The organism is Nocardia aurantiaca (assembly GCF_009708175.1).
Lineage (GTDB): Bacteria > Actinomycetota > Actinomycetes > Mycobacteriales > Mycobacteriaceae > Nocardia > Nocardia aurantiaca.
Map to the genome: position 1 here is coordinate 400,814 of NZ_WMBB01000001.1, position 57,671 is coordinate 458,484.

General features: G+C 67.3%; 43 protein-coding genes and 2 pseudogenes (1 of these 45 cut by a window edge). 33 read left to right on the forward strand and 12 right to left on the reverse strand.

Going from position 1 to position 57,671, the window contains the following annotated elements; translation table 11 throughout:
* Window positions 1-154: 154 nt before the first annotated feature.
* On the forward strand, window positions 155-616 hold the full coding sequence (locus tag GLP40_RS01670) for a hypothetical protein (protein ID WP_154786006.1): 462 nt from the start codon (window positions 155-157) through the stop codon (window positions 614-616).
* Window positions 617-978: 362 nt separating this feature from the next.
* On the opposite strand, the gene GLP40_RS01675 is transcribed toward GLP40_RS01670, so the two are convergent.
* On the reverse strand, window positions 979-1,215 hold the full coding sequence (locus tag GLP40_RS01675) for a hypothetical protein (protein WP_154786007.1): 237 nt from the start codon (window positions 1,213-1,215) through the stop codon (window positions 979-981).
* 584 nt (window positions 1,216-1,799) lie between these two features.
* Between GLP40_RS01675 and GLP40_RS01685 the strand changes: the two genes are divergently transcribed.
* Window positions 1,800-2,306, forward strand: a complete 507-nt coding sequence (locus GLP40_RS01685; RefSeq protein WP_230329190.1) for an AAA family ATPase — start codon at window positions 1,800-1,802, stop codon at window positions 2,304-2,306.
* A gap of 121 nt (window positions 2,307-2,427) precedes the next feature.
* On the opposite strand, the gene GLP40_RS01690 is transcribed toward GLP40_RS01685, so the two are convergent.
* Entirely contained in the window at window positions 2,428-2,910 is a 483-nt protein-coding gene (locus tag GLP40_RS01690; RefSeq protein WP_230329142.1) for an LLM class flavin-dependent oxidoreductase, read from the reverse strand.
* Between the two features lie 411 nt (window positions 2,911-3,321).
* On the opposite strand from GLP40_RS01690, the gene GLP40_RS01695 reads away from it, so the two are divergent.
* A complete protein-coding gene (locus GLP40_RS01695) occupies window positions 3,322-4,173 on the forward strand; it encodes an alpha/beta fold hydrolase (protein ID WP_154786010.1) in 852 nt (283 codons plus the stop codon).
* A gap of 247 nt (window positions 4,174-4,420) precedes the next feature.
* Here GLP40_RS01695 and GLP40_RS34680 read toward each other — a convergent pair whose 3' ends face one another.
* Window positions 4,421-5,044, reverse strand: coding sequence for a DapH/DapD/GlmU-related protein (locus GLP40_RS34680; RefSeq protein ID WP_328289564.1), 624 nt, complete (start codon window positions 5,042-5,044; stop codon window positions 4,421-4,423).
* 421 nt (window positions 5,045-5,465) lie between these two features.
* Here GLP40_RS34680 and GLP40_RS34990 point away from each other — a divergent pair, with 421 nt between their 5' ends.
* The 5 genes from GLP40_RS34990 (at window position 5,466) to GLP40_RS01720 (ending at window position 8,780) form a co-directional block, all read left to right on the forward strand.
* Entirely contained in the window at window positions 5,466-5,777 is a 312-nt protein-coding gene (locus GLP40_RS34990) for a DUF6301 family protein (RefSeq protein ID WP_407671522.1), read from the forward strand.
* A 245-nt stretch (window positions 5,778-6,022) separates the two neighbouring features.
* On the forward strand, window positions 6,023-6,514 hold the full coding sequence (locus tag GLP40_RS01705; RefSeq protein ID WP_154786011.1) for a DUF6301 family protein: 492 nt from the start codon (window positions 6,023-6,025) through the stop codon (window positions 6,512-6,514).
* Window positions 6,515-6,531: 17 nt separating this feature from the next.
* The gene (locus tag GLP40_RS01710) at window positions 6,532-6,981 is read left to right on the forward strand and encodes a TY-Chap domain-containing protein (RefSeq protein WP_154786012.1); all 450 of its coding nucleotides are present in this window, start codon (window positions 6,532-6,534) and stop codon (window positions 6,979-6,981) included.
* A 351-nt stretch (window positions 6,982-7,332) separates the two neighbouring features.
* Window positions 7,333-7,680, forward strand: a complete 348-nt coding sequence (locus GLP40_RS01715; protein ID WP_154786013.1) for a hypothetical protein — start codon at window positions 7,333-7,335, stop codon at window positions 7,678-7,680.
* Between the two features lie 674 nt (window positions 7,681-8,354).
* Window positions 8,355-8,780: a hypothetical protein gene (locus tag GLP40_RS01720; protein WP_154786014.1), complete on the forward strand. Its 426-nt coding sequence runs from the start codon at window positions 8,355-8,357 to the stop codon at window positions 8,778-8,780.
* 105 nt (window positions 8,781-8,885) lie between these two features.
* On the opposite strand, the gene GLP40_RS01725 is transcribed toward GLP40_RS01720, so the two are convergent.
* Both GLP40_RS01725 and GLP40_RS01730 read right to left on the reverse strand, forming a co-directional pair.
* Complete coding sequence (locus GLP40_RS01725; protein ID WP_154786015.1) at window positions 8,886-9,263, reverse strand: hypothetical protein; 378 nt, start codon at window positions 9,261-9,263, stop codon at window positions 8,886-8,888.
* A 789-nt stretch (window positions 9,264-10,052) separates the two neighbouring features.
* Window positions 10,053-10,589: a hypothetical protein gene (locus GLP40_RS01730; protein ID WP_154786016.1), complete on the reverse strand. Its 537-nt coding sequence runs from the start codon at window positions 10,587-10,589 to the stop codon at window positions 10,053-10,055.
* Window positions 10,590-11,301: 712 nt separating this feature from the next.
* Between GLP40_RS01730 and GLP40_RS33130 the strand changes: the two genes are divergently transcribed.
* On the forward strand, window positions 11,302-12,069 hold the full coding sequence (locus GLP40_RS33130) for a hypothetical protein (protein ID WP_196054514.1): 768 nt from the start codon (window positions 11,302-11,304) through the stop codon (window positions 12,067-12,069).
* 89 nt (window positions 12,070-12,158) lie between these two features.
* On the opposite strand, the pseudogene GLP40_RS34995 reads toward GLP40_RS33130, so the two are convergent.
* A pseudogene (locus tag GLP40_RS34995) lies at window positions 12,159-12,287 on the reverse strand (helix-turn-helix domain-containing protein); the annotation flags it as partial.
* A gap of 293 nt (window positions 12,288-12,580) precedes the next feature.
* Here GLP40_RS34995 and GLP40_RS01740 point away from each other — a divergent pair.
* On the forward strand, window positions 12,581-13,033 hold the full coding sequence (locus tag GLP40_RS01740; RefSeq protein ID WP_154786017.1) for a lectin: 453 nt from the start codon (window positions 12,581-12,583) through the stop codon (window positions 13,031-13,033).
* A 69-nt stretch (window positions 13,034-13,102) separates the two neighbouring features.
* Here GLP40_RS01740 and GLP40_RS01745 read toward each other — a convergent pair.
* Window positions 13,103-13,367: pseudogene (locus GLP40_RS01745) on the reverse strand (transposase); the annotation flags it as partial.
* 138 nt (window positions 13,368-13,505) lie between these two features.
* Between GLP40_RS01745 and GLP40_RS01750 the strand changes: the two are divergent.
* A complete protein-coding gene (locus tag GLP40_RS01750; RefSeq protein ID WP_154786018.1) occupies window positions 13,506-14,057 on the forward strand; it encodes a sugar O-acetyltransferase in 552 nt (183 codons plus the stop codon).
* A 216-nt stretch (window positions 14,058-14,273) separates the two neighbouring features.
* On the opposite strand, the gene GLP40_RS01755 is transcribed toward GLP40_RS01750, so the two are convergent.
* Window positions 14,274-14,762: a hypothetical protein gene (locus tag GLP40_RS01755; RefSeq protein ID WP_154786019.1), complete on the reverse strand. Its 489-nt coding sequence runs from the start codon at window positions 14,760-14,762 to the stop codon at window positions 14,274-14,276.
* 1,145 nt (window positions 14,763-15,907) lie between these two features.
* On the opposite strand from GLP40_RS01755, the gene GLP40_RS01760 reads away from it, so the two are divergent.
* From GLP40_RS01760 to GLP40_RS01775, 4 genes are all read left to right on the forward strand, one after another.
* On the forward strand, window positions 15,908-16,807 hold the full coding sequence (locus GLP40_RS01760; protein ID WP_154786020.1) for a helix-turn-helix domain-containing protein: 900 nt from the start codon (window positions 15,908-15,910) through the stop codon (window positions 16,805-16,807).
* Window positions 16,804-16,998 (forward strand): DUF397 domain-containing protein, encoded by a 195-nt coding sequence (locus tag GLP40_RS01765; protein ID WP_328289565.1) that lies wholly within the window; start codon window positions 16,804-16,806, stop codon window positions 16,996-16,998. The genes GLP40_RS01760 and GLP40_RS01765 overlap by 4 nt, the downstream gene beginning before the upstream one ends.
* Window positions 16,999-17,079: 81 nt before the next feature.
* Window positions 17,080-17,859, forward strand: coding sequence for an LppU/SCO3897 family protein (locus tag GLP40_RS01770; protein ID WP_154786021.1), 780 nt, complete (start codon window positions 17,080-17,082; stop codon window positions 17,857-17,859).
* A gap of 256 nt (window positions 17,860-18,115) precedes the next feature.
* Complete coding sequence (locus tag GLP40_RS01775; protein ID WP_154786022.1) at window positions 18,116-18,850, forward strand: helix-turn-helix transcriptional regulator; 735 nt, start codon at window positions 18,116-18,118, stop codon at window positions 18,848-18,850.
* Here GLP40_RS01775 and GLP40_RS01780 read toward each other — a convergent pair whose 3' ends face one another.
* Window positions 18,851-19,651 (reverse strand): alpha/beta fold hydrolase, encoded by an 801-nt coding sequence (locus tag GLP40_RS01780; protein ID WP_154786023.1) that lies wholly within the window; start codon window positions 19,649-19,651, stop codon window positions 18,851-18,853.
* 224 nt (window positions 19,652-19,875) lie between these two features.
* Complete coding sequence (locus tag GLP40_RS01785; RefSeq protein ID WP_154786024.1) at window positions 19,876-21,384, reverse strand: plasmid pRiA4b ORF-3 family protein; 1,509 nt, start codon at window positions 21,382-21,384, stop codon at window positions 19,876-19,878.
* Window positions 21,385-21,755: 371 nt separating this feature from the next.
* Here GLP40_RS01785 and rpsH point away from each other — a divergent pair, with 371 nt between their 5' ends.
* From rpsH to map, 9 genes are all read left to right on the forward strand, one after another.
* On the forward strand, window positions 21,756-22,154 hold the full coding sequence (rpsH, locus tag GLP40_RS01790) for a 30S ribosomal protein S8 (RefSeq protein ID WP_154786025.1): 399 nt from the start codon (window positions 21,756-21,758) through the stop codon (window positions 22,152-22,154).
* 14 nt (window positions 22,155-22,168) lie between these two features.
* The gene (gene rplF / locus GLP40_RS01795) at window positions 22,169-22,708 is read left to right on the forward strand and encodes a 50S ribosomal protein L6 (RefSeq protein WP_154786026.1); all 540 of its coding nucleotides are present in this window, start codon (window positions 22,169-22,171) and stop codon (window positions 22,706-22,708) included.
* 3 nt (window positions 22,709-22,711) lie between these two features.
* A complete protein-coding gene (gene rplR / locus GLP40_RS01800; RefSeq protein ID WP_154786027.1) occupies window positions 22,712-23,119 on the forward strand; it encodes a 50S ribosomal protein L18 in 408 nt (135 codons plus the stop codon).
* Window positions 23,120-23,150: 31 nt separating this feature from the next.
* Complete coding sequence (gene rpsE / locus GLP40_RS01805; RefSeq protein WP_154786028.1) at window positions 23,151-23,789, forward strand: 30S ribosomal protein S5; 639 nt, start codon at window positions 23,151-23,153, stop codon at window positions 23,787-23,789.
* A gap of 1 nt (window position 23,790) precedes the next feature.
* On the forward strand, window positions 23,791-23,970 hold the full coding sequence (rpmD, locus tag GLP40_RS01810; RefSeq protein WP_154786029.1) for a 50S ribosomal protein L30: 180 nt from the start codon (window positions 23,791-23,793) through the stop codon (window positions 23,968-23,970).
* A 2-nt stretch (window positions 23,971-23,972) separates the two neighbouring features.
* Window positions 23,973-24,416 carry a 50S ribosomal protein L15 gene (gene rplO, locus GLP40_RS01815; RefSeq protein WP_154786030.1) on the forward strand — a complete coding sequence of 148 codons (444 nt, stop codon included), beginning with the start codon at window positions 23,973-23,975 and terminating at the stop codon, window positions 24,414-24,416.
* Window positions 24,417-24,571: 155 nt separating this feature from the next.
* Complete coding sequence (gene secY / locus GLP40_RS01820; protein WP_328289566.1) at window positions 24,572-25,894, forward strand: preprotein translocase subunit SecY; 1,323 nt, start codon at window positions 24,572-24,574, stop codon at window positions 25,892-25,894.
* Entirely contained in the window at window positions 25,891-26,436 is a 546-nt protein-coding gene (locus tag GLP40_RS01825; RefSeq protein ID WP_328289567.1) for an adenylate kinase, read from the forward strand. The genes secY and GLP40_RS01825 overlap by 4 nt, the downstream gene beginning before the upstream one ends.
* Window positions 26,437-27,237 carry a type I methionyl aminopeptidase gene (gene map, locus GLP40_RS01830; protein WP_154786031.1) on the forward strand — a complete coding sequence of 267 codons (801 nt, stop codon included), beginning with the start codon at window positions 26,437-26,439 and terminating at the stop codon, window positions 27,235-27,237. It abuts the gene before it with no gap.
* An 86-nt stretch (window positions 27,238-27,323) separates the two neighbouring features.
* On the opposite strand, the gene GLP40_RS01835 is transcribed toward map, so the two are convergent.
* Entirely contained in the window at window positions 27,324-27,923 is a 600-nt protein-coding gene (locus GLP40_RS01835; protein WP_154786032.1) for an AAA family ATPase, read from the reverse strand.
* A 36-nt stretch (window positions 27,924-27,959) separates the two neighbouring features.
* Window positions 27,960-28,403, reverse strand: a complete 444-nt coding sequence (gene dtd, locus GLP40_RS01840) for a D-aminoacyl-tRNA deacylase (protein ID WP_154786349.1) — start codon at window positions 28,401-28,403, stop codon at window positions 27,960-27,962.
* Between the two features lie 156 nt (window positions 28,404-28,559).
* Between dtd and GLP40_RS33525 the strand changes: the two genes are divergently transcribed.
* The 9 genes from GLP40_RS33525 to GLP40_RS01880 all read left to right on the forward strand — a co-directional run.
* Window positions 28,560-30,560, forward strand: a complete 2,001-nt coding sequence (locus GLP40_RS33525; RefSeq protein WP_230329143.1) for a hypothetical protein — start codon at window positions 28,560-28,562, stop codon at window positions 30,558-30,560.
* A complete protein-coding gene (locus GLP40_RS01850) occupies window positions 30,557-31,351 on the forward strand; it encodes an ESX secretion-associated protein EspG (protein WP_154786033.1) in 795 nt (264 codons plus the stop codon). The genes GLP40_RS33525 and GLP40_RS01850 overlap by 4 nt, the downstream gene beginning before the upstream one ends.
* A 108-nt stretch (window positions 31,352-31,459) precedes the next feature.
* The gene (locus tag GLP40_RS01855) at window positions 31,460-31,786 is read left to right on the forward strand and encodes a hypothetical protein (RefSeq protein ID WP_154786034.1); all 327 of its coding nucleotides are present in this window, start codon (window positions 31,460-31,462) and stop codon (window positions 31,784-31,786) included.
* Window positions 31,783-32,280 (forward strand): YbaB/EbfC family nucleoid-associated protein, encoded by a 498-nt coding sequence (locus tag GLP40_RS01860; protein WP_154786035.1) that lies wholly within the window; start codon window positions 31,783-31,785, stop codon window positions 32,278-32,280. The genes GLP40_RS01855 and GLP40_RS01860 overlap by 4 nt, the downstream gene beginning before the upstream one ends.
* 29 nt (window positions 32,281-32,309) lie before the next feature.
* Window positions 32,310-53,096, forward strand: a complete 20,787-nt coding sequence (locus GLP40_RS01865; RefSeq protein ID WP_154786036.1) for a WXG100-like domain-containing protein — start codon at window positions 32,310-32,312, stop codon at window positions 53,094-53,096.
* Between the two features lie 99 nt (window positions 53,097-53,195).
* The gene (locus GLP40_RS01870) at window positions 53,196-53,510 is read left to right on the forward strand and encodes a hypothetical protein (protein ID WP_196054489.1); all 315 of its coding nucleotides are present in this window, start codon (window positions 53,196-53,198) and stop codon (window positions 53,508-53,510) included.
* Between the two features lie 61 nt (window positions 53,511-53,571).
* Window positions 53,572-55,224 (forward strand): hypothetical protein, encoded by a 1,653-nt coding sequence (locus GLP40_RS01875; RefSeq protein ID WP_328289568.1) that lies wholly within the window; start codon window positions 53,572-53,574, stop codon window positions 55,222-55,224.
* A 75-nt stretch (window positions 55,225-55,299) separates the two neighbouring features.
* Entirely contained in the window at window positions 55,300-57,153 is a 1,854-nt protein-coding gene (locus tag GLP40_RS33135; protein ID WP_196054490.1) for a hypothetical protein, read from the forward strand.
* Between the two features lie 4 nt (window positions 57,154-57,157).
* Window positions 57,158-57,671: the 5' portion of an ESX secretion-associated protein EspG gene (locus GLP40_RS01880; protein ID WP_196054491.1), read on the forward strand. The gene runs 281 nt beyond the window's last position; 514 of the gene's 795 nt are visible here — the first part of the coding sequence; its start codon is at window positions 57,158-57,160; its stop codon lies beyond the right edge, outside the window.

Genomic DNA, 57,671 nt, shown 5'->3' on the forward strand with positions numbered 1-57,671 from the left:
GAATCTTCCGACCGCAGACGAGATAGGCGCTCTCCCTACCGATTCGACGACCGATACGACGTTGTTGTAGTGGTTGAGAAGACTGGTTAGGGTCACGCGACTCGAGGGTGCGCCCTCGGGTGCAGTGGTTCGAACAATGCATTCAGGAGAAGTAATGGGGTTTAAGGCACGAACCCGCCGGGTGGGGATCGGCATGACCGGGTTCGCGACACTGGCTGCCGCATCGGCGCTCACAGCGCCGTCCGCGTTGGCCGACATCGCTAACGGCAACATCACTCTCATCGGCAGCAACTACACTGCTGGTCAGAGCTATACCGTCACTTCGACGATCCCGGTCCTGGCGGGCGCAACCTTTTATCTGGTCGACCAAGACGTCACCGGCAATAATCTGAACAGTACGACGAAGACTCCAGCATCCAACTGGTCGGGTTCCACTCAGTGGACACCGAAAGCTGCTGGTACTCACCAGATTTGGATCGAGGAAGATCTTAACGGCACCCCGCAATACAATTCGAACCTCATCGCCAATATTTCCGTGGCCGCCGCGCCGGCGTCGACTGGAAGCGCCGCCTCCATACCGGTCATCGGCCCGCTACTGAGTTCTCTCAGCGGATAGGCTGCTCCCCGTGCGTCGTCAAGTGAGCGCGCGGGGAATCGAACTGAGAATACGGCGCCCCCACCTGCAGAACGGCAGGATGGGGGTTTGCTGTGTCGGCCGTTATCTGTTGGTTGAGGATGCATTCGACGCTTGCCGACACAGCCGGCTGGAGGCCTCAGTCCACATTGCGCTGATCGTAGGCTGGCGGCGCTGTTCTCCACTGTGCACGGGCTCTTCTACGGGCAGCGTAAGGCCGGTAAGTGGCCGGAGCTTTTCGAGCACGGGCTGATCTTCGTCTCCCGAGAACGACCGCGAGTGGTTCGGTACGACCCGATTACGGCAGCATTTTGCGCCCGGTTTCGAAAGCAATGCGAGGACCGCTACGGCCAGCACCAGTCCAGGGTGGCTGATCCGGGGGTCGGGATGTGGACGCATATGTTGACGCTGATGTACGGCGCATCCACATTCGTGCGTAAGGGCATGTCGATATTGGACGCCACGGGTTGATCCACATTCGCCGCTGTGGGCTGTTCCGCGGATGCGGACGGTGCCGCGAGGGCGGCGAGCGGGACTACTATCGCGGCGACTACCGCCGAGCGGGTGATTCCTGCGAGCATCTCCTCAACTCCTTCGAATCAAGAGCTCCGGTCACCACGGTGCGTGAACCGGGATCCGCGACGAGCTTCTGTGTCTCGGCGCTGACCGTGAGTCTCCGCGACTGTCAGCTGGATAGCTTCACCCGAAACGGGTGAGATCGACGCCGGTCCGCTCGTCGCCATCATCGGCACCATCAAACCAATCCGCTGGACAGAAATGAGCGTGCTCAATTCAGCATGAGCGCGGACTGTCAGCGCCCGTATGGCGGTCTGCCCATTGATCTTCCGACACCATTGGTCGGCCACTTCTGTCAACGTGCCATGCGGCAATGCAGTGTGTTGCCATGCGCGGCCGGGCAGCAAGATCAACCGGCCTGAACCCGCACTACCACTCGGAAATTGGCGAAAGAACGCGCTTCGGCTGCGGGTAGTGCGAGATCCAGCCAGTTGTCCGGAACTCGGCAGTAGGGTGCGTCCCGGCTGATGCCGAACGTCGCGATCTGCCCGCCGGTCTGGCGCCGGCCGGTTTCGTCGGCGCGATCCGCAGGGTAGTCCGTTGCGGCGGCGCGCATTCGGTCCTGGTTCATGATCGACGCGTGGACGGAATGCTGGTCTTGGTGAACGGACTTCCCGGCGCGGGCAAGACTACCTTGCGCGTTGCGCTTTCTAGGTTCCTTAACACGTGGTTCCTGTCCAAGGATGCCATCAAGGAAGCGTTGGCCGGTTGCCTCGAAAATGCTGTCGAGGTAACGGAATTGGGTGTGGTCGCGACGGATACCGTCTGGACGAAGGAGTCGCCGGTCGATGTTGTCATCGACTCCTGGTGGTTCAAGCCACGGAATCTGGCGTTGGCGCGTGCGGGTATCGAGAGATCCGGTGCTCGCCGGGTCGTGGAAGTGTGGTGTGACATTCCCGCGGACGTCGCCAGATCCCGGTATGCCTCACGTCAGCGTGCAGCCATCCACCGGGACCGGCAACGCCTGGCCGAGAATTGGGACGACTGGGCCGCGCATGCCGGGCCACTCGGTCTGGCTCCCACTCTCATGATCGACACCACCCATGAGGTGGATGTCGCCAACCTTGCCGAGCGGATAAGGGCGACGACCGCCTAGCTAACGTCCGGCGAGCTCGGCCACGACCGGAGCGAATCTGTCGGCGAAGTCGGCGCCGAAGATGAAATAGGAGAAGCCGATCTCTTCCCGTCGCCGCTGGATTTCCTCGGCGGCGGCCGGGTCATCCGGAAGGACGGTCAGTGCGTCCGCCGCACGAAGCGCGGCCGGGTCCGGTGTCGGGGCGTGCCATGTGCGGCGCGACAGTATCGCCGATAGCCGGGACGGCGAGCGCGAGCTCGACGTCCCCGACGGTGCGGAACTCGCGTGTCAGTCGCTCGACTTCGCCGCGAGGCTGATCCCCCAGCACGAAGGTGACCGTGTCCGCGATCTCGGCCGCCAGCGCCCGGGCCTTAGGACCGAGTACGGCCATCGCCACGGGCGTGTGCAGGTCGGGGCCGTCGAGTTCTCGCAGAGTCCTCACGGTCTCACGTACCTGTGCCAGCCGCTCGTTCCGCGGCGGTGCGGCGGGCACTCCCTTGTCGCGGAGTTCGTCCTCGATTCCCGGTCTGCCGGTGCCCATCTCGAAGCGACCCTCGGTCAGTAGCGACAGCGAGTGCGCTTCCCACGCAGTCAGCCAGGCCGGGCGCAGCGGAGAGGCACGCATACCGATACTGCTTAGAGGTGAACCGCCGCAACAACTCCACACCGCGCACCGTACCCGAGTCGATCTCCGATAGCCGGATATCTGATCCTGCTGCCGAAGGCACTGCATTCGGCTACTGAGCGCGCACTGCCGTCGGCGCTCTGCCCGTTGATCTTCCCTCGCCTCGCAGTGGCCGGTTCGGTCAGCGCGACCAGCGGCGGAAGAGGATGTTCTCGTGCTGCTAGGCAGCCTGCAGACGGCCGGTGTTGTGCCTGCTGCGGAGATCATAGGCATCCGAACCAGTCGGGCTTTACGTTGCTACTTCCGCGCAACGCCTACCGTGAAGGCCACCGACCCGTAGGCAACGAAATCCCTTATCTCCCTTACTAATTACACATACTGATCTTAGGAACACGTTCTAGTTTCGAGGTCATGGATACAGCCTTTGAAGCCATGAAACGTGAAGCCGTCACGGACGCCGGCGTTCTGCGCTATCACGAGGCCGGTGACGGGCCGCCGCTGTTGATGCTGCACGGTTCCGGGATCGGGGTGAGCGGGTGGAGAAACTACCGGGGCAGCCTGGCAGCGTTCGCCAAGCATTACCACTGCTACGTGCTCGAGTTCCCCGGTTTCGGGATCAGTGACCCCGTTGCGGGCAATCCGGTGGGGACCGCGATGGATTCGGTGGTCCGCTTCATGGACGCGCTGGGCATCGAATCCGCTGCCGTTATCGGGAATTCGCTGGGCGGAGTGGTCGGGCTGAACCTCGCGATCCACCACCCGAGCCGCGTCGACAAGCTCGTCTGCCTCGGCGGGGTGGGACCGAACCTCTTCACCCAACCCCTCAGCGAAGGGTCGCAGATCCTGCAGGATTTCACCGAGCAGCCGACGCGGGAGAACCTGATCCGCTGGTTGCGGTGCATGTCCTACAGTCCGGAACTCGTCACCGAGGAGTTGATCGAGGAACGCTGGCAGACCGCGCTGGATCCGGATGCGCTGGAATCGATCAAATCCATGTACGGCAAAGAGGCGTTCGCGGAGCGCCTGCGCGTGCTGACCGATACCGACCGGCCACCGTACTGGGCGATGATGCACAAGGTTGTGTGCCCGACGCTGCTGGCCTGGGGGCGCGAGGATCGCCAGACTCCGCTCGATATGGCCTTGCTGCCGATGCGCAGCATCCCGCACGCCGAGTTGCACGTGTTCCCGAACTGCGGGCACTGGATCATGCTCGAGGCCAAGGACGCGTTCGAACGCGTCACCTTGGAGTTCCTGCAACGCTAGATGATTCTTTCCGATGTCCGGTATTGCGACGGTGCGGCCACCCCCGAACTGCGGCATTCATGCGCACCAACGCAGGCCCACGGCAACAACGCGCACCGCACCAGCGCATCACATAATCGGCAATAGCGGATGTTTCTGGGCCACAGTCGGTCTCGCCGCCGACCGCACCGCGCTGGCCGGTGCGGTCAGCGCGATCAGCGGCAAAATAGTGCGTTCAGCGGCATGGTGAAACCGCCGCTGCCTCGCGCTACCAATCTCGGCGCACCGCGGCCTTGGGGCCAGCCACCAAGCTCCTCGGTGGCACGTCATCGGCCACGACTGCACCTGCGGCGACCACCGCGTCACGCCCGATGCTGACCCCGGGCAAGATCATCGCCCCGGCGCCGATCCATACGTTCTCCGCCACATCGATCGGGGCACCGGTGAGGAATCGGCGCCGTTCCTCCGGGTCTACCGGGTGGCCCATGGTGATGAAAGTGGCCTTCGGGCCGATCATCACGCCCCGGCCCAACCGAATACCGGCGTAGTCCAGGAAAGTACACCCCTGATTGATGAACACGCGCTCGGCCAAGTCCAGGTGCAGCCCATGGTCGGTGTAAAAGGGCGGGTAAATCGTGACTCCTGCTGGGAGAGGGCGGCCCAGGATCTGTTCGAGCAGGGCTGTCTTTCCGGTCTCGTCGTCGAAGGGCAGGATGTTGAGCCGGGAGGTCAACTCCGTGACTTGCACAACCCGCTCGTGCATCGCTTTGAACTCGGTACCGAGAACCCGTTCGCCCTGGGCAAGGAGCTCGGCATCGTGGATCAGCATGAAATTGTCGCTCGCCATCCCGCCATACTTGCGCATCTGACTGGCGAATGGATGCTCGCTCATCGGCAGTTGCGGATGTTCGGCCGGCCTCGGATCGGCGCGGCCAGTTGACCTTCCGATGCGCCGGGCTGGCCGGTTCGGTCAGCAGCACGGGACGCGGCATACAGTGCCTTCGTTGGGTGAGGTACGGATGTGTGAGCACGCCAGGGCTTAGGGATCCAGTTCGATATGCAGAGAAAGAGCAGTCCATACCGATGCGAGTAGATTTCGACCGGGCCATCCACGTCATGCAGACGGCTCTGAACTTCGACTGGACCTGGACCGTCGCCGACCTGCCGGCCTTCGCCGAACAAGTCGGATGACACCTTGAGGACCCCGAGCAAGAATGGCCCGTCCTCACCACCGACCTCGATGTCAACCGCACCGCCGCCGCGGTGTATCTCGATAATGTCGGAGGGCCACGAATGTCGCGGTCTCTCAGGGGATCTGGTTCTTCAGCAGCGACGTCGTTCTCGATGATCCGAGTGTGACGCCATTTGCTAACACCGCGTTCGACGAACTGGCCCAGCGAGTGTTCGAACTCGTGGGACAGCGACCGACCCGGCGGTCGCTACACGAATCGAACCGCAGCCTGGGATGGGACGTGGACAGAGTTGTCCTGAAACTGGCCACCAGCGGCACGGCGATCCAGGTCAGGCTCATCAGTCCTGCATTTCAAGCGTGGCAGGACGAGATCGACCGGCGGATCGATCCAGAACTCACTCCCGACCTCGACCCTGTCTGGCGACCACACTGAGTGCCCTTCGTGCGATGAGCGAGGACCACCTGCCTGCCGACCTCGGATGGCCACGGCCAGTCGATCTCCCATCGCCCCGCGCTGGCCGGTTCGGTCAGTCAGCGCGGTATCCCGCATGAGAATGTGTTGTCGGGGAGGTCGGATACCTTTGCGCGCATGGCATCCGCGTCGTTAGCCGGGTTGTTCGCAACCCGCCTGGTCGGCATGCCGCACAACCGGTCCAGCGCTGAAGAAAGTATCCCCGCTTGCACGTCGATGTTGAAGGCGCGGTTCGAACCGCGCGACTGGCCGCCGAGTTCGACTGGACGTGGTACCTCGACAAAGATCTTCCCCGATTCTGTGATGCCGCGGGATGGAACCTCGGCGAATCCACCGAGTACGGCACGGACATGTGTACGGATCTGCGGGTGCAACGGCCCCATGCGTCGGCTACTCGGTGCAAACGCATGTTCGACGAGTTGTCGGTGCTCGTCAGCGACGAGATCGACCCTTTCCCATGGGCGCAGAGGTGGCGATCTCTGGTGGATGGCTTCGCAGCCGTCGGCAACGGGCTGCTCCCGGTCATGGGCAATCCCACCCGACTGGCGCCGGGCGAAAACGCGATGATGAGTTGGGAACATCCGCGCGTGTGGATCGAGTTGAAGATCGTCTTCAACACCGTCCGTTTGAATCTCATCAGTCAGGAAGGGCAAGCGAACGCCGATGCCGCAGCAAGATACGAGGCCGGTGACTGGTGAGCATCGAAGGTACTGGCATGAACGCGATGAGCCTCGATACGGCGTGGCAGGAGTTTTCCACCGGGTTGGCGTTGGCCTTGTCGTGTATGCCCGCCGAGGCGTACTTGGTGCTCAACGTCGCTGAGGGCCGGTATGCCCGCTTCTGTGTGGATACGCCGGTGTTGTGGTGCGAAATCGTTCACAGTGAGCAACTCGCCGAGAAGTGGCGGATGCCCGAGCGAGTCGAAATCCTTCTGCAGGAACATGGTTGGGCCGCACCGGTAGACGGGCAGTCCGTCAACTGGCATCGATTGGTCGGCTGGCCTGTGCCTTTCCGCGCCTACGAAATGATCGCAGACCATGTATCAGCAGCGCTGTGTCAGGGTCTGCGAGTGGGTGAGCCGACCGAGCTCGACATCGATGCCTGGATCCAGGGCTCGGATGAGACATTCGACATCAGGGCTCTGGCGGCTGTCGTCGAGAACTGACCACGACGACTGCAACCGGACCGCGATTTCTGCCGAGGTCCGGCCGAAGCAACGGAAGCGCACCCGCCGCCGGCGGTCTCCCCGCCCGGCCGGCATCAGTTCGATTGCTTCGAACGCGCGGGTCGTGCAAGGACGTTCGTCACGGCCCGGATGTTATCGGCCAGTAGATCTTTCGAGAGCTCGCTGTGACTGGTCCGGTCAGAGCGCTCCGCGGCAGATGCTCGGAGTCATCGGTCTATGACCGCGCCCGTGCTGGTCAAGGTCCGTGTGTGGCGTCTATGTCATGTACTAGCGTCCATGCGGCGGCGAACAATCCGATTCCGAATACCAGCGCGCCATCTATCAAGGCCGGTGAATGAACGGCAACGGATCTACCTGACCGTGCTGTTTCACGCAGACCAGGACATCGAGGAACACCGGCACCGAATGGCCGCCACCGGCCGCTGGGATTCCTCGCCCGCGCGTGACTGGCGGCGTATCGCGTTCAACAACGCCTACGGCCCGGTCGCGAGCGCGCTGCGGGCCCGCGGCGTCTACGACTCCGGTGCCGGTTCGACCTTGGCGGCGCTGCGCGAGCGGGGTTTGATCACCACCGAGACCGCGCCCGGAATTCTCCGCGACCCGGGTCTCGGTATGGCTCACCAGAGCAGGCCGTGCCGCCGCCCGCGCAGGCACCGGCACCCGACCCGCGCGAAATAAGCCACCCAAAGGCATACTGGCAGAACGACTCTGGAGACAACTGGCCGTTATCGCCCGGGCTGAGCGTGACGGTACCCGCTGCCAGCAGCTGCACGGCGAGAACCATTTGTACCTGTGCGTCGGCTACGAGCAGTACCATAGCCGCGGCTACCTCGAACCCCGCCACGATGGACCGACCGCCCGGCACTACTACGTGTTCACCGGGACCGGGCGCACGCACTACTGCGAGCACGTCGACACCTACCGGCAGCTCTATCCAGACGTGGACGCTCCCCACTCGCCGAAACCGATACATGACCACCTGGCCCCGCCGAACGGCGAGTCAGATGTGGATACCCGGCCCAGGTGTGCCGGCCGGGTCGGTGCCCGCTGGTGTCGTCAGTGTGGCCGGTGATGTCGTCGGCGCGGCCCGGATTGGAGCGCGCCGATTCCCCGCCACCGTCCCAGCGGCGGTCAAGGGGACGGCGATCGCCCAGGCGTGGACGCCCCATCGTCGGCGGCATGGGTCAGCAATGCGTCGACGCGCACCTGGACTCCGTGTCGCGCGCGTCTACTCTGGTCTCGGCAAACGCCACGCCCCCGAAACTTGGGGCGGGTAGTTGCACCCCGCCTGTGGGACCGTCTTCTACGGCCCCTTTGATGGGGAATTCTGTTGACACATGGAGAGCTTCGCCATGATCGACTCGAAGAAGTTCGCTGCGGCGGCACTGACATCCGGTGCGCTGATCGCCGCCATCGGCCTCGCGGCGCCCGCCGCACAGGCGGACATCAGCGGCGTGGACGTCGCACCGGGACTCAGCTTCGGCAGCTCGGGTTCCTACGGCACTGGTTGCTCGTACAAGGTCACCGCAAGCGCCCCACCGGACGACGCGCTGATCTTCGTGGACGAAACCGCGAACGATCGCACTACCCAGACGCTCAACCCGCACTACTTGGCCACCGATGTCGACGGCAAGGCAACCGTCACCTGGACTCCGGCAGTAAAGGGCGCGCACCGCATCTGGGTGATCGAAAACCACCCAGGCGCAACACCGGTCACCGCATCGGTGACCGTAGGCACCGGCATCCAACTTGGTCCCGCCTGCCTCGTACTCCCGTAACCACACCTTCCCTGCTCGAGCGCACGAGCCTGTCGACAAGAGCCCACACCGACAGCGGTCAGCGATCCGCCTAAAGCCGGCCGGATTCGGAGGCCCGGTGTGCGCTCACGTCGTGCGGGCGCCGAGGGTATCGGCGATGAGCGCGTCGGTGCGGGTGAGCCAGTCGTCCATATGGGCCAGAACGGCGTCGAGTCGGTCGTCGACGTCGGCGAGGAGTTCGGCGTCGCGGCGGCGGGCGGCGGTGCCGATCTCGTAGTAGTCACGGCTGAGCTCGATCTCGACGATCGGCTCCGGCTCCGGGGTCGGCGCCGGATCGCCGGAAGCCGTTGTGCGCGAACGGGTCCGGTAGCGCACGGGCTGCCCGGACAGGTGGCGTGTGATGACCGCGCTGATCGAGTCGACGCCGAGGGCGGGCAGGGTCGGCGGCGCGCCGGGGGTGTCGGTGTGCGGGGTGGGTGCGTAGCCGTGGCGGTCGAGCAGCACGAACAGCGGCTGGCCGGGGTCGACGGAATCCAGGGGACCAGGTCCGCCGCTACGACGCCTGGTACCGCCACATCACCCTCGCCCTGCTCGCCCACACCTACCTGGGGTTCCGGTAGCAATCGCCGAAAATCCGGCGAAGTTCTCGTACTGAGCGAGGCCCCCTATGGGTTTCGGCGGGGCGGGCTTGGACATCGGTGCCCGTCCCGGCCGGTTGGCAGGGGCGGGCACCGATGTGTGGTCAGCGTCGGCGCAGCCAGAGCCTCACGACGCACACCATGGTGGTGGACATCAGCACGACGGGCAGACCGCATGGGATCCTGGTAGTAATCGCGCGAAGAACAACACATATGTCTGGACCAGCAGCGATGGCGGTAGTTTTCGCCGGAAATCGGGGGATCAGCTGTAATCCCATGCCTTGCAACAGGTTACGCAATCGACACTAATGAGCCAGAAAGGGCCAGTGCCGCCCGTGCTGTCGTCTCCTTCGCACCAGATGCGAGATCGCCACAGTTCCGCAAGGCGGGGGTTCACCGGAACAGGTCGCGGAACACCCGTGACCAGCAACGGAAGAGCGCAGTGCGGGTGTTCCACTGGTCAAAGGTCATACGGAACACCAACCCGAAGGTTCTCAGCGCACACCCAGCGGGTACGGCCGATACGCCGGTCTGCGCATCGGCGAACGCTGCGCACTCGACATCGGCGACATCGCCCTGTCGGCGCGCAAATGCGTGATCACCGTCCGCAAGGGCAAGGGCGGCCGGTACCGGGAAATAGCTGATCCAGAGCCGTCTAGGTGCCGGAGGTGGGAGGTGTGCGGTACCAGGTTTGAACGTCGGCGAGGGTGGCGGCGGTCGCGTTGACCAGTGGTGCGCCGAATTGTTCGGTGTCGCCGGTGGCAATCACGAACCGGGCCGGCGCGGAGCCGGTGACAACGAGGGCGTAGGTGCCGGCCTGCGCGGCCGAGGCGGTGTCGGCGAGGGTTAGGTACGAGGTCTGGGTGAACGGTTCGAAGAAGGGGGCGCGCGCGGTGTTATCGAGAGTGGTCACGGCTCCGTCGGGGCCGAGGATCGACAGTCGGGGCAATTGCGGGACTGATAGCTCGTTCTCGGGGGCCAGATCGGGAATGAGGAGCTGGGCATGGAAGGGCTCGCCTCCGGAGAGTTGGATGCGGACCGCGCGTGTGTCGCCGACCGCGCTGGTTCGGCCGTAGAAGGCGAACGAGACGGTTCCGATAGGGGCGAGTGGACTCGTGTCGAGGGCGTCGACGGTGTCGTCCGAGCCGAGCAGGACCGGGGTGTGCGCGGCGGCCGGAGCGGCAAGGCCCACCAAGGCCAGGGCGCTCGCGACGACAGTGAGAATGCGCCGCCGCGGTGCGCGTGGTCGAACTGTTCTCGGTGTGTCAGGATCTGCGTGATCGCCTCCTCGACTCCGGTTCCGATGCTGGTCGGCACCGGGATATGGACATCGCGCGGCAAAAGACGGACGGCTGGTCATCGGCTCATCCTCCCGGCGCTGGCAATGTTGCGCAGGCACCTCGACGAGCACGCTGCCTCCATCGGCCAACAGAAACGCACCAATTCCGTCATCGCGCCACCTCGCTATCTCGACGAATGCGCCTGCTTACCCCCACCGCCTGGTTCCTGCACCAACCCAACCCAACGGACGCTATCGATGCCAGGCGGCCTCCACTGGTAAATGTCCTCGCTGCCGCCGATCATTGCACAGGGCCGAAAGCCTCACAGCAACAGGACTTCAGCACCGAAACCGGTCGAGGGCCAGACCGGCAGGGCGGTGACCTCGGTCGCCAGGTACCACTGCTCGGGCTCCCTTTCCGACACACCTTGAGACGCTCACCCAACGCAGTCGGTCAGCCAGAAGAATTGATCGCCGACGGGTGCGTCAGATTGGGGTCTACCCCAACACCACAGCCCCACATGCATTCAGAGGGGTCGCGCTGGCCGCTTCGGTCAGCGCGGTATGCGGCAATAGAGTGCGTTCGGTGCGTGTGTACGCGCTGATCGAGGAGTGAGACGAGCCCATGGTCGCCAGCGGGTCGGCACGGTTGATGAAGATGATCACGGTCCGTCTCACTGAGCGGCTGGCCGCCGCGGGCTTCGCCCCGTCGCTGCTGCCCGAGGGCCTTTCGGCGGTAGAGCCGGGCAAGCGCTATCCGCGCTACCGCAGGGAATGGTTTACGTCCTCCGAGAGCCACGATACCCAGCTGAGGCGGGCGATCGAGGTCTACATGCTGCGCGACCATGGCGGGAGCGTGGGTGTCGAGAGCCGTGCAAGGTTGATCGCAGACCCGGTCGCTCGTGTGCGAGCGGAATTGTCGGCCGCGGCGTTGGAAAGCACTGCCAAGGTGCGGTTGCCGGGGTGCCTGGAGACGGTTGAATTCGGGTTCTTTCAGCATCCGAATTACCCTGGGCAGGCAACGGTTTGGATCAGCGTCGAGCACGATGTCGATTACGGGGTGGACCGGATCATGGACATGATGCGTGGTCCGGTCGCTCGATGGTTCGAACAGCGTGAGAGTCTGGCGCAGCTTGTGAAGCTGGCGCACACACCGAACTTGACGGACGCGGACAGATCCAATCCGGATGCTGGGCGGTTGCGCGATGTCGTGATGTTGGCGTTGTCGCAGGGACATGCCGGGGAGGCGGTGTCGTTGATGGAGTGGTACTTGCAACGAGACCGGTTCCACAACTGGGATTCTCTGGAACGAGTGTCCGTTTTCGACGCGGAGATGTCGGTTCGTTTCGCTGAGTACGCCGACCTGCGTCGTGGCGGGGGCTCGCGGTCCTGAGTGTCCGGGAGCGCGATCTGACAAATCCGGTCACGCGTGGCCGGGTCCGTCTTCGCTGGTCTGCCCCCTTTCCATTTTGGGTCCAGTGCGTCCATGCCCTTGTCGTTGAAGTCGTGGATCAATTGCCGCACATACGCTTCCGACACTTGCATCAGCTTCGCGATCAGCCCCACGGGCTGATGCTGGCCCGAAGCCATCACCACGATCGCCCGCCGCATCCGGACCGGCTGCTTACTACGCCGCCCGATCTGAGCAGAGCTTGCGGCCTTCCTCCGGCGTGAGGGCCCTGACGAACAAATCCGGCTTACGAGCCACCGGCACCACCTCCACCGGCAGCATCACCGGTCACCGGCCCCACCACCCCGGACAGTGGTTACCGCTTCAACCTTCCGAGACGAGGCACTAGTTGGTGAAAATTCTTGCGGCAACATGTGGATGGGAGCTGAGTGATGTGTTAACCTCGCTCAGCGTTGCCGATTGGGGAGTGCAACCATCTAGGGGGAATATTAAAATGCTGAATGGCATTCGTAGGTCTGTCGTGTTCTTGGTGATGGCGATCGTCGCCTTGGTGATGTCGGCGACCGCTTCCGCTGACGGGACGCAAATCCGCAGCGGAATGAATGGCTACTGTCTCGATATTCAAGGGGCCAATCCGAACCCAGCGTCGGTGGTCACCTATTATTGCAACGGCCAGAGCAATCAGGACTGGTACTGGGACGGCACCCAGATTCGCAGCGGAATGAACGATTTCTGCCTAGATATCCAGAGTGGCAACACCAGTGCGGGCGCACCGGTTGTCAGCTACTACTGCAATGGTCAAGCCAACCAGTCCTGGTACCGAGACGGCTTGCAGATCCGTAGCTACTTCGACGGCATGTGCCTCGACATTCAGAATGGCAACCCGGACCCGGCTCCCGTGGTCGTCTACCCGTGCAACGGCCGGCCCAGCCAGGTCTGGCCCTGACAGTACCCCGCCAGCAGTAGCGAGAGACCTGGGATGTCCTGGGTCTCTCGCTACTTCTTCTTACGGACAGAACACACCGAGCTGACAATTCGCTACCCGACCGGCCGTTCCCGAGTATTGCCATTGCACCCCAGTAGATTCCACACCCTTCTTCAGGAACCCGGTCTCGTCGACAACCAGCACACCGTCCGCATCGCCCAGGTGCTCGACGGCATACGCCCGCGCACCTCATCGCGGACTCCGTCGACGTCCCACGCCGCCTTGCTCAGAACCTCTGCATCCCATTCGGCGTCTGATCACCCCCGGCTTCGGGCAAGGTCCAGCCGTTTCCCCGCAAGCGGTGCCAGCAGGCCCCGCACATCGGCTGGTCCGACATCCCTGATGAGAACGCGCAGCGCCCTACTTGGGGTTCCGGACTGGCAGGGGCCGGTATTCAGGTAGTCGGTGTTGGGGGTTCGGGCAGGATCGTGTCATGGGGATGGACAAAGCGCGGATGCTTCGGGGCGAGTTGTATCGGGACAACGATCCGGAGCTGGTGGCTGAGCGCCGTGCGTGTCAGATGTTGCTGGACCGATTCAACGCGACTCGATCAGGCGAGGATTCCGAGCGCCGTGGGATCCTCGCGGAGTTGCTCGGCACTATCGGCGAGTCTTCGTGGATCATGCCGAGCTTCCAGTGTGACTACGGCCATCTGATCAGGGTGGGCCGCAACAGTTTCCTGAACTACGACGTGATCGTGATGGACTGTGCTCCCGTCGTCATCGGCGATGATGTATCTATCGGTCCGCGTGCGCAGTTGCTGACCGCCCTGCATCCGATGGATGACCATGAACTGCGCCGTCAGCGCTGGGAGACAGCAACTCCGATCGCCATCGGCGACAACGTGTGGCTGGGCTGCGGCGTCATCGTCTGCCCCGGTGTCACGATCGGCTCGAATACAGTCGTCGGTGCCGGCAGCGCGAAAGACCTTCGCGCGCAGGTCTTCGCTGCGGGAAATCCTTCCAGGATCATCCGAAAGCTCTAGGAGGGTCCTGGCTGTCGCCGCACTTCGCACTCAACTCGGCATTACGGTGCGTTCGTCCGGCCTCGGATCGCCGCGGCCAGTTGATTTTCCAATGCCCCGCGCTGGCCGGTTCGGTCAGCGCGGTATGTGGCAATACAGTGCATCCGATACGGTTGGAACCCATGCCGTCCAGGCCCTACAGTGCCCCAAGGGTTTTCATGCTTGGGGCTGCCCGGCTCAGGATCCGAAGCTGCCGGCGGGAATGGAGCCGCCGCCCCCACAGCCGGCCTGAGAAGGCGGCGGGGTCGGCGTACCGCTGGGGGCAGGTTGGACAGTGACGGTCAAGGTCTTGGTGTCCGAGCCCCGCTTGGCCTGCAGGGTATGTACTCCAGCGGCGATTGGGATCCAACTGGTCGACGCGACGGTTTCTTCGGAAGTCATGATCGGGTAGTAACCGACGCACTGCCCGTTGTCGTAGAAGTAGATCGTCGTCCCGTACCCGGAGGAACCGACGTATGGACCGAGCGGGCCCCCGTACGCGATGCTCGGATCGTCGCGAAAGGGATCCCACAGGTAATAGGTCGTCCCCACCTGCAATTGTGCTGGATCGCCTTGGATCGTCAGCGGCGATTCTGCCGACGCGGGCGCCGCCGTCAGGCTCACCGCCACGCTCGCGGCCACCAATCCCTGTGCGGCCCAGCCGATTCGCTTCAATACCAGGCTCATGGTCAAGGGTCCCTCCCGCTGCTTCCCTCGCGCCGTCGCGAGGACACCGAACACTAACGCCCCAAGTATGTGAATTGGTGAGATTTCAGATATCGCCATCGACTGGACGATCACCCGGCCAACGGGGGTGTTGACACTGTCGATGGGTGGTGTCGAGGACCCGGCCACCGGGGGTTCTTCGTGCGGCAGCTGATCCCCGGACGAGGAGCCGACAACGTCGTATCAGCTCGGACACCGGCAATCTGAAATCCCGCCCACGATCGACGCGCTCATCGGCACAAGAGGATGTCCTGGGCCGCAGTCGGTCTCGCTACCGGTCGCGCCCGGTCTGGCCGATTCGAACCGCGCGGTTTGCGGCTACTCGAGACTGGTGTCGGTCGGCGTGTGCCTCCATCGGAGGTGCGATCTCGGTTTCGGCCGATGCGGTTGACGGTTTGTCCTTCTGGGCAGGGGATTTCGGGCCTTCGGACGAAGGGACGTAGGCGAACGGGTTGGTCATGGTCGGCTCCTGGAAGGCGGGGGAGGCGAGGCGGATGGGGGTGGGGATGGGAAGGGTCCGTGACCAGCCTTGGTCGTCGCGGATTTCGAGCAGTTGGGTGCGGGCGCTGCAGTTGTGGGTGGTGTGGCCGTGGCCTGGGGTGCAGTGCGCGTGGCGTTGGAGGAGCGCTCGGACTTCCAAGGAGGTCAGCTGGCGGGTTGTGGGGATTCTGTAGTGCGAGACGGCGGAGAACATGTCGTCAGTTGGCGCGGTGGCGGCCGTGTCGGCGGTGGCGGTTGTGCAGGGGGACGCGAGGGAGGTGGTGGCCGCCCGCGACGAGGAGCGCCTCATTCGGCGCGGGCGGGGTTCGCGAGTAGTTGTCGGAGACTCCCCAGTGGACGGTTGCTACGAGGAGTACGCATGACAGGGCAATCAAGAGCAACGACCATGTATCCAAGGGCATTACGACCATCTCCTTGTCGATGGTGTTCGCGGGACCGGATTTGGTGTCGGCTCGGATGCGCGCTGTCCTCGCCTGGTGCTATCGCCTAGTAGACACCGGGATCCGTTCTCGTGAAACGCACACGGGCGAACCTCTGTGAAATAAGCTGGAATTGCATTGCGGAACGTTTCATCGCGTATCAACCCAGATAGCGAGAGTAACGAAATGGCTGGATCTACCATCCCCAGAAGGGCGTTCGGTCGCTTTCTCCGTGTGCTGCGCGAGCGAGCGCAGAAAAGTATGTTGACTGCCGGTCTGGCAATAGATGTCTCGCCGCCAACGATCCTGAGGCTCGAGGATGGCCTGCCGTCCAAGGTTTCGACACCGCAGATCGAGAGGCTGCTCGACCTCTATCAGGTGACGCCTGCTGACCGCAAAGAAGCGCTCGAGATGTGGGAAGTGGTGAAGCGGCAGGACAAATTGGCCAAAGTGCAGGGAACGAACAAGGGGTGGTGGCAGGGGTACAGCGATGTGTACAAAACGTACTTCGATCACTACCTCCGTCTCGAAGCAGCGGCGACGCGCATGACATCCCACCAGCTGGTTCTCATGCCGGGCATCCTGCAGGTACCGGAGTATCGCCGGGCTCTCATCCACACCTTCGTCCCCGGGCTGTCCGCAGTCGATGCTGAACGCCTGCTCGAGTTGGCCGCCCGTCGGCAAGAGCGCCTCATCGATGATGATCTGAATCTTGTTGCGCTACTGTCTGAATCTGTCTTGCTGCATCAGCCCGGTGGCTCGCGTGTGCTGGTCGAACAACTGCGCCATCTCGCCGAGATAAGTGAGCGTCCGAATGTTTCGATCCGGGTTGTCCGCCATAACGTCGGTACCTACCAGGGGCACGTTGTCCTCTCGTTCACACTTCTCGAATTTCCGCCCATGGCAAGCAGATTGGTCGAACCTCCTGTTGTCTATGTCGAGGGTGCTGAAGGCGCGCTCTACCTCGAGCGGGACGACGTGATCGATCGCTACAGACAGGCGATATCGGGTATCCAGGCGGTAGCGTTAAGTGAAGAAGACACCAGGGATCTGGTGCTGAGGACGGCGAAGGAGTATTCGGCGTGACCGTGAAACCGCCGATGGGCAAGTGGTTCAAATCGAGCCGGTCACCTCAAGCCAACGAGTGTGTCGAGATATTCCTCGGTGACGACCGTGTCGGGGTGCGGGACACCAAGGACCATGGACGGGGACCGGAGTTGTGGTTCACCGCTCGCCAGTGGGACACCTTCCTCACCAGCGGCATCTGGAAGCGCTGAGCCGCTCGATTGGTCGTCGCCGCGTCCTGCACGCTACCGTGACGGCTCATCCGAAATGGGTGGTTACGGGGAGGGTTCCGGATGCGTTGGGTGGCGGCGGTTTCGGCGCTGTTGTTGGCCTTGTTCACCAGCGGGTGTGGGCTGATCGGCGGTAGCTCGAATGCTCTGCAGCAGGGGGATTGTCTGAAGAAGGACGGCGACGAGAGTTTCGCCAAGGTGTCGTGCTCTGGTTCGGATGCCGGGTTCGTCGTCCTCGAACGGGCCGGAAGCGGCAAGGCGCACGACAAGTGCGTGGATGTCGCGGGCACCGAATACGTGTACTACGACAGGGGAGACGGTTCCGTGTGCGTGGGGATCAAGGGCGCGGACACCGCGCATGCCGTGAACGCCGCGCAGAAGGGCGACTGCCTCACCGATACCAGCGGCAGCACTGTGCAGAAGGCGGATTGCCGGGACCGGACCGCCGTCTACCGCGTCCTGGACCGTATCGCCACCACCGGTTTCATGCCGGAAGCGGATTGCAAGAAGGTCGCGGGTACCCAGACGACCTACAGCTACATCCTGAAGTCCAAGAAGGGTATCAACGCACTCGGCACGGGCATCGTATTCTGCTTGATCGCAAAGGATTCGGATCCGACACGCACGATCGACAACGCCAAGGTCGGCGATTGCCTGAAGAAGTCCGGTGCGAACGACGTCGAACTCACCCCTTGCTCCAGCCCCGACGCGGACTACAAGATCCTGAGCTCCCAACTCGACAAATCCCTGTGCGACAGGGTCTCCGGATCCATCGCCTCCTACACCTACCAGCGCCCCGGCCAGATCATGCCAAATGTCTTCTGCCTCGGCTCTGCCCACTGACACAATGCGACATGATCTCGGTACGGAGTATGGGCATTCTGGGGGTTGTCGCTCCGCCGCGGCCCGTGGTTCGAGTGAGGGCGAAGACCTGACCCTCCCCTCCACGTCGCGGCCAGGGCCTCGCCGGGAATAAATCCTGTCAACGCGGTGATCGGTCGAGCAAGATCTCGGACTGTCCCAACCTGGTGGTAGCCTCTGGCGCTCTACCCCCATTGCGGGGTAGTCCGAATCTCTCACGCGCGCAAAGGGTTCACAGATGCAATTCGGCGAGGTCGTCGAAGTCGAGATGCCGACGCTCGCCGCGTTCGTGAAGCGGCTGCGGCACCGGCGCGGGTGGACGCAACGGGAGTTGGCACAGCACGCGCATATCGGGATCGGCACGGTGCAGAAGCTCGAGCAGGGCGATAAGGTCAGCGTCGGCGATCGGGCGCTATCCGTGCTCGCCGAAGCGGTCTGCGACGACGAGCATGAGCGGGCGCATCTGCGGGCGCTGGCGGGACGGCCCGATCTAGGCCTCGGTGAGGTTGCCTCGGCCGCTGATATGGCGGCGCTGCTCGACCAGCTCACGTCGATTCCGGCAGCGTGGATGGTGGATTGGACCATTGTCGCGGCGAACGATCGATACCGTCAGTTGTTTCCGGGACTGGCCGAGGCGAAATCGTTGCCGCACTGGATGTTCGGAGATCCGCGCGCCAAGATGGTCTTGCCGGGCTGGCAGTTCGAGGCCACGGTCATGACGGGACTGTTGCGTCACTACTCCGCGGTCGTACCCGGCGGCGGTGTCACCGGCGAGATCGTTCGAGAGCTGATGGCGAGTAGCGGTGATTTTCGCCGGCTCTGGGATTCCGGTGCCGTCTATGTCCGTCGGCCCGACGTCGACCGCCGGATCTGGTCGCCGCACACCAGAACGATGATCGTGCAGCGGGATTCTCTCATTCCGGCGGCGTCGGGTTGGCTGGTCATCGGCTTCCTGCCGGGCGACGGGGACTGATCAGGCCGGGAGGCTGTCCAGGAATTCCCTGATCTCGGGGGTCACCAGCTCAGGGTGGGTGAGGTTACAGATATGGGTGGCCGTGTCGGCGGAGATGGTCTTCACCCGCGCCGGACCGCCCAATCCCGCGGCGAGATCGGACATGTGCTGATGGCTGAACGCCTGGTCGCCGATGCCGCGCAGCAGCAGCGCGGGCGCCTTGATCTCCGCCAGCAATTCCGTCAGGTCCTCGCGGTCGATGAGGCAGCGGGCGGCCTGTGCGAGCCGGCCGCGGTCGCTCGCCCGCCACTTCTCCACCCACGGGCGCTGGTGACTGTCGCGGTCGCCCCCGATCATGACCGCGGCCATCGGCAGCGCGATGTCGTCGATCGGCACCGCACCCCCGACCCAGCTCTTGACAATGACCCGCTCGTAGCCTTCCCGCTCCTGCTCGGTATAGGCGGCGGCGGTGGTGCCGATCAGCACCAGCGCGCGCGTGCGATCGGGCTGGAGCAGCGCCATCCGCAGGGCGGTGAAACCGCCCTGTGAGAGGCCGCCGAGCACCAGGCGATCCAGGCCGAGCGCATCGGCGACCTTCCAGGCGTCCCAGGCGAGATCCCAGTAGGTGAACGGGTTCCCGGAATCCTCGGTGCGGCCGTGACCGCGTGCGTCCACAGCGATGACGCGATAGTGGTCGGCCAGCTCTTCCAGCTGTGGGAGCCACATCTCGGCATCCATGAAGAACCCGTGCCCCAGCATCAGAGCCGGGCCGTCGGTCTCGGTATCCAGGTAGTGGATCTTGATCCCGTCATCGGTGGTCACGGAGGGCACCGGCCCAACCCCCTTGCCATATCCTCGAATTCGTGTGCTGAGCCGCCAGATTAGCCGGATCGCAACGGGTATGGCACGCTGGCGCGGGATTGGTCGCTTCTGCTGGCAGGCGCTTCGGTGTGGTTGGTCGAACCGGTACGACGGTCGGTAACGGATTCAGCGCTTTGAAGTCGTCCGCGTCGCGTGCCGCCGGTCCGAGACAGGACTGCGGCGGATCAGTCGGCGGGGGCGACCAGCACGGTGCGCGCGAACTGCGCTGCCTCGGCGTTGTATTGGAATCCCATGCGGTGGATGTCATAGTGCCGCATGTTCATTCGGTCGAAGGGGTCGATGGTTCGCTCGAACGAGCGGCTTCGCAGGTGGGCGATGGTGAGGGTATCGGTCGGCAGTAGGGACATCGGCTGCAGCAGCTCGAGCAGGGTGGGTTCGACAGTGTCGGTGAGGCCCGCCGCCACGGTGACGAGGAACAGCTGGGCGGCCACGTCTTCGACCCGCGCGGCTTCGGCGGCGGTGCGCTGGGCGAGGTGTTGCCACAGCGCGACCGGGTCTGCTGCCAGTGCCATGCCCACCCGCGTCGGCCGGAGCTTGCCGTTGCGCTTGAAGAGCAGGCCCAGGCGTTGGGCGGACTCGCGCAGCAGGAGCACCGGGGCCGTCTGGTCTTCCCGATTGCCCTTGCCGATCCAATCCCGGTCCATGCCCAGCTCGGTGTAGACCGCGGTGACCACACTGGGCGGAAGATAGCCCGCGCTCGTCAGTGTGACTCCGCTGCGGCCGATCAGATCGAGCAGCGTTCGATACGGCGTAGTGGCCGCCGCCGCAACGGACGGATCGACCGGAAGCCGAGTATCCAGTCCGGCGCGATCGATGAGGCTCTGCAACGTCCGGCGTCGGCGGGGCGGGAGATAACGCAGTGTGCTGACGACATCGCGCATCACGTCGGAAAGCGCTGCGTCCGAAGCATTGTGGGGGTCGATCGGCCGGTTCGGTTCCGCGCTCAGTTCCAGACTGGACAGCGTTTCGTTGACCTCGGCGGCAGAGAACTCGCGAACCGACGGAATCTCCGTATCACCGTAGTATTCCGCGAACTCGGCGATCGTCCGCGCATGCTCCGGGTGTGCCGCGTCATTCGCCGCCACCAACTGCGCCAACCCGAAGGTGCCACCGCAATCCTCCAGCGGATGCGGGCCCGCACCGTCCACACAGATCGCGAGCGGGGCTGCCGCCTCGTGCGCCAGCACGGCCTCCACGGTGAGCGTCACGTGCCAGTCATCGCCGAAGTCGTAGCAGTAGAACAACTTATCGCCGATATCGACCAGCACCTCATCCAGCCGGACGCGCTCCTCGGGGACGCCGGCTTCCCCCTCCTCGACCTGAAACGGGCACAGATAGTATTCGGTCCGCCGATCGTAATACTCTGGGCCACTGCCGAATTGGTGCAGGTGAGCATCGTCCCAGTCGAAGACGGCCTGCAGCACATCGTGCACCTGGTCGAGATAGAGCCCCGAGAACAACTCCAGTCGCCGCCACACCTGTGGCGCGGTGTCGTCCAACGCGGCCCGCACCCGGTAGGTGACCGACTCGGCCCGCCGCCCCCGTCGCCGCGACGGCACGGCCGGGCGTTCGAAGAACTGAGGGCCCGATGCCGTCAACGTGTCGACCAGCTTCTTCGCCTGCTCAGCAGGCAGTTGGGCGAGCATGTCGTGGAGCGGGCCCTGGCCGGTCATGGCCCGCAGAGTACGTCAGATTGCCGCCGTGCAGTAGCCGGCGTCGAGGTCGTAGACCGTGTACGGCCCGAAGCCGTGCACGTGGGCGACACTCACGGCGTCCTTCCTTCCCGGCTGTGCACCGACAACGACAGGTCGGTCGTCATTGCCCCGATTTGGTCGCTGATCAGCCCTTGTCTACACTAGACCGGTTGCTCGGGCACCCCTGTGTCCACACGCGCCCCGCGCGTGTGTGGCCTCTGCCCGGGCGCAAGCGTTTTCTCCGGTCGGGCATCCCCGGCTGGACCGCCCCGAATTGTCGTAGGCCCACGACCGCCGATCTCTGACGGTGCTGAATGGGAACCGCGGCGAGAAAGGTAACGGTCAATCACATGACCATGACTGATCCGATCGCAGACTTCTTGACCCGTCTGCGCAACGCCAACTCGGCGTACCACGATCAGGTGAAGGCTCCCCACTCGAAGCTCAAGGCGAACATCGCCGAGATCCTCAAGCGCGAGGGCTACATCGCCGACTACCGCACCGAAGATGCGCAGGTCGGCAAGACCCTGATCGTCGACCTGAAGTACGGCCCCTCGCGTGAGCGCTCCCTGCAGGGTGTGCGCCGCGTGTCGAAGCCGGGTCTGCGGGTTTACGCGAAGTCCACCAACCTGCCCAAGGTGCTCGGCGGCCTGGGCGTGGCGATCATCTCCACGTCCTCGGGTCTGCTCACTGACCGTCAGGCCAAGCAGCAGGGCGTGGGCGGCGAAGTCCTCGCCTACGTCTGGTAAGGGAGGTAGGAACAATGTCGCGTATCGGTAAGAAGCCGATCCCGGTTCCCGCCGGCGTCGAGGTGACCATCGACGGCCAGAACATCACGGTGAAGGGTTCCAAGGGCACCCTGTCGCACGTGGTCGCTGAGCCGATCACCGTCGCCAAGGCCGAGTCCGGTGAGCTGGAGGTGATTCGTCCCAACGACGAGCGCCAGAACCGCTCGCTGCACGGCCTGACCCGCACCCTGATCAACAACATGATCATCGGTGTGACGCAGGGCTACGAGAAGAAGATGGAAATCTTCGGCGTCGGTTACCGCGTGCAGGCCAAGGGCTCGAACCTCGAGTTCGCCCTCGGCTACAGCCACCCGGTTCCGGTCGACGCGCCCGAGGGCATCACCTTCGCGGTGGAATCCCCGACCAAGTTCTCGGTGTCCGGCATCGATAAGCAGAAGGTCGGCCAGATCGCCGCGGTGATCCACGGCCTGCGTAAGCCCGATCCGTACAAGGGTAAGGGCATCCGCTACGCCGGCGAGGTCGTTCGCCGCAAGGTCGGAAAGACGGGTAAGTAAGCCATGGCACAAACCGAAAAGCAGAAGGCCGCTCGCAAGCCGATCGGTAAGGACGTTTCGACCGCGCGCCGCCTGTCCAAGGCGCGTCGTCACTTCCGTCTGCGCAAGAAGGTCGTCGGCACCACTGAGCGTCCGCGCCTGGTGGTCAACCGCTCCTCGCGCCACATTCACGCTCAGCTGATCGACGACTCCGCCGGCAAGACCATTGCCGCCGCGTCGACCATCGAGGCCGATGTGCGTGCGCTCGAGGGTGACAAGTCCGCCAAGGGCGCGAAGGTCGGCGAGCTGCTCGCCGCCCGCGCCAAGGCCGCCGGCGTCGAGGCGGTCGTGTTCGACCGTGGTGGTCACGACTACCACGGCCGGATCGCGGCCCTCGCCGATGCCGCCCGTGAAGGTGGGCTGAAGTTCTGATGATCAACACTGCGAATGGAAGGAACGTCTGATGCCGGGACGTCAGCGGCGTGACGGCGGAAACGGTCCCGCCGGACAGAATGGTGGCAGCGAGCGCGATCAGCGTGGTGGCGGTCGCGACCGCCGCGGCGGTGACCGTCGCGAACAGGCCGCCGAGAAGAACCAGCTCGAGCGCGTCGTCGCGATCAACCGCGTCTCCAAGGTCGTGAAGGGTGGTCGTCGCTTCAGCTTCACCGCCCTCGTGATCGTCGGTGACGGCAACGGTCTGGTCGGCGTCGGCTACGGCAAGGCCAAGGAAGTTCCCGCGGCCATCCAGAAGGGCGTCGAAGAGGCTCGCAAGAACTTCTTCCGCGTTCCCATGATCGGCTCCACCGTCACCCACCCGGTTCAGGGTGAGGCGGCCGCCGGTGTCGTCATGCTGCGTCCGGCTTCGCCCGGTACCGGTGTGATCGCCGGTGGTGCGTGCCGTGCCGTGCTGGAATGCGCCGGCATCCATGATGTTCTGGCCAAGTCGCTGGGTAGCGACAACGCCATCAACGTCGTGCACGCCACCGTGGCTGCGCTCAAGCAGCTGCAGCGTCCGGAAGAGGTCGCCGCTCGCCGTGGTCTGCCGCTCGAGGACGTCGCCCCGGCCGGCATGCTGCGTGCACGCGCGGGACAGGGAGTCTGATATGGCACAGCTGAAAGTGACCCAGGTCAAGTCCAGCATCGGCGCCAAGGCGAATCAGCGGGAGTCGCTTCGCACCCTCGGGCTGCGCGGTATCCGCAAGTCCGTGGTGCGTGATGACAACGCGCAGAACCGCGGCCTGATCAACGTCGTGCGCCACCTCGTTCAGGTTGAGGAGGTCTAAGCATGACCATCAAGTTGCACCACCTGCGTCCTGCCCCGGGTGCCAAGACCGAGAAGACCCGTGTGGGTCGCGGTGAGGGCTCCAAGGGCAAGACCGCGGGCCGCGGTACCAAGGGTACGAAGGCTCGCAAGAACGTCCCGGTCCGCTTCGAGGGCGGTCAGATGCCGATTCACATGCGTCTGCCCAAGCTCAAGGGCTTCACCAACCCGTTCCGCACCGAGTACCAGGTCGTGAACGTCGGTGACATCGCCCGCGTGTTCCCCGAGGGCGGCACCATCGGCAAGGCCGAGCTGGTCGCCAAGGGCCTCGTTCGCAAGAACGAGCTCGTGAAGGTGCTCGGCGAGGGCGAAATCGCTGTGGCCGTTGCGGTCTCGGCCGATAAGTTCTCCGGCTCCGCCAAGGAGAAGATCGCCGCAGCGGGTGGCAGCGCCACCGAGCTGGCCTGACGGTAACCTGAAATAGCAGTGGGCACCGGGTGAGTCGCGAGCTCGCCCGGTGCCGCTGTTAAAGTTCAAGTGTTGTCTGCCAACACCGTCATGGGTACGGCGTTCCCAAATCGCTGAATCCGTGGCCTGACCCATGTCGTTAGCCAGGAGGATCTGTGCTTTCCGCCTTCGTGTCGGCTTTCCGGACCCCGGACTTACGGCGGAAGATTCTCTTCACGCTGGGACTGATCGCGCTCTACCGGCTCGGTGCGTCGCTGCCCTCGCCGGGCGTGAGCTACAAGAACGTTCAAGAATGCATCAATCTGGTCAACGGCGGTAATGACGCCGGCATCTACCAGCTGATCAACCTCTTCTCCGGCGGCGCGCTGCTCCAGCTGTCCGTGTTCGCGATCGGCATCATGCCGTACATCACGGCGAGCATCATCATCCAGCTGCTGACCGTCGTCATTCCGCGGTTCGAGGAACTGCGCAAAGAAGGCCAGTCGGGTCAGAACAAGATGACCCAGTACACGCGGTATCTGTCGATCGCGCTGGCCGTGCTGCAGTCGACCGGTCTGGTCGCGCTCGCCTCCCGCGGTCAGCTGCTGCGTGGCTGCCAGAAGGACATTCTCGACGACACCTCGATCTTCGGCATGATCATCATCGTGCTGGTCATGACCGCGGGCGCGGCCCTGGTCATGTGGTTCGGCGAGCAGATCACCGAGCGCGGCATCGGCAACGGCATGTCGCTGCTGATCTTCGCGGGTATCGCGGCGCGAGTGCCGTCGCAGGGCAAGCAGATCTACGACAGCCGCGGCTTGATCACCACCATCCTGGTCGGTGTCGCCGCCCTGGTCGTCATCATCGGCGTCATCTTCGTCGAGCAGGGTCAGCGCCGGATTCCGGTGCAGTACGCCAAGCGCGTGGTCGGCCGGAAGATGTACGGCGGGTCCTCGACCTATCTGCCGTTGAAGGTGAACCAGGCGGGCGTAATCCCGGTCATCTTCGCGTCCTCGCTGCTGTATCTGCCGAACCTGGTGGCGCAGTTGACCCAGAAGAGCTCGGGCAACCCCGCCAAGTGGCAGGAGTTGATCCAGAAGTATCTGGTCAACCCGACGAACCCGGTCTATGTGGGGATCTACTTCGCCCTGATCGTGTTCTTCACCTACTTCTATGTCGCGATCACCTTCAATCCGGAGGAGCGCGCGGACGAGATGAAGAAGTTCGGCGGCTTCATTCCGGGCTACCGCCCTGGCCGGCCGACCGCCGATTACCTGAACTTCGTCCTGAGCCGGATCACCCTGCCCGGCTCGTTGTACCTCGGTGCTGTTGCTGTGCTGCCGAATCTGCTGCTGGGCATCGGCTCCGGCGGAGGCGGCATGTCGAGCCTGCCGTTCGGCGGTACCTCGGTGCTGATCATTGTGAGCGTCGGCCTCGATACGGTGAAACAGATCGAGAGCCAGTTGATGAACCGAAACTACGAAGGGTTCCTGAAGTGAGACTCGTACTGCTCGGACCGCCCGGTGCCGGCAAAGGCACCCAGGCCGAACTGTTGTCGGAAAAGCTCGGTGTTCCGCACATCTCCACCGGGAACCTCTTCCGCACCAACATCGCGGAGCAGACTCCGCTGGGCCGTGAGGCGCAGCAGTACCTCGACGCCGGCAACCTGGTCCCGTCGGACGTGACCAACCGCATGGTCGAGGCCCGCATCGCCGAGCCGGACGCCGTCAACGGCTTCATCCTCGACGGCTACCCGCGCACCGTGGATCAGGCCGAGGCGCTGGAGAAGATGCTCAAGGAGTCGGGCAAGGAACTCGACGCCGTCATCTCCTTCGTGGTCGACGAGGACGTGGTGGTCGAGCGCATGCTGGCCCGCGGACGCGGCGACGACACCGAAGAGGTCATCCGCAACCGCATGCGCGTCTACCGCGAGGAGACCGAGCCGCTGCTGGAGCACTATGACGGCCAGGTCGTCTCGGTCGAGGGCATCGGCGATATCGCCGAGGTCAACGAGCGGACGCTGAAGGCCCTAGGTCGCTGAATGGTCTTCGGCCGTAAGAGCAAGCGGGTGGTGCCCTTCCGGACCGCCGGTGAACTGGACGCCATGGCGGCGGCCGGCGCCGTCGTCGGCCGCGCGCTGGTGGCGGTGCGCGCCGCCGCCAAGCCCGGCGTCTCCACCTGGGAGCTGGACGAGGTCGCCGAACAGGTGATTCGTGAGGCGGGCGCGATCCCGTCGTTCAAGGGCTATCACGGTTTCCCGGGCTCCATCTGCTCGTCGGTGAACGACCGTGTGGTGCACGGCATCCCGTCCAAGGACGAGGTGCTGGCCGAGGGCGATCTGGTGTCCATCGACTGCGGCGCCATCCTCGACGGCTGGCACGGCGACTCGGCGTGGACCTTCGGCGTCGGCACCATCATCGAGGCGGATCGCCTGCTCAGCGAGGCGACCCGGCTGGCGATGGAGGCGGGCATCGCGGCCATGCTTCCCGGCAACCGTCTCTCGGATGTCTCGCATGCCATCGAGCAGGGCACCTACGCCGCCGAGAAGGAGCACGGCCGCAAGTACGGCATCGTCTCCGGCTACGGCGGCCACGCCATCGGCCGCGAGATGCACATGGACCCGTTCCTTCCCAACGAGGGCGCGCCCGGCAAGGGTCCCGAGCTGCGCGTGGGCTCGGTCCTGGCCATCGAGCCCATGCTCACCCTCGGCACCACGGAAACCTATGAGCTGGACGACCATTGGACCGTCGTCACCGACGACGGCACCCGTGCCGCCCACTGGGAGCACACGGTCGCGGTCACCGAGAACGGCCCGCGCATTCTGACCCTGCGCCCGGAGTAAGCTCCGCCCCAATCGATCACGCCCATTCCGGCCCGCTGGAATGGGCGTGAGTCGTTCGGTCCGGCTGCAGCCACTGACAGCTGGATTCAGAACAGTCGAATATGCCTGACCCCCACCAGGATCCGCCGTAGCTCGATGCGGAGTCTGCCGTCGGTGTTCGGGGTCAGGGTAAGGCCGGAGGCGGCGGCGATGTGGTCGGCGACCTCGCGCAGCGAGAGTTCATCGGTGTGGATGTGTTCGGCGAATTCCGGTCGATTCAGGGCACTCAGGCAATGATCCACCCGATCGATGGCGAAGCTCTCGTGCCGCAGCCCGCCGAGCGCCCGTTCCCGCAGCCGCCGCACCACCGTCTCCGGACGCGCCATGAGCGCGAAATGCCGTACGTCGTGACCCTTTTCGCGCAGCCGCCCGACTGTTTCCGCGAAGTAGACCGGCTCGACCACCGTCATCGGCGCGATCACCGGCCCGCCGTGCTTGCTCAACACCAGATCGAGTGTCTCGAAGACGCCCTGTCGCCAGGCCGGTAGGTCCTGGAAGTCGGGTCGAAGCTCCTTGGGGATAACCCGATGCAGCCCGAACCCGACCTCCTCGGGATCGCATACCAGGCTTCCGGGCAGCCGCCGATGCAACTCGAACGCGGTGTGCGTCTTCCCTCCGCCGAAGGGCCCATTGATCCACAGCAGCATGCCCGCCACCCTAGTCGCGGGCGTCGTTGTCCCTGGTCAGCTTTCGAGCAGGATGGTGACGGGGCCGTCGTTGACGAGCTCGACATGCATATGCGCCCCGAACCGTCCGGTGGCGACCATCGCCCCGAGTGCGCGCAGCGCGGCGGCGAACGTATCGACCAGCGGTTCCGCGACCGGCCCGGGAGCTGCGGCGTTCCACGATGGGCGACGGCCCTTCGTGGTATCGGCGTAGAGAGTGAATTGGCTGATCACCAGAATGGGCGCGGACAGGTCGGCGGCGGAGCGCTCCCCGTCCAGAATCCGCAATCGGAACAGTTTGTCGGCCAGCGCTTTCGCGGTGGCCTCGGTGTCGGTGTGGGTGACGCCGACCAAGGCCACCAGCCCGTGGGGCGCGCCGTGCGCGGCCGGATCGATCCGTCCGACCACCTCGCCGTCGACCGTCACCTGAGCCGATGTCACACGCTGCACCAGTACTCGCATGATCATCGATCTTCCCAGATGGCCGAGCCGCGCTGGCTTGGCTACCCTGGGGCAGCCGCGCATGCCCCGAATTTCCTTGTGCGCCATCGGGAGTTCACGACAGTAGGCTGTGCTGGCATCTACAGCTGGCAACGGGCGGAGCGACAGTAGTTAGCGATGGCACCTGATAACAAAGATAAGTACAAGGACAAGGACCAGACGGCCTGGCCGACGCTGCTCGATCAAGCGAATTCCGGCCACCTGGAATTCGAGCCGGGGGCGGCCGAGCAGGGGGCGCAGGCCGCGGCCACTCTCGTTGGCGATCTGCTGTATTACCAGCAGCTCATCGACGGGCATCTGACGAATATCGGCCCGATCGGCAATCTGGACTCTGGCGGGACCCTGGCCACCTATCTCAATGGGATCGGCACGCACATGTCGGATGCGCTCACCACGCATATCGCGATTCTGCGCGACATGATCGACACGTTCAACGCGGCGGGGCGGGCCTACGTCAACACCGACCATATGTCGGCGGACAACCTGCGATACCTGCACACCACTGCGCCGGACAACGCCACTAACCTGAACATCGACATCCCGAACAAGAAGTCGCCCAGCAGTTACGACGATTCGGCGGACGACAGCTACCCGGACAGCCTGAAGAACTACAAGGGCGGCAAGGAGTCCTACTCCGTTCGACCCGAGCCCAAGGACTCGATGAGCTGGGAGCAGCTGTACAACCTCGGGCAGGACATGAAGCCCGATCCGTACAACAACGCCTACGAGCTGTACAAGCTGCTGAAGGACAAGGTGGATACCAGCCTCAGCGACTTCAACAACAAGATTCAGGCGTTGCAGAGCAAATGGCGTAGCGATGGTGCGAATGCCGCGCAGGGCGCGGTGACCAGCTATTGCAACAGCATTCAGCCGCTGATCGACACCATGGACAACGCCTCCCAGGTCATGCGCTACACCAACCGCTGGATGATCCAGACCCAGGCGAGCATGCCGACCGAGGGCCCGAGCCAGCCGTGGGACTGCGACAAGCAGGGGCAGTTGGACTATTACCGAGGCCAGTACCAGGACCACTACGCCGACGGCGTGACCCACACGTCGCAATCGACGCCCTCGGTGCCGGTTCCGGCGCCCGTCGACAAGCCGAAGCCGAATCCCGACCCCAACCCGAACCCCAATCCGAATCCGAACCCCAATCCCAACCCGAATCCGAATCCCAACCCGAATCCGAGCGACAACCCGAACCCGAATGCCAACCCGGACCCGAAGAACACCGGTGGCGGCACTCCGAACGCGGGTGGCGGCACTCCGAACGCGGGCGGCGGCACTCCGAACGCGGGCGGCGGAACCCCGACGGCCAATGTGCCGCCGCTCAAGGACGTGAAGAATCAGACCCCGAACGGCTCGAACCCCAACGGGACGAATCCGAACGGGACGAACCCCAACGGAACCAATCCGAACGGCACCAACCCCAACGGAACCAATCCGAACGGCACCAACCCCAACCAGAGCTACCCGAATCAGTCGCAGCCGCAGAACACCTCGACCGGCACCAGCTCCGGCGGCTCGGACATGTCGCAGCTCACCAGCCTGCTGAGCTCCCTGATCAGCGGCGCCAGCAACGGCATTTCGGCAGTGTCACAACAGCTTCCGTCCATCCTGCAGCAGCTCCAGGCGATGCAGTCGACCGATCTGTCGACCCTGGCCACCGCGCTTGGCGTGCCGGAGGACAAGCTGACCACGGCGTTCAGCGCGATCGAGCAGGATCCGTCGAAGGTGGCGCAGCTGTCGCAGCTGCTGGGTCTGTCCGGTGACGCTCCGCAGACGCCCACGCCGACAGCGGGGCTGCCGGGCGACACCACGCCCGTGGGCGGCGCTGCCATCCCGCCCACGGTCGGGGTGGCGACGGGCATTCCCGCTGCGGCGGTGACCAATTCACCGTTGGCGGGTCTGACCAACCTGTTCGGCGGGCTCGCGGGTCTCGATGTCGACCAGGCCCAACCGCTGGTGGGCGTCTCGGCGGCGCCTGCGGACGCCGTGCCGGTCACCACGACCGCGACCGCCGCCGCGGATCCCGCGCCGGAGCAGGTCGACTTCATCCGGGGTCTCGGGCAGACGCTCGAGGGTGTCGCCGAAGGCAACCCGGTGGTCGAGGCATGACCTGGGAGTTCACCGATCTCGAGTTCAAGGTGCTGTGCAACCGGTATCGGCAGGGCGCGATTCCCTCGCCGCTGACGTACACGAGCCGGACCATGGACGCCGACGAATACCGGCGTCAGCTCTTGGGCGCCGAGGTGGAGCTCGACCTGCGGCTCGACGCCGAGTTCCGTGCGGTATTCGAAGCCGTGTGCAACCCAGAGGTTTTCGTGGGTGTGCACGGCTGGCACGACGCGGACATCGAGAATCCGGCCAAGCATGTGATGGTGCACGGGGCGCGGCGGGGTCGCCGCGCCTGCCTGCTCATTCAGCATCCGGGCGAGACGACGATGCACAGCGGCGGCGTCACCATGATCGATTGCGAGCCGGAGGAGCTGGCGCGGCTGCTGGTCGCGCAACTCCCCGAGGTCGAGGCCGGGGGGTCGGCCCCGATCCCGATCGCCACGGAGCCGTCGGCCCCGGATCCCTATGAGGCACCGCGTGCTTCGGCCTTCGACAGCTTCGAGGAGTCCGTCGACAGCCGCAGTCTGCGGTTCCTGTCGACCCCGGCCGATCAGACCGGGGCGATGCGGATTCTGCAGGGCCGCTCCAAGTACGGACCGCGCGGCGTCGCGGTTTCCACCCTGGTGTGGCGGGATCTGCCGGGGGACGGACGCTATCTGATCGATCTCGATCCGGAGGCGAAGTCCGCGGTCGGCGTGGACAGCCGTCGGTTCGCCGAGCACATCGACGGCGCCATCGCGCAGATTCTGATGCACATGGAATCTCGCGGGGAGCAGCAGGAATTCGTGTGATCGACGGAGATGGACGCCGCGGCGGGGCCGCCGCGTCCACCCGGATCAGCACTCTCCGTTCATATTCCGGCAACTGAGAAGTTGCCGGGGAATGAAAGGGTCCTTGTCATGAGTGGTCGGTTGGAGTCCTATCGGGACTTGTTGGTGAAGGCCTCCGAAAAAACCGGTGAAGTTCGCGATGGCATCAACGGGGTGGTGAACACCTTTACCGCCCAGGCCGACTCCCTCGGCACCCCCTGGGGCAACGACTCGCTCGGCAATCAGTTCGCCAATGGCGACCAGGGCTATCTGGCCAGCAAGAAGAACATCCTCGAGGGCGCGAGCAACATGGCCGGGACGTTCGCGAATTTCTCCCAGTCGCAGAAGGACTCGGCCGACGAGCTGGAGCGCACCGAAGAGGCCAACCGCCAGGGATTCCAGCAGGCCGCGCAATGACCAACGAACGTCAGAAGGCCGAACTGGCCGAGATCCTCGACGGCTTCGGTCAGCAGATGCGCCTGATCACCCAGTTGCAGCGTGAGCGCGCGGCGTTGACCGCGTCCGCGACCGTGCGCAAGCGGGTGACGGTGACGGTGAACGCGGATGGCACCGTAATCGAGACCAAGTTCTCCTCCGACATCGAGGATCTCGACTATTCGGAGATCGCTCGGGCTGTCACCGAGGCCGCGCAGCAGGCCGCCGCCGAGGTGGCGCGCCGCGGTCGGGAGATCATGGCGCCGGTGTCGCGCAACCGCGATCGGCTGCCCAAGCTCGCCGACCTGGTGCCTGGAATGCCCGATCTGAGCAAGGAACTCGCGATTCCGGCGCCGCCGGTGGTGTCTACCGCGCCGCCGAAATCGTCCGAGCGCCTGGACGGTTACCGCGACGGGGACACCCATGCCGAGGCGGCGCAGCCGCGGCGGGGCGGGGCCACCGACTCCGGATGGTGATACGACGGCGTCGGGCGAGGTAGCCGACCATGGCTCTCGAACTGCCCTCGGAACTCGAATGGCTGGGCTGGATCGTCGGGGTCGAATGGCCCCAGGGCAACGAAGACCAGATGTGGGACCTGGCCACCTACTGGAAGAACGCGGCCGACGGCCTACGTGACCAGGTCTCGGGTATCGACGCGGCCAAGTCCGCCACGCTGGCCGCGTATGTCGACGGTGACGGCCGCGACCAGATGGCCAAGCAGTTCGATTTGATTGCTGGAACCGGCGGCAAGCAGGACGGCAACACCTCCATCCTGGATCTGGCCGGGTTCTTCGATCAGCTGAGTGACTCGGTGCACGACACCGGCACCGAGATCGAGTCGACCAAGCTGATGTTCTATTCGTCGCTGGCCATGCTGGCGATCGAGATGGCCGCGGCCTGGGTGTTTCCCCCGACGGCCCCCGCTGTGGAGGCGGCTGCGCAGGCGGCCACCCGCATCGCGGTGCGCATCATCGGCCGGGAGGCAGTCGAGCGCATCGCCGCCTATGTCGCCAGGATGGTGGGCTCGTCGCTGGCGAAATTCATGGTGCGGCACTTCGTGCTGGACGCCGGACTGGGCGTCCTGCAGGAGGTGGGCATCGAGGGGTACCAGGTCGCCGCCGGGCACCGCAGTGGCCTGGACTGGGGCAAGATCGGCGTCACGGCGATCAGCTCGGCCGCCGGTGGCATCGCGGGCGGCAAGGTCGGCAAGGCGCTCGGCGAGCACTTCGAGGGCTCGGCGATGAACCACTACCTGAGCGCGGCCATCACCGGTACCGGCGCCGGATTGGCCGGTGCGGGAGCGGGTTTCCTGGCGGGCACCGGGGCGCAGTTCGGACTCGACGTCTACCAGCACGGTTGGGGCGACGCCTTCAAGAACATGGGCAACGCCTTCACGAATTTCGACCCGCGCATGCTGACCGGTGGCATCTCCAACGGCGCCCTCTCCGGTCTGAATCACACAGCGGCGCACCAGTTCTGGGAACCACGGGTGGCGCGCATACGAGCCGGCGTACCCGACTCCTTCAATGTCGGCTTCAGGCCCGATGCGGGCGGCACCCGTGACGTCGCCGGCAACTCGCATGGCGGCGGCCGCCTCGGTGGCGGTGATCCGGCCGCGAACACCAATGGCGGCGGCGACCTGGGCGGCAATGGTCATGTCGGCGGCGGTGATACCGGCGGACCCCAGACCCACCCCGCCGGATTCGCCGGTGACACCCACGACGCGGACCCGCGCCCCACCAACGACGGCAGTACGGCGCGCCCCGAGGGCGGCGATCCGAGCGGCACCGGCGGCTATGGCGGCTCGGACTCCCGCGCGCCCGCGGATCGCGGTATCACCGGGGATCCGGGCGCTGTGACCGGCGGTGATCACGGCGGCCAGTCCCATACCCCGTCGGACACCGGGTCGGTGGCGCACACGCCCGCCGATTCCGGCGTCCAGCCGCAGCCGCATACGCACGAAAGCCCCGGCGGCGCTCCGGAATCCGGTGTCCAGGCGGGAACTCGTGACACACCCGCGCCCACATCGGCCGCTCCCGGACCCGCGAACACGGGGTCGGCTCCGGCCTCCTCGCCCGCTCCGGCCGCGACGACCGGCGGCGACTCGCGTGTCACCTCGACGTCGTCGGCCGCCGGTAATGCGGCGGCTTCCACCGGCGACACCGGGGGGCGCACCTCCGGTGCCACTTCGAACTCGGCCGGGGACTCGGATTCCACCTCGGTCGCGCCCGCTGATTCCGGCGCGGCGGCACCGGTCGCGGACTCGCGCGCCGCCGTCGCCGACGGTGCCCAGGCCCTGTCCCCGCAAAGCGCCCCGGCCGCCTCGCACGATGCGGCCGCCGCCCCGGCAGTCGCCCCCGGGCCGGTCGCAGACCGCGCTGATTCCCCGATCGTCGCCTCCTCCAATGGAACTCAGGCTCCGGGCAGCGTCGCGTCCGCCACCTCCGCTTCCGGCGCGACGGCGGCGGGCGCTCCCCAGCACGGCACGGCGACCCCCGAACCACGCGCTGTCTCCGAGACACCGCGCCCGACCAGCGATGTTCGCCCGACCGGCGAGGCCCGCCCGACGGGTGTCCGGGCGGGCGACGCCGCCGGATCTCGCGCCGAAGCCCCGCGCGCCGACGGGTCTCGCCCGGATACGGCCCGGCCCCAGGGCGCGGATTCCCGCTCGGCCACGGGAGCCCAGGCCCGTTCGACCGCCCCCGAGGCCGGTCGCGCGCCCGAGGGCAGTGCCCCGGGCGACCGCGCGGCCGTGCGGCCAGGATCGGAAGAGCCTGTCGCACAACAGCAAGCCCGCGGATCCGAGTCTCTGGACCCCGAGGCGGAACACCCGGTCGCTCCCGAGTCCGCCGATCCGATCGCGGTCGATCAGCGCCCGGACGCGAGCGGTTCCGACTCGCATCCGACGTCGGATGGTCGTGCGGAACAGCCGGATTCCCGCACCGCCGCCCAGGAACCCCGCGAGTCGACCCTCGGCGACGAACCAGGTTCGCGGGCCGGTCTCGCGCACGAGGATGGGGGCGATGTCCCCCGCTCGGAATCCGAATACTCGGCAGAACAGCGTGATTCGCGAGATTCCGGTCCGGAACCCACTGGCATCGGCGACAGCGACGAGCCCGTCGCGCCCCGGGAGACCCAACCGCGTGCGGACACCGCTCCGGAACGCGGCGGAGCCCTCGACCGGGTGGACGAGCATGAGGGCTCGCCCTCGGGGAACCCCGACGAGGCCCGCGATCGGGCTGCGACGGACACTCACGACCGACGCGACGGCACCGAACCCGACGTGCAGCGTGACGAATCCGGCACGCGCCGAGACGATTCCGCACCGCCGCACGACGATTCCGCACCGCCGCAGGATGATTCCGTTCCGGCGCGCGACGATTCGGTGTCTCGACACGACGATTCTCTGCCGGAACACGACGCCCCGACGCCGCGGGTCGACGATTCGGTGCCGCAGCGTGAGGATTCCGCGCCGAGCACCGATGATCCGCCCCCGAGCGAGTCCGATCCTCGATCGCGTCAGAATGGTCCACAGCCGCATGTGGATGATTCGCTGCCGCGTGATGGTTCCGTCGATCGCCCGGTGGACCCGGAGGGGGTGGGTCACCCCATCTCCGAGCGTCCCCAATCCGCCGGGGGACACACGGAACCCGCTGCGGCGCACCAGGATCGAGATGGGAGCGACCCGCGCCGCGGCGACGACCACGACTCCGCCGACCCGGACGCGGCACTGCTCGTCGCACCCGTTCCCCTGGGCGACCACGCACTCGGTCGTCCGTCGGAGCACCGGGCGTCCGGGGCGGACCGAGCGCACGACCCCGCCGGGGCCGATCGCGCGTCGGAGCGTTCCACGCCCGCCGAGCGCCCCACCGATCGGCGCACCGCTGCGCCCGAACGCGGCGACGGCACCGCCGCGCATCCGGGCACGCTCGACGAACCCTCGGATACCCCTGTGCCACGGTCCGAGCCGGAGCCGACCACCCGCGCGGACAACCCGAGACGCGGCCGCTGCGCCGAACTGTCGCTGCGCCTGCTGAAGGCACTGACCGGCAATGACTCCATTCGCCCGCCCGACCGTGCCGTCGGGCCGGAAGGCATGCCGGTGACGGAGGTCGTCGCGGGTGCGGGCGGCAAGCTGCGCGCCTTCGACGACCACGACGCCGTCGCAGCCAAGCTCCTCGAACTCGGCCCGGGCTCCTCGGCACTGGTCATCGATCGCTACGCCGGGCCCGCCGACGAGAACGGTGTCGGAGCCCACGGCTATCTGCTGATCAATGACAGCGGCGAAATCCGCGTCGTGGACCCGGGGGCGGGGCGCGAGCACGGCTTCCCGCCGGTGGTCCCCCGCGAGACCAAGGCCACCTACGCCGTCGTCTTCAAGGCCGATGGCACCGCCGAGCACCCCTTGAACGCCGCGACCCGCCACGGCCTCGACCCCGTCCATTTCGCCCAGGTTCATGCCCCGGCGCAGCCCGACGAATCCGAACCGCAGGCCGACGACGCACTCCCACCCGAGGTGAGGCGCGATCCGAGCCCGGACCCCGAACCAGCGCGAGATTCCGAAGACCGATCGCGCCCGGAGGGACGGCCGCGTCCGGAAGATCAGCAGCGCCGCGACGATCCATCGCGACACGAGGGCCCCTCACACTCGGACACCCCACGCGAAGAAGGTCGGCCGCGCCCGGAGGACCCGCCGCGCGACGAGGGCCGGTCGCGTCCGGATGAGCGGCCCCGCGAAGAGAACACCCCGCGCTCGGACGAGATCCCGCGCGAAGAGATCACCTCGCGCTCGGAGGAGAACCTCCGCGAAGAGGATCAGTCGCGTGCGGATGATCACCCCGGGTCGGGTGCGTCTCGTGAGGCGGACCCGGTGGCCGACGACCGCCCGGATGTCCGGCAGCCCAGCGAAGTTCGGGCGGACGAGCGGTTCTCCGGTGAGAAGCCCAGCGAACTGCGGCGTCCCGAGTCGGATCCGGCGGCCGAACGGGTATCGCCGGAGGACGTCGGTGGCGAGCGAGCCCCACAGGAGCAACGGCGCTCCACCGAAAGCGCCGACCGCGAGTCGGCCGGTGTGGACGATCCGTCCCGGGATACGGCAACGGCGGACCGCCGCGGTGCGCCGGGCGAGGAGCACACGCAGTCGCTCGTTCCGAATGAGGCGGCGCCCGTCCATGATTCGGAGCATGTGCCCGGCCGCACCGAGGAGCGCACGTCGGCGGAACACCGTGCCGCCGATTCGCGCGCCGGGGCCGAGCCGTCGGCGCACGACGGCGAGCAGCGTGAGCAACCGGCCGCGCACGAGCGCCAGCCGACCGAAACGTCGGCGGAGCGGCCGCCGTGGGCCGCTCGAGTCGACGACGAATGGTCGGGCCTGGACGCCGAGCAGATCGTCGCGACGCTCGAGCAGCGTTGGGACATCGACGTTTTCGGGTTCGACCCGGCCATTCACCCCGAGGTCCTGCGGGAGTACGCGCGCGCCGTCGACGCCATGATGGCGAAGTACCCGGAGACCAATGTGCGCTCGGTCGGCATCGGGGACCTGCCGGAGGGCGTGTACGCACGATCGACGCCGGAGAAGAGCCCCAAGGTCGGCTGGTACGCCGAAAAGATAGTCCTCAACGCGGATCTCGCGCGCGATCCCGCCACCATGGCCCGGCAGGCCGCCATCGACGAGGCTTCGGGCCATCATGTGCCCGGTGCGAGCGACCGACCGTTCTACGCGACGATCCTGCACGAGTTCGCGCACGCCATGGACTGGACCGGCCAGGGCAAGGCCCGCAACCGCATGATGGACGCGCTGGCCGACCACTACGTGGCCGAGAACGGCAATATCGCCGGGTTCCGCCAGTGGCTGCAGAAGACTCTCTCCCGCTACAGCTTCGAGGGACTCAACCGCATCGAGCGCCCCGAAGCCTTGGCCGAGGCGTTCACCGACGTAGAGCTCAACGGCGAAAACGCCAGTGCCCCCGCCAAGATCATCCACCAGGTCCTGCTGGACGCCCTCGCCGAGCACGCCGCGAAACACCCGTCCGAGGACGGCCCCCGAACCCGTATCGAGCCCCCACCCACCCCCACCCACGATCCAGCGGCCAACAGCGAATCGGGTGCGCACGACCACGGAAACATCGGACACCCCGAGGATTCGCCGCACCCGACCGGCACCCGCGATCCCGCGGAATCGCAGCCCTCGACCTCGACCGATGCCGTGCCCGACGCCCACGACCCGGCGATGGACGGGAACGATCCCGCGCCGTCCGCGAAGCCGGAGAAGGCGGCGGAGAGCGAGCCGACCGACGTGACACGGATGGACGATCCGGTTCGGGATTCGCTGGTAGATGACCGTTCGGATGCTCTGCCGCCCAACGAGGCTCGGCCGGAAGAGCACCCACCGACCGACAGCGAGCCGCGGCGACCGCAGCCGGATGCCGCGCGTGATCCTGCGAGCGCCTCGCGCGATCCGGAGCCGAGCGCACGGCCGGAGCGGGAGGCGGGGGCCGAGCCGAGCGGCGCGACGCGGACCGTGTCCGGCGAGACCGCTCGGACCGACCATCCGACGAGTTCCCGTGCGCCGGAGGAGGCGTCGACCGAGAGGGGTCGTCGGGAGCCGTCCGAAGACAGGCAGCGTTCGGTTGCCCAGCCGCCGCGCGGCGAGGACGCGGCGCGGCCGGAGCGTCGCGGCCCCGAGGAGGCGCGGCCGGAGCGAGCGCGTTCCGGGCACGAGCGTCCCACGGAAGGCGAGCAGCCCAAGGATTCTCGCTTCGGCAGACGGGGCGAGCAGTCCGACGGCGAGCACCCGTCGCAGCCGCATGAGGGCGAGCCGCGGTCCGGCCCGAAACGACGCCCGACCGGATACGACGACGGAAAGCCCATCCCCCCACCGGATTCGGAGCGGGGTCCGCGGGTGCCCAAGGAGGAGTACCTCGCGGCTTCCCCCAGGGAGCGGCAGACCATCAACCTCCCGCTCGACGAGTGGTCGTCGAAGTCCCCGTCGGAGGTGGCCGAGGAGCTCGGCGATCGTTGGGGCCTGGAGGTGACCGGATTCGACGACGCGGCGGTCGACCCGCATGTCGCGCGGGAATTCGCGCGTGCCGTCGACGACATGATGCGGCGTTACCCGGCCGTCAGGAATCTGAAGCGCATCTCGATCGAGGAGATGGCGGACGACAAGGTCTACGCCTACTGCGAGCGCACGATCCCGAGGCGCTTCGACAGCGGCCCGCGGAAACTCGAGGCCGACGCGATCGTGCTGAACGCGCACTACGCGCACGATTACGCGCTGCTGCGCAAGGCGATAGCCATCGAGGTGAAGGCCGGGGTCACTCCGCGAGGCGCCTCCAGACGTCCTGTGCACGCGGTGATCGTGCACGAGCTCGCGCACGCGATGGACGTCGAGGCCACCCCGGCCGGGGCGATCCGGAATCGGCCGTCCAGGAGCGCGCTGCGGGTCTTGCGAGACCATTTCGAAGCGACCCGGCCCGATCTGGGCCGCAAGGAGTTCCGCGCTGCCTTCCAGGAGTGGCTGGACCAGCTCAGCGGGTACAGCCGCGGCGGGACGGAGCGCGTGGGCCTCGGTCCCAAGTACAGGTTCGACGGCGGCGAGGCGATGGCCGAGGCGCTGCAGGAAGTCGAATACAACGGCGAGCGGGCGTCCGAACCCGCGAAGGTCCTGTATTTGCACCTGATGGACAGCATGGCGGAGCACGCGCGCATCGACGCCTCCTATCACATGCCGCCCGAGGCGATTTCGAGGCCGATGGGCCCGAACCCGGTGGAGGAGCCCACACCTGCCGGCCGCCGCGCCGCCTCACCCCCGAAGATCGAGATCGCCGTCGATGATTCGCCGGTCGCCGGTGCGCGCCCGGAATCGATCCCGTCGAACCTGGCAGGCGATAGCCGTGGCGTGCACGACGAGTCGGCCCCGGTCGAGCCGCAGCATCGCCACGGCGACTCGGAACCCGCTGCCGAGCCGGGCAACCCGGAGAACGGTGACGCGGACAACCCGCGCGCTCGCGACTACAAGACCGGTGGCCGGAACGAATCCGAGGGCACCGGCCAGAACGAGCCCGAGGGCGAGCCTCCCGCCGATCCGGCAGCCGGTGGAGCCGGGGGCGAACAACCGCCGACGGCCCGCAACGGGGCCGCGCCTGATCCGGAGCCCGAGCCGAACGGCGGGGACCGCGAGACTCCCGCGGGCAATGGCGAGCAGCCCGAAACCCGCGGTACCGCAGCGGGATCCGGGACGGATGAGCGCAGTCCCTGGCTTCGGCGCGAGGAGGCCGTCCAAGCCGACTGGAACGCCGAAATGGCCGACCAGCACGCGAAGTGGCTGCGCCGGTTGGCCGATTCGCTGCCGGAGGGCGGCGCCGACCGCACCGGCTACGAGATCCGCGCGACCGAGGCGGAGGCCCGGGCTCGAGCGGCCAAGGACACCGCGGACCGGATGTGGGATGCCGCCGGTGGCCGACCGGACGAGCCGGTCACCTTCAACGATCCGAACTCGGATCCGGCCGAGCCGGGTCGGGGACCGGGCTCGACCGTCGAGGCGACGCTGCCGGATACCCGCCTGCACACCGAGACCCTCGTCGACCCCGTCTTCCCCGCGGCCCACACCCAGGAATTGATCATCCCCGCGGGGGAGATGACGCGTCCCGCCGATCCGGTGGACGCCTCCCCGGCGCTGCACGCGGTGGCCGACTACCTGGGCCGGTCCGAAGCCCCGCCCAGCCTTCGCGAGCACACGACCGCCGAACTGGCGTACGCGGCGCGGTTGATGGATGCGCTCGGCATGGAGGAATTCATCGGCCAGCAGCGGGATCCGCTGGCCGCCATGCGGGACGTGGCCGAGAATGCCCGCGCCCGCGGTGCTTTCGGCGATCCGCGGGGTGGTCATCCGCCGCGAGCGCTGCGCCCGGGGGACTTCGAACGGCTATCGGACGAGGAGCGCTTCCTCCCGAAGCCGGTGGAGCGGCCGGCGGGGGAGACGCCCCGCGAGCTGCCGCTCGAGCCGTGGGCAGAGGCGAATCACGGTCCCGCCGAGGGCGAGCCGCGCACCTTCACGCTGCCGGAGCTGCGCCAGGAGCTGGCCGACCGCCTGGGTCTGCGGCCCGAGGACATCACACCCGAGCGCCTGCCCGAGCTGGCCGGTGAACTCCAGTACCGAAACCTGCTGCGCGCCGGCGCCATCGAGGCGCTCGGCGATGCGGTGAACCTCCGCGAGCGGGCGGTCACGCCCGAGGGGCGCGAGGTCTTCGGAAAGATCCGCGACGAGTGGGCGCGGTTGCTCGGCGTCGATCCCGAACACCTGGCCCGCGATCCGGAGGGCGTGCTCACCGGTCTGCGCGACGAAACCCTGCGCCGTGCGAGCGATGTCGCGGACCTGATGGCCGCCACCTTCCACCATCCGGACCCGGCGGCCGATCCGCGGCTGGTGCTCGAGGCCGATGGCCACCGCGTGCATGTCGAGATCACCGCGGGTCCGGACGGAACGCACGGGCTCCGCGTCGTCGATCGGCCGAGCATAGCCTTCGAGCCGAAACACGGTGCCCCGGAACAGAAAATCGGGTTCCTCCGGCGGGCCTGGCGCTCGTTCAAGGGTTACGAGGGCCAGTACCCCAAGTACATGTCGGGCTACGAACACGGTGACGGCGAGGGCCAGGCCAAGATCATCCGAGGCGTCGCCCACATGTTCGGCCACGACTTCCCCCTCGAGGAGGAGGTCGATCCGCATGAGCACGTGGCTCCGGGACACAAACCGCACACGATCGAGGTCCTGGGGGAGGCGCCCATAGCCCGTGCCATCAAGGAGGGCGCCACCATCTGGAAGGCGCGGGAGCGGATGCCGTTCCTGAAGCGTTGGACCAGCCGCGTCGCGGACGTCTCCGCGGAGGTCGTCCCCATACGCGACCGCGGCGGCGCATACGAACCCTGGTTCTCCGAGGCCGATCCCCAGCTTCGCGCCGAGAACGAGACCAGCCTGCGCCTGGCCGGGATGAAGACCGAAGCGGACTACATCCGCGAGAGCTGGCAAGCGCGGACGCAGGAGCTCCCGCCCGGCTCGCACGCCCCGGAACTGCCGGTTCCGCCGGAACACCACTGGGCTTCGAACCTGCCCGAACCCGTGGCGCACGCCATCGAGGCCCGCGACGCCGCGCTGCGGGACCTGGCGCGGGTGGCCGCCGACCACGGATACGAGCTCTCCGAGGCGACTCCGGAGGCGCTGCGCCGCGTCGTCACCGACGAGGCGTACAAGCTGGTCCGCCGGGCCGCCGCGCTCGAGGCCCTGAACCATGTGGCGCACGAGTTCAACAAGGTGGAGGAGCGGGTCCCCAGTCGCCCGGTCGCTCACAATGACAAGAACCCGTTGGGCCGCTTCGTGCGCGAAGTGCACGCGGTCGAGGAACTGCGGCGCCGACAGGAGCAGGCCGACCGGAAGCGGGAGAAATACGGCGCCGCGCCGGAGGATCCGTCGGAGCGGTTCCAGCCGAAGAAGCCCCGCAACACCTTCCTCGATGCCGTGGGCACCAACAACAATGGCGAGTGGGCCAACCACTTCGAGGACGCGGACGATGGTTTCCGGCAGAGCGAGCGCGGTGATCTGTTCCGTGACGCGCTCATGCGCGACCAGCTCGCCGAGGAACGGTCGAACTGGGCTCAGCTGCTCGGCATCGGTCTGGACGAACTCGGCCCGGACCAGGGCGGACTCGACCGCACCATGGCCGAGCACCGGATGGCGGTGCGTGACGCCCGCGACCATCTGAACGAATTGTCCGCCGCGGTGGAGCATTTCATCCAGCTGGACGAGGCGTCGAAGCAGCGGGGCCGGGAGCTGATCGACGGCGCGGCACACGACTGGATGGACGCCAACGGTGGCGCCATGCTCGAGCCCGGCATCGGAGTGCGTCCGGGCGAGCACGTCGGCGACCCGAACCGTCTGGTCGTGATCAGCGGCGACGAGGACCACCACGCCCGCCTGGCCGAGGCCTTCACCAAATATCCGCGACTCGCCGACATGCTCAATCGCGGTGAACTGCACCTGGATTACCGCACCGTCAGCATGAACGACGATGGCGTGCTCCACGTCGTCGACGAGGCCACACCGCAGGTCCGCTTCTTGAATCTGGAGCCCGGCGGCGATCGAGCTCCGATGCTCTTGCTGCGCGGCGACCACGGCCCCTGGGAGGTCGTCCAACCCGAAGGCCGGGCGGCCACGCCGGAGCCCGAGACGCCCGCGGTGAGCGAAACGCCCAGTGCGCCACGCGATCCGGATGTGGTGCGCGCCGAGCTCGATGCCGTCGTCGCCCGCATCGAGGGCGCCGACCGGATGGATCTTGGCGAGCACCTCGACGACACCATCGCCGCCCTGCGCCAGGACAATATGCTGCGGGCCGCGCAGGTCGAGGGCATGGTCGACTACATTCGCAGCAGCGACGCCATCGAGAACTTCCACGAGCTGAGCGACAAGCTCGGCGATCTGGGCCATGCGCTGGGCATCGACCGCGAGCACATGTCGCCGCAGCGCGTGGCCGAAGCGATCACCGACCCGAAGATCGGAAGGGCGCGTCGCGCGCAGGCCATCGGCGATCTGCTGGACTACGCGAAACAGCTGGGCAAGGCCAACAAGGCGGAGGTCACCGCCGCCCGAGACCGGCTCGCGCGGCGGCTCGGTGTCGAACCGGAAGACCTGCACGGCTCGAAGTACGAGAAGAACGACAAGAAGAAGATCGTCGGCTACGGGCCGGATGCCGACAGCACCAGCAAACCCGCGATGGTGCGCGCCATCAAGAAAGCGCTGGGTCGTGAGGGGGAGCGCCCGCACGTCGCCGCGGCGCTCGCCGAGTACGCGCATGCGCTCGGGGCCGTCGACCCGTACCATCCGGACCTGCGGTTCGACCCGCGGACCGATCCGCGCGCCGGCGACGGCGTACTGCCCATCCATCCGGAGTCCGCGACCGGGCTGTTGCACGACCTGCTGAGCGAAACCGTCGGCGAGCGACCCCTTTCCGGCAGCCCGTCACATGCCAGCGATGTCTGGTCGCACCTGATCGGCACCGATGTTCACGACATCGGCCGCATGGTCGAGTCGTATCGCAAGGAGCTGTCGGGCCTGCACGACCGGATGTCGCCGGAGCAGATGGGCCGGGCCCTGGAATCGCTGCCGGAGCGGGCCACGCCGGAGCACCTTCGGGAGAAGAAGCTCACCGAGCGGGAGTTGAACGAGGTTCGCGCGTCCTACGACGAATACATGGCGTCGATGGCGTCCGATCAACGGCCGCTGTCGATCGGCGATTACATCGAACTGGTCCAGGGTGTCAGGGACGCCCGGTTCGCCGAGGTCTACGAGGTCTACCGCGACGGCAAGATCGAGGGGCACGAGCGACCCAAACCGGAGGAGTTCAAGCGGATTGTCGACGCGATGCGCGCCGAGGTCCGGGCCCGCGAGGCCGACATCGACGAGCTGCAGCGACTGGCCGCCGAACATCACGCGCTCACCTCGACGCCGGAACCGCGAGCGCCGCAACGGAGTCCGATCGAGGAGGCGGGCGATCTGGTCGAGGCCAGACAGGCTCGCGACCTGGCCCTCGCGCAGCGTGACGCCGCCCTGAGCCGCCTGGAGTCCGGTCCGGACCACACCCTGAGCGCACGCGATCTGACCCCCGAACGCCTCCCCGGCACGCTCGAGTACCTGGCCACCCGCACCGCCGAGGACGGTCACGCACTCAATTCCCCACAGCGCGTCGACGAGTTGCGCCGCGCGGCAACCGCATTCAATGACGCACAGGCCCGAGTCGACGGCCAGGAGGCGCGAGTGCGCGCGTCCGTCGAGGCCGCGGCGGGCCCGGGCGACACCCCGGCCGACGTGTGGCGTCGCGAAGCCGACAGCGCCGGAGCCGAAGTGGTCGCCAAGGCCGCCGCCACTCCGGGACGCTGGCCCGAGGATCGAGATCAGATCGTCGGCCAACTCGACCGGATCTCGCGCGGGCTCCCGGAGAGCGGTGCGGAACTCACCCACGAACTCGACCCGCTGCGCGAGGCCGTGCAGCGGTACCAGACCGCTCTGGACTTCCAGGGCGCGGTACGGCCCGAGCCGATCGAGTCGGTGCGCGTGGGGGAGTCGCCGCAGCGGCAGGCCGAGCGCGAACTGAACTACGCCCGCCAGGACGCCGACATCACCAAGCTGGCGGTGGAGTCGGCGCGGGCCGGTCTGCCGGTCACCGAGGCCGACCTCACCCGCGACTGGATCGACCGGACCCGACGGGAATTCGGCGACACCCCGGGCGACCAGCTCACCCCCGAACAGCGCAGCCTGCTCCGCCTCGCCGACGTCGCCGAACACCATCTCGACGTCGTGAAGCGCGCGGCGCGCTGGCAGGCCCAACTCGACCACCTCGCCGCCGAAGCGCGCCACGCCGCGGACACCCCCCGGACCGCCGCCGCGCGCGCCGTCGACGATGCCCGCGCCGAACGGCGCGCCGCGATCGAGAACGTGCGCCGTCAGATGGGCGTGCACATCGACGAAACCGAACTCACCCGAGGCAATCTCGCCGACACCATCGAGAGCCTGTCGAACCGCACCATCATCACCGCCCGGGGTGAGGACCCGCTCGTGGCCATGGGCGCCGCCGAACACCTGCGGGCCGCGGCCGCGAAACTGCACAACGCAGAAGATTTCGCCGACTGGGTCGATCGGCATCTCACCGAACCCGACCCCGGCGAGGAACCCCGCGGCGACTCCGGCACCGATCCCGGCGACGGGTCCGACCCCTCGAAGCCCGGCGGCGCCGGCGGCAAGCCCACCTCCGACGGATCCGAGACCGCCGCAACCGATCCCGGCGAGAAAGCCCAGCAGAGCGGCGCGGGCAAGGGCGGCGGCGACGGCGGCAACGGCTCGTCCAAGCCCCCGACCGGTTCCGACGACCCCGACCACGGCAGGTCGGCCGACGACCCGACCAACCCGAACGAGGGCGAGGACCCCAACGCGAGCGCCGAGCCGAACGCGGGTACCGATCCGAATTCGGGCAAGGACGACGGCGACGACTCGGCTGAGGAGCCGGGCAACGGCCCGACCTCGCCCGAACCCGGTGGATCCGGTGGGAAGCCCGGTTCCGACGGCTCCGGAGCCGGACATGCCTCCGACCCAACAGATCCCGGCGAGAACGCCCAGCAGGGCGGTGCGGGCAACGGTGGCGACGACGGTAACGGCTCATCCAAGCTCGACAATGGCTCCAGCGCAGAGGAATCCGCGCCATCTGAAGCGAATCATGTTGGCGTGGGCGAAAATTTCGGGCCCGGCGGCAGGGGTTCCGGGGGCGGCACCGACGACCCCGTCGCAGGTCCGAACACCCCGAATCCGGAGGACGACCCGACCTCCGGCGACAACAGCATCCCCACATCCGCCTCGGAGGCCCCAACCGTCGAGCTCCCGCCTCCGTCGGAGCGCCCCACGGTCGAGTTGCCGTCGGAGTCCTCCGAGGCCCCGACCGTTGAGGTGCCGCCGCGTTCGGCTGGCGATCCGACGGTGGAAGTGCCGCCGCCTTCGTCCGGGGACTCGACTATGGAGCTGCGGCCGCCTGGTTCGCAGGATCCGACGGTCGAGCTTCCGCCTCCATCGGAGCGCCCCACGGTCGAGTTGCCGTCGGAGTCCTCCGAGGCCCCGACCGTTGAGGTGCCGCCGCGTTCGGCTGGCGATCCGACGGTGGAAGTGCCGCCGCCTCCGTCCGGGGACCCGACCGCAGAGCTGCCACCGCCGGGATCGGGTGAGCCGACCGTGGAGGTGCCGTCGCCTTCGTCGGAGGTTGCGACGGTTGAGGTTGCCGCGACGCCGGAGGGCGAGCCGCTGTCGGTGAATCCGGCTGTCGTGTCGCCTACTTTGAAGGCGGTCGCGGACTTCCTGGCGGATGCGCCGCTCGAACACAACGCGCATCAGCGCACTCCCGAGGAGCTCGCCTATCTGGCGCGCCTGGCCGATGGGCTGGGCATGGTGGAGCCGCTGTCGAAGCGCCCGGACGCGCTGGCCACCCTCCAGGAGCTGGCCGAGATGGCCAGGGCGCGAGGGTTCTTCGGCGATCCCGACACCGGTGCCGGTCCGGCGTCGATGCGCGATTCCGAGCACTTCCGCCCGCTCACCACCGATGAGCGCTACGGTGGCGAGGAGTACTGGCGCTCCGAAGTCGATCCGCGCGAGCTGCGGGCCATCGAGGCGGAGTTCCGGGACCTGGGGATCGCGGACCGCCTGTACCGAGCGGAGGCGGAGGAGGCCAGCGCCGGTCGACAGGCTTTGGAACAGAACGCGTCTCGGCTCACGGTACCGGCGCGGGATCTTCCGCTCGAGCCGTGGTCGGATGCCACAAATCAGGCGGGAACCCCGCCGCGCGCCATGACGCTCGAGCAGTTGCGTCAGGACATCGCCACTCGCCTGGGTCTGTCGGACGCCGACCTCACCCGGCAGCGCCTGCCGGAGATCGCGGGCGAGCTGCAATACCGGAACATGTTGCGCGCCGGGGCGATCGAGGCCCTCGACGATGCGGCGGGTCGCCACGACGCGGCGACCGACCCGCGCCAGCGCGCACAGCTCGCCGAGGTTCGAGACGAGTGGGCGCGCCTGCTCGGCGTCGATCCCGACCGTCTCGCACCGGAACACCGGGCCGCGACCCTGGCCGAGCTGCGCGACGAAACCGTCCGCCGCGCCAACGATGTCGCGGATCTGATGGCCGTCACCTTCCACGACCCCGACCCCTCCGCTCCGCGGCGTCTGGTCCTCGAGGTCGACGGCCAGCGTGTGCACGCCACGGTCCGCACCGACGCCGACGGCGTGCGGCACCTGGAACCGGCCACTCGCCCGCCCCTGCCCGGAGACCGTCTCCCCGCCGAGCGGCCCGCGGCCCGTCCGCCTTTCCTGCGCCGCCTGTGGGACATGGTGCGCAGCGGATTCCAGGGCCAGTACCCGAAGTACGCCTCGGGTTCGGGTATGGACGGCACCGGCCAGAAGCAGATCATTCACGAGGTCGGCGGCTGGCTGCACAACGACTTCCTCGAGCACGTCGACATCAACCCGTCCCGCCTCGGCAAGGAATTGGCCACCTTCTGGAAGGCGCGCGAGGATCTGCCGTTCGTCAACCACCTCACCGCGCGAGTGCCGGACGTGGCCACCGAACTGGTGCCCATGCGCACCCGCGACGGCGGCGAATACGAGCCCTGGTACAGCGAGGTGGATCCCGCCACCCGGGCGCGGATGGCGGCGGAACTGGAGTTCGCCGGTATCGATCCGGGTGAGCCGGAGCCCGTCGGACAGCACACCTCGCACGCTCCCACCACGGATCCCGCCGAGGTCCGCCAGCGCGAGCCGTTGCCGGAGCTGCCCGCCGGTGGCGACCCCGCGTCCGGACATACCGGGGCACAGCCGGATCCGGCGACCTCACCGCACCGGGCCGACCCGCCGGTATCCCGAGACGCCCTGCCCAAGGCCCTCGCGGACGGCCTCGACACCCGGGACGCTGCCCTGCGCGAGGTCCTGAAACAGGCCGCGCGCCAAGGCATCGACGTGCGCTCGGCCGATCCGGAGACGCTGCGCCGCCTGGTCGACGAGACGAAATATGTGATGCTGCGCCGAGCCGGAGCGGTGGAGGCACTGTTCGACGCCGCCCAGCGCTACAACGCGGAAGACGCTCGCATCCCTTACAGTCGCGACGTCAACTACTTCGACAAGGATCCGCTGGGCCGCTTCCTGCGTGAGCTGGTGCACAGCGATCCGACCCGCCAGGACTGGGCGGTCTCACGCCTCGCCCGCAAGCTCGGGCTGTTCGGCAAGGACGACCCGCTGTTCACCGTCCTCGAGTGGGACGGCACCCCCAATGGCGGCGAGCCCGCCCTCCACTTCGACGACCTGGCTCCCGAGGAGCTGCTGACCCGCAAGGAGGGCGTGCTCTTCACACAGGGCCTGGACCGTGATCAGGTCCGTGAGGAGCGGGGCAACTGGGCGCAGCTGCTGGGCGTCGGCCTCGACGACCTGACCCCGGATCGCCTGCCGCACACCGTGGCCGAACTGCGCATGGCGGTGCGCGAACACGCCGACCAGATCGCTGATCTCGGCCGCGCCGTCGATGAGTACGTGCGCGCGGACTCCGATCTGCGCACCGCGGCGAACGACATCGCCGACGACGTGGCCCGCGCCTGGACCGACGAGCACGGCGGCGCGCCGCTGGATCGCGGCGTCGCCGTCCTGCCCGGTGATCCGCCGCGGCTGACCGTGATCCGGGCAGACGGCGCGCACGAACGGGTGCTGGCCGAGTACCTCGCCGAGCATCCCGAGATCGGGCGTCAGCTCAACGACGGTCGCCTGCGGCTCGATTTCCAGACGGTCGAGATGGATGAGCGGGGCCGGACGCACGTCGTCTCGGAACACACCCCCGAGGTGCGCTTCCATGAGGCCGAGCTCGCCGGCGACACCATTCCCGCCACCACGGTGCGCGACCATCCGGCGGGTCCGTGGCGGGTCGTCGAGCATCCACCCGCCGATCCCGCCCCACACACCGAGCCCACGCGGCCGACGCGTTCGCCGGACGAATTGCACACGGCACGTGATGAACTGGCCGCCGAGCTGGGCGTCGATCCGGACAATCTCGCGCCCGACAAGTTGGCCGACACCATCAAGGCCCTGCAACACGACAACGCATTGCACGCCGCGCAGATCGAGGGCATTCGCGACTTCATGCGCAGCAGCGACGACATCGAGTCGTTCAACGACTTGAACGCCGCCCTGCAGCAGTTGGCGAATCGCCTGGATCTGGAGCCCTCCGCCCTGACCCCGGAGAGCTTGGCGCGGGCCCTGACCGACCCTGGCCTGCGCAATGTGCGGCGTCTGCAGGCGGTCGAGGATCTGGTCCGCTACGCGAAACAGGTGCGCGGCGTGGACGAACGGGCGGCGCTGGCCGCGCGCGATCGGCTGGCGGAGCGCCTCGGGGTGCCGCGGGAGGAGCTGCTCTCGCGCAAGTACGACAAGTCCGCGGACCGGTTCGAGCCGGATGCGAAGAGCATCGCCCCCAAGGCCCTGTTGCGGGCGATCAACGACATGCAGCACCGCTCGCTGGAACGGCCGCAACTGGTCGACGCGCTGGCCGAATACGCGCGCACGCTCAGCGGCATCGACCCCTATCACAACGATCTGCGCTTCGATCCGCGCACCGATCCCCGGGTGGCGGAGGGCGAACTGCCCATCCAGGATCCGACCGCGCCCGCCCTGCTGCGCGGCTTCGATTCCGAATTGATGGGCGAGCCACCGCGTTTGGACGATCCCTCCTGGGTGGATTCCGCGTGGGCCCGGCTCCAGGGCCTGGAACTCGGCAATGATCCGGCGCGTCTGGCGAAGGCCTACGAGGCCTACCGAGACGGCAAGATCGAGAAGTTCGAGCGCCCCGACGATGCCCAAACCCGCGCTGCCGTCGAGGAATTGCGGGCCGAGGTCCGCGAACGGGCCGCCGATATCGAGGCGCTGCGGCAGCTCGCGCACGAATACAACGAGGCGACCGCTCCGGCCCGGACGCCGTCACGGCCGTTGCGCCCGGTGCGGGCGGCACGGGAACTCCACAGTGCGCGTGCGGAGTTGGAGCGCGCGCGCAGGGTCCGCGACTACGCGCTGTCACGGATCACTCAACCCGACGAGCATCAGCCGCATCTCGAGGGCGCTCCAGGCCGCCGGGTCGATCCCGCGGACCTGACGCCCGCGCGCTACAACGACGCCCTCGCCGAGGCGGCACAGTACGCCCGCACACCGCAGGAGCAAGCCGCGGCCGCCCCGCTCATTCAGCGTCTGGACGACGCGATCGTGCGGGTGCATCAGATCGAGGAGCTCATCGCCGCTCACGAGGCCGAGGCGCTGGCGCACGACCGGGCCGCCGAGACACCCCTGGATACCGCGCGTCGCGAATCGACGGCCGCGCAGCGGGAACTCCGGGCGGCCCAGGCCGACCAGGCCGCGGTCGCGGTCGCCCCGAAGCCGACCGACCCGGCCGCGGCCGCCGCGCACGAAGACACCCTGCGCGCCGCCGCCGAGCGGGTCGATCAGGCCCGAGCCACCGCCGATCGCTGGTCCGCAGAGCTGAAACGACTGTGGGCCGCGCATGTCCGCGCCGAGGTCACTCCGCACGAGGCGGCCGAATCGGCCCGCGCCGACGCCCGCGCCGCCTTGCGGCAGGCCATCACCGATTTCCGTGCCGCGACCGGTCTGCGCGTCGCCGAGTCCGATCTCACCACGGCCGCGATCGATCCGACGATCGAATACCTGCAGGGCAAGACGATTCTGTGGAACGGCCCTGGCAGCGCCACCGCCTTCGAGGATCTCCGCCGTGCGGCCGAACACTTCCACCAGGCCGACGCCCTGGCCCGGTGGGTCGACGACAACATCCCGCGTCCCGGCGACCCGGAAAATGGCACCGGCGAAGGGAATTCGGACCCGAACGGGCCCGATTCCGACGCGGGCGGCCCGCCCGCGGGCAGCAGCCCGAAACCCGCCCCCGGCGACGGCACGGCCCAGCCCACCCCGGCCCCGGAATCCGTCGCCACCCAGGTCGTCACCACCGACGACTCGGCGGAACCCAGCGTCGCCTCCGGAAAGACGCTGCCGCCCATATCTTCCAACGAATCCGAGAATGGATCGCTCCCAGTCTCGGAGTCCGGTTCGGCGACGGCCGGTGTGGAGAAGTCGGCGAGTGGTGACGGGGATGGTTCCGGCGAGCGGAGCGGTGTGCAGGCTGGGAAGCTGTTGCCGCCCAGGTCTTCTGATGGTTCCGAGGATGGGTCGCTGTTGGTCTCGGAGTCCGGTTCGGCGACGGCCGGTGTGGAGAAGTCGGCGAATGGTGGTGGAGACGATTCCGGCGACCGCAGCGGTGTAGAGGCCGGGAAGCTGCTGCCGCCGAGGGTGTCCGGGGACGTGGGGGAGGGCGCGGTACCGCCCGCCGAGGCTGGTTCGGGTGGGCAAGCGGCTGGGCAGCAGCCGGGCGCCGGCAGCGATGACGCCGAGCCCGGAGGGCCCTCACAGCGCGTGGCCGAACCGAATTCGTCGCGGTCGGGGCCGAATTGGGAGCATGTGCGGTCGCATTTGCCCAAGGTGCCTCGGGACTTCCATCCGGAATTCCCGCAGTACACGCCGCAGCCGTCGCAGCAGGCGGCGCCGTGGACGCTGCCGCCGGACGCGAATCCACCCCAGCCGCCGAACCCGCCGAACCCGCCGCAGCCGCCGAATCCGCTGCCGCCACCGAATCCGCTGCCGCCGGGCGGACCGGGCGGGCAGCCCTACCCTGGTGGGCCCGGGATGCCCGGCGGGGCGATGCCGGGTCGGCCCGCGATGCCGCAGGTGCCGCAACCGCCGCAGCCCCCCGCGATACCGCCGTATGGCCAGATGCCGCCGGGTAATTCGTATCCGGGCGTCCCGACGCCGCCGGACCCCGGCTGGCCGGCCGGTCAACTGCCGCCGAACGGCATACAGCCGCCGTGGGGTTCGTGGCCCGGTGCGCAGCAGCCGGGCGGTTCCCCGCAGTGGCCCAACGGTTCCCCGCAGTGGCCGGGCTCGCCCGACGGGCAGAATCCGGGCTACCCGGGCTCTCCCGATGGGCAGCACCCCGGCGAGCCGGGCTCGCCATCGACCCCTGGCGGCACGCCGGGTCCGCACGCGCCCGGCGGGCCCCACGGCTCCGCGCCGCGCGGCCCGAACGGTGCTCCGGGCTGGAATGCTCTGCCGGACAACGATCTGCCCGGCGGTTACGGTCAGAACGGCAATGGCGCCAACGGCGCGTCCGGAATGCCGGGCGCTCCGACGGGTGGTGCGCCGGGCGGTCAACAGCCGGGCGCGTCCAATGGCGGCCGCTCGCGCGGTGGCAACCGCTTCCCGCGGGCGTCGGGCCCGGCGTCCTCCGGCTCCGGGGTGTACCTGCGTTCGCATTCCGGTTTCGGTGAGTTCGCCATGCTGAACCCGTCGACCGGTGAGCTGAACTCGGCTCCGGTCGGCGCGGGTTCGCTGGCCGGTGTCTACGACGATATGGACGGCCTGCGGGTGATCTTCTACCGCGATCCGCAGTCGGGCCTGGTGCTGCGGGTCGGCGACCAGGCCATCGAGGTGGACCGGATGGGCGCCGACGTGTACTGGGAGCGCACTCAGCAGGGCTTCAACCGTCTGCTGGTGGGCGTGGGCGGTACCCCGCAGTGCGAGGTGCGCTATCGCACCGTCCCGCAGGACGCCGATCTGGGCCTGCTGATTCGCGATGTGCTCTCCGATCCCGAGCGGCGGGCGGGAATCTTCGGGTGATCCACGGGCGAGTTCGCCGATTCTTCCGGTTCCCGCAACCGCGCGGTCGACCGGAATATGTGATGCTGAGATTCGGCTCGGTAGAGGGAGGAGAAGGACATGCGGCGCGGCCACCCCAGCGACGATGAGTTGCGGAAGAATTTCGACGAGGTGCTGGCGCATGTCCTGGCGGGTCGTGGCGTGCACACCGCCACCGGTCTCGATGACGACACCCAGGACGCTCTCTGGGCGATAGCCGAGGCCTATCCGAATGCCACTCCCGACTTGATCGATGCCGCCCGGCGGGCCTTCGCCGGTCAGCTCGACGGCAGCAATGCCGAACGCTGGCAAGAGGAAATGGACAATTGGTTCGAAGGACGCGAAGAGCGGAAGGCCGCTCGCGAACGGCAGCAGGGATCGGCAGAGGGCAGCTGACGGACCTGATCCAGCTCTCCCCGAGGGCGATGCCGTTCGTGTGCCGAGGAGAAGATTGCGTGTGACGATTTCCCGTGACGACAGCGAAAACCGCACCGGCGCAGCCGCATCCGCCGGAATCGCGCGCCCGGCCCCGGCCGAGGCCGGGTCGCCGTCCTTCGGTGTCGATGCCGAGCGACCCGAGTTCGACCGCCTGGCCGCCGTCATCGGCATGCCGAGCGCGGCCCCGGATCCGGATTCGACTGGGTCGCAGCCCCGGGAGATGATCGACATCTCCGACGCCCAGGCCGATTCCGATCCCGATATCGGTTTCAGCATGACCGCCCCGGTGATCGACATCCCGCAGCGCGCCCGCAATCTGGCCCACCGGATCGCGGGAGAGTTGCGTGAACTGGGTCCGCGGGGCTGGGTACGCCTGAACGCGGCCTTCGCGCTCACGGTCAATGGCCAGCGCACACGGGTCGTGTTCTCCGACGACCAGCAGCGCAGCGCGCAGATCCTGCCGCCCACGGAGGTCCTCGCGCTGGTGGCCGAGCACCGCCGACTCTCCGCCGAGCACGGCGATCCCTGGTGGCGGCTGGAACTGGACGTCACCGCGGCGGGCGAACTGAGCGTCGACCACGACTACGGCGACGAGCCGTTCCCCACCGACCAGATGTTCGGTCCGCAGGACTACCTCGCCGATCTGGCGGCCTACCCGCGCGAAGACCTGCCGATGTGGTTGGCCGCCTATCTGCGGCACGACGACCGTCAGTCCCGCGATCCGCGACAGGCCGCCATCGCGGCGCGCGCGGATCGCGAATCCGGTTATCTCCCGGTGGTTTCCGAGGACGACTTCCCGACGTTCCCACTGCTGTGGTCGCGTTGGGCCGCCATCTCCGCCGCCTTCGTGGCGGTCGGCTCCGAGTGGGGTCCGCGGGTACTGCCGTCCTTCGGCTGGTTCGAGGGTTCCCGCCGATCCGGTTCGTCGCTGTATCTGCTGCCCGGAGGTCGTGCGGTGTTGTCCGGAGGCGTCTGGAACGCACCGGAATTGGTGGCCGCCTACAACGGCCGGGCCGAGCTGCCGCGCCTGTTCGCGGGTGCGCCGCAGTGGGTCGCCAACCCGGTGCTCAACACCCGCGCGGCTGGTGGTCTGCTCACCTTCTGCTACTGGTGGGAGCGCGGTCGCTGGTATCGCGGCGAATCCCCGGCCGCCGCGGGCGTGGCCGCGGCGGTGCCGGGCATCTGGACGGCCGCCACCGTCACCGAGGTGATCAGCGGTCTGGTCGCCGAGGTGCCCACCGCTGAACAGCGAGCGGCCGTCGCGGAATTCGTGGCCGCCGCCGAGCGGTCCGATGTCACCCGCGCCGTGCTCGCGGCGGCCTTCGGGCCCACCGCGGACCTCGATGCCGCGCACTACCAGTTGACCCTGGCCGGGGTGGCCCGGCTGGGTCCGGACCCGTTGCCCGAGTCCGAGGCGATCGACGCGGTCCGCCACCATGTGCGCACCGCGGGCGAGGAGACCCCCGCCTATCCGCTGGATCGGCTTCGCGCCGAGCGGCTTCCGGTCGGCTGGATGGTCTACGTGCCCACCGAGCCGGACGAGCTCGTGATCGATCGAGCGCTCTACTACGTCGCCGACGACGGCGTGGTGGAGCAGACCACCTCCAGCATGCCGACATCGGCCTACCTGCCGGGGCTGGAAAAGCGTTTCCGCCAACGACATTCGCAGTGAGGCGGGGCCAACGAGTGCGGAATCTGTGTCGGCGACCCGTAATCTTTCCTGTGTTGGTCGAGTTAGGAGCGGTACATGGGTGACGGCGGCAAGATCGACAACCCTTGGCTCGGGCTGTCCCGGGACGCGCACGCGAAAAGCGACCGGCTGCAGCTCGACCCCGGCTCGGCCGAGGCGGGAGCCAAGTACGCCGCCGAGGCCATCAACGCGCTGAACGCTGCCAAGAGCTACGCCTATCTGCTCGATCAGTACTCGGGCTTCAGCAATAACGGCGTCCTGCAGTCGGCCCTGAATCTCCAGGATCGGTTCGCCAAGGAGGGCGGCCGGGTCGGCGGGATCATCGACGACTACATCTCCCTGCTGAACGCCATGGGCGATACCTTCATGGCGGCGGGCAAGACGTACCGGGAGACCGACGATCAATCGAAGTCGGACTTCGACAAGCTCAAGACCCAAGCCGTCATCGACACGCACTTCGACGGAATCCCGTTGGACGGCACGACGCAGCTGTCGAGTTGGTCGGACGCGTCGTCGCCGGCACCCTCCGATTCCAATGGCATGGGCGATATGGCGAAGCTCGCCAAGGCGCGATCGGGTCGCTATACCGACCCGATCGGCTCCGAGGACCCGACCCATCACGACGGCAAGTGGTTCTTCGACGTGGGGCAGGGCATCGACCCGACGCCGATCGCCAACCGCAGCGCCCTGTGGAAGTGGATCGCGCAGGTGATCGGCTCGTCGTTCGAGACCCTGACCGGCGCCGTCAAACGGCTCGAGTCCGACGGCCACTGGACGGGCCGCGGCGCCGACGCCGCGGTCGCGGCGTGTCAGGCCTTCGAGGCGCAGGGCACGGCATTCTCCACGGACCTGTGGGCCGTCGCCGAGAACCTGCTCTACACCGCCACCTGGCTGAATCAGACCAAGGCGGGCATGCCGCGCAACTGGGAGGACAGCTTCAAGGGCACCTCCACCGAGACATACATCATCAACACCGGCACCGCCGCCTTCACCGCCTGGTACATCCCGGGAATCGGCAATTCCAGCACGACGATTCCGATCCTGGTGGATCCGACCAAACCGCCCACGCAGAACCCCTCGGGCAGCCCGCGCTCGGATTACAGCGGCAACAGGCCGAATCCGACCTCGGGCGGCCCGACCGGCCGGGTCACGCCATCCGGTCCGGGCGGGGGCGATCCGGGCGGGGGCGATCCGGGCGCGAAGACGCCGGGCGGAAAGACCGACCCCAAGGGCGCGCATCCGGGCAAGGACGATCCCAAGGACAAGGATCACAAGGATCCGAACGGCAAGGACGGCAAGGACCCGCACGGCAAGGACGGCAAGGACCCCAACGGCAAGGATCCGACCGGCAAGAACCCGACCGGCACCTCGCCGAACGGCTCGAATCCCGATGGCGCCAACGCGAACTCGTCGAATCCGAGCTCCTCGTCGAATTCGGGCCAGTCCGCGCTGTCGGGCCTGCAGAGCGCGCTGCAGTCGCTGACGTCGCAGGGCACGCAGACCACCGACAAGAAGGCGCAGGACCTGAAGGATCAGCTGCGGAATTCGCCGCTGACCAATCTGCTCGACGACCTGAAGGTGCCCCCCGGCGGTTCCCCCGGCGGTGGCGGCCCGGGCGGTTCCCCGCTCGAGCCGCTGGCCGCCGAGGTGGCCAATGCCCGCTTGTTCCCGCGCGCGGCCGTGGCCGAGGAGGTCGAGAGCAGCATCGCCGGTGTCGCCCGCGCGGGCGTCGCCCCCGGCTCCGGCACGACCGGCATGGGCGGCGGCATGGGTGGCATGGGCCACGGCGGCGGTGCGCACGGAGCCCAGGGCAAGGAGCACAAGCGCCCCGACTTCCTGGATTCCAACGAGTACCTCGACGAGGCCATGGGCACCGCGCCGATCGTCGCGAAGCCCGTGGTGGAGGGCTGAGTCTGTGCTTCGCACTTGGAAGTTCACCGACCTCGAGTTCCTGTCGCTGTGGCAGGGTCTGGGTGAGGAGTTCCTGCCGCACCCGCTGACCTTCGCCAGCCGCACCGAGTGGTGGGACGACCACCTCGCGAATGTGGCACGCGCCCGGGAGAGCCTGCGCTCCCGGGAGGCCGACTACGCCGAGGTGTTGCACGCCGTGCTCAGGCCGGAGGTGCGGGTCGAGGTGGAGGGCTGGGATGGCCGCGACCCCCTCGCCGCCTCCGCCCGCATTCGCCTGCTGGGCGTCCGCTCAGGCGACGCCGGATACCTGCTGGTGCAGCATCCGGGCGAAACCTATCGGCACGCCAGCGGTTTCACGCTCTCGGAGTTCTATGCCGAGGAGCTGGCCGAGCGGGTGGCGGCGGCCTTGCCGGACACTCCGGCGGGCCGCGACTTCCCGGGCACACAGGGCGGGGACCTGGTGCTCGCGGAGACCGAGGACACCGATGACACCGACTACGACTTCGGTATGTCGCCCG

Coding starts and splice junctions, on each gene's coding strand:
- GLP40_RS01670 (WP_154786006.1), top strand. CDS start 155: ATGGGGTTTAAGGCACGAACCCGCCGGGTGGGGATCGGCATGACCGGG.
- GLP40_RS01675 (WP_154786007.1), bottom strand. CDS start 1,215: ATGCTCGCAGGAATCACCCGCTCGGCGGTAGTCGCCGCGATAGTAGTC.
- GLP40_RS01685 (WP_230329190.1), top strand. CDS start 1,800: ATGCTGGTCTTGGTGAACGGACTTCCCGGCGCGGGCAAGACTACCTTG.
- GLP40_RS01690 (WP_230329142.1), bottom strand. CDS start 2,910: ATGCGTGCCTCTCCGCTGCGCCCGGCCTGGCTGACTGCGTGGGAAGCG.
- GLP40_RS01695 (WP_154786010.1), top strand. CDS start 3,322: ATGGATACAGCCTTTGAAGCCATGAAACGTGAAGCCGTCACGGACGCC.
- GLP40_RS34680 (WP_328289564.1), bottom strand. CDS start 5,044: ATGAGCGAGCATCCATTCGCCAGTCAGATGCGCAAGTATGGCGGGATG.
- GLP40_RS01710 (WP_154786012.1), top strand. CDS start 6,532: ATGAACGCGATGAGCCTCGATACGGCGTGGCAGGAGTTTTCCACCGGG.
- GLP40_RS01720 (WP_154786014.1), top strand. CDS start 8,355: ATGATCGACTCGAAGAAGTTCGCTGCGGCGGCACTGACATCCGGTGCG.
- GLP40_RS33130 (WP_196054514.1), top strand. CDS start 11,302: ATGGTCGCCAGCGGGTCGGCACGGTTGATGAAGATGATCACGGTCCGT.
- GLP40_RS01740 (WP_154786017.1), top strand. CDS start 12,581: ATGCTGAATGGCATTCGTAGGTCTGTCGTGTTCTTGGTGATGGCGATC.
- GLP40_RS01750 (WP_154786018.1), top strand. CDS start 13,506: ATGGGGATGGACAAAGCGCGGATGCTTCGGGGCGAGTTGTATCGGGAC.
- GLP40_RS01755 (WP_154786019.1), bottom strand. CDS start 14,762: ATGAGCCTGGTATTGAAGCGAATCGGCTGGGCCGCACAGGGATTGGTG.
- GLP40_RS01760 (WP_154786020.1), top strand. CDS start 15,908: ATGGCTGGATCTACCATCCCCAGAAGGGCGTTCGGTCGCTTTCTCCGT.
- GLP40_RS01770 (WP_154786021.1), top strand. CDS start 17,080: ATGCGTTGGGTGGCGGCGGTTTCGGCGCTGTTGTTGGCCTTGTTCACC.
- GLP40_RS01775 (WP_154786022.1), top strand. CDS start 18,116: ATGCAATTCGGCGAGGTCGTCGAAGTCGAGATGCCGACGCTCGCCGCG.
- GLP40_RS01785 (WP_154786024.1), bottom strand. CDS start 21,384: ATGACCGGCCAGGGCCCGCTCCACGACATGCTCGCCCAACTGCCTGCT.
- rpsH (WP_154786025.1), top strand. CDS start 21,756: ATGACCATGACTGATCCGATCGCAGACTTCTTGACCCGTCTGCGCAAC.
- rplF (WP_154786026.1), top strand. CDS start 22,169: ATGTCGCGTATCGGTAAGAAGCCGATCCCGGTTCCCGCCGGCGTCGAG.
- rplR (WP_154786027.1), top strand. CDS start 22,712: ATGGCACAAACCGAAAAGCAGAAGGCCGCTCGCAAGCCGATCGGTAAG.
- rpsE (WP_154786028.1), top strand. CDS start 23,151: ATGCCGGGACGTCAGCGGCGTGACGGCGGAAACGGTCCCGCCGGACAG.
- rpmD (WP_154786029.1), top strand. CDS start 23,791: ATGGCACAGCTGAAAGTGACCCAGGTCAAGTCCAGCATCGGCGCCAAG.
- rplO (WP_154786030.1), top strand. CDS start 23,973: ATGACCATCAAGTTGCACCACCTGCGTCCTGCCCCGGGTGCCAAGACC.
- map (WP_154786031.1), top strand. CDS start 26,437: ATGGTCTTCGGCCGTAAGAGCAAGCGGGTGGTGCCCTTCCGGACCGCC.
- GLP40_RS01835 (WP_154786032.1), bottom strand. CDS start 27,923: ATGCTGCTGTGGATCAATGGGCCCTTCGGCGGAGGGAAGACGCACACC.
- dtd (WP_154786349.1), bottom strand. CDS start 28,403: ATGCGAGTACTGGTGCAGCGTGTGACATCGGCTCAGGTGACGGTCGAC.
- GLP40_RS33525 (WP_230329143.1), top strand. CDS start 28,560: ATGGCACCTGATAACAAAGATAAGTACAAGGACAAGGACCAGACGGCC.
- GLP40_RS01850 (WP_154786033.1), top strand. CDS start 30,557: ATGACCTGGGAGTTCACCGATCTCGAGTTCAAGGTGCTGTGCAACCGG.
- GLP40_RS01855 (WP_154786034.1), top strand. CDS start 31,460: ATGAGTGGTCGGTTGGAGTCCTATCGGGACTTGTTGGTGAAGGCCTCC.
- GLP40_RS01860 (WP_154786035.1), top strand. CDS start 31,783: ATGACCAACGAACGTCAGAAGGCCGAACTGGCCGAGATCCTCGACGGC.
- GLP40_RS01865 (WP_154786036.1), top strand. CDS start 32,310: ATGGCTCTCGAACTGCCCTCGGAACTCGAATGGCTGGGCTGGATCGTC.
- GLP40_RS01870 (WP_196054489.1), top strand. CDS start 53,196: ATGCGGCGCGGCCACCCCAGCGACGATGAGTTGCGGAAGAATTTCGAC.
- GLP40_RS33135 (WP_196054490.1), top strand. CDS start 55,300: ATGGGTGACGGCGGCAAGATCGACAACCCTTGGCTCGGGCTGTCCCGG.